General features: G+C 71.4%; 45 protein-coding genes and 4 pseudogenes (2 of these 49 only partly in view). 27 read left to right on the top strand and 22 right to left on the bottom strand.

Features of this window, described 5'->3' with window-relative positions:
* From ACIQV3_RS19120 to ACIQV3_RS19105, 4 genes are all read right to left on the bottom strand, one after another.
* On the bottom strand, positions 1-1165 hold the 5' portion of the coding sequence (locus tag ACIQV3_RS19120; protein WP_403713563.1) for an NCS2 family permease. 299 nt of this gene lie to the left of the window's left edge; the window shows 1165 of its 1464 coding nt (coding positions 1-1165); the start codon lies at positions 1163-1165; its stop codon lies beyond the left edge, outside the window.
* Between the two features lie 375 nt (positions 1166-1540).
* Positions 1541-3946 carry a xanthine dehydrogenase family protein molybdopterin-binding subunit gene (locus ACIQV3_RS19115; protein WP_403713562.1) on the bottom strand — a complete coding sequence of 802 codons (2406 nt, stop codon included), beginning with the start codon at positions 3944-3946 and terminating at the stop codon, positions 1541-1543.
* Between the two features lie 2 nt (positions 3947-3948).
* Positions 3949-4557, bottom strand: coding sequence for a (2Fe-2S)-binding protein (locus ACIQV3_RS19110; protein ID WP_385367681.1), 609 nt, complete (start codon positions 4555-4557; stop codon positions 3949-3951).
* 2 nt (positions 4558-4559) lie between these two features.
* Positions 4560-5456 (bottom strand): xanthine dehydrogenase family protein subunit M, encoded by an 897-nt coding sequence (locus ACIQV3_RS19105; RefSeq protein ID WP_112451346.1) that lies wholly within the window; start codon positions 5454-5456, stop codon positions 4560-4562.
* 253 nt (positions 5457-5709) lie between these two features.
* Between ACIQV3_RS19105 and ACIQV3_RS19100 the strand changes: the two genes are divergently transcribed.
* Together ACIQV3_RS19100 and ACIQV3_RS19095 are read left to right on the top strand one after the other, a co-directional pair.
* Positions 5710-7389 carry a PucR family transcriptional regulator gene (locus ACIQV3_RS19100; RefSeq protein WP_403713561.1) on the top strand — a complete coding sequence of 560 codons (1680 nt, stop codon included), beginning with the start codon at positions 5710-5712 and terminating at the stop codon, positions 7387-7389.
* A 214-nt stretch (positions 7390-7603) separates the two neighbouring features.
* Positions 7604-8374, top strand: coding sequence for a hypothetical protein (locus ACIQV3_RS19095; RefSeq protein WP_403713560.1), 771 nt, complete (start codon positions 7604-7606; stop codon positions 8372-8374).
* Between the two features lie 701 nt (positions 8375-9075).
* Here the strand turns inward: ACIQV3_RS19095 and ACIQV3_RS19090 are convergent.
* Entirely contained in the window at positions 9076-9750 is a 675-nt protein-coding gene (locus ACIQV3_RS19090) for a GntR family transcriptional regulator (RefSeq protein WP_403713559.1), read from the bottom strand.
* 123 nt (positions 9751-9873) lie between these two features.
* Between ACIQV3_RS19090 and ACIQV3_RS19085 the strand changes: the two genes are divergently transcribed.
* A complete protein-coding gene (locus tag ACIQV3_RS19085) occupies positions 9874-10764 on the top strand; it encodes a (2Fe-2S)-binding protein (protein WP_403713646.1) in 891 nt (296 codons plus the stop codon).
* A 386-nt stretch (positions 10765-11150) separates the two neighbouring features.
* On the top strand, positions 11151-12236 hold the full coding sequence (locus ACIQV3_RS19080) for a DUF2637 domain-containing protein (RefSeq protein WP_403713558.1): 1086 nt from the start codon (positions 11151-11153) through the stop codon (positions 12234-12236).
* A gap of 62 nt (positions 12237-12298) precedes the next feature.
* Here ACIQV3_RS19080 and ACIQV3_RS19075 read toward each other — a convergent pair whose 3' ends face one another.
* The 4 genes and pseudogenes from ACIQV3_RS19075 to ACIQV3_RS19060 form a co-directional block, all read right to left on the bottom strand.
* On the bottom strand, positions 12299-12763 hold the full coding sequence (locus ACIQV3_RS19075; protein ID WP_403713557.1) for an ATP-binding protein: 465 nt from the start codon (positions 12761-12763) through the stop codon (positions 12299-12301).
* Positions 12764-12909: 146 nt separating this feature from the next.
* A complete protein-coding gene (locus tag ACIQV3_RS19070; protein ID WP_403713556.1) occupies positions 12910-14652 on the bottom strand; it encodes a pyruvate dehydrogenase in 1743 nt (580 codons plus the stop codon).
* A gap of 103 nt (positions 14653-14755) precedes the next feature.
* A pseudogene (locus ACIQV3_RS19065) lies at positions 14756-15607 on the bottom strand (protein phosphatase 2C domain-containing protein); the annotation flags it as partial.
* A 2018-nt stretch (positions 15608-17625) separates the two neighbouring features.
* Positions 17626-21429 carry a S8 family peptidase gene (locus ACIQV3_RS19060; RefSeq protein WP_403713555.1) on the bottom strand — a complete coding sequence of 1268 codons (3804 nt, stop codon included), beginning with the start codon at positions 21427-21429 and terminating at the stop codon, positions 17626-17628.
* A 201-nt stretch (positions 21430-21630) separates the two neighbouring features.
* On the opposite strand from ACIQV3_RS19060, the gene ACIQV3_RS19055 reads away from it, so the two are divergent.
* A complete protein-coding gene (locus ACIQV3_RS19055) occupies positions 21631-22608 on the top strand; it encodes a helix-turn-helix domain-containing protein (RefSeq protein ID WP_403713645.1) in 978 nt (325 codons plus the stop codon).
* A 24-nt stretch (positions 22609-22632) separates the two neighbouring features.
* On the top strand, positions 22633-23124 hold the full coding sequence (locus ACIQV3_RS19050) for a DUF456 domain-containing protein (protein ID WP_403713554.1): 492 nt from the start codon (positions 22633-22635) through the stop codon (positions 23122-23124).
* A gap of 162 nt (positions 23125-23286) precedes the next feature.
* Here ACIQV3_RS19050 and rsgA read toward each other — a convergent pair whose 3' ends face one another.
* Positions 23287-24393 carry a ribosome small subunit-dependent GTPase A gene (rsgA, locus tag ACIQV3_RS19045; protein ID WP_403713553.1) on the bottom strand — a complete coding sequence of 369 codons (1107 nt, stop codon included), beginning with the start codon at positions 24391-24393 and terminating at the stop codon, positions 23287-23289.
* Positions 24394-24765: 372 nt separating this feature from the next.
* On the opposite strand from rsgA, the gene ACIQV3_RS19040 reads away from it, so the two are divergent.
* Entirely contained in the window at positions 24766-25647 is an 882-nt protein-coding gene (locus tag ACIQV3_RS19040; RefSeq protein ID WP_403713552.1) for a TetR family transcriptional regulator, read from the top strand.
* 411 nt (positions 25648-26058) lie between these two features.
* On the opposite strand, the pseudogene ACIQV3_RS19035 reads toward ACIQV3_RS19040, so the two are convergent.
* A pseudogene (locus tag ACIQV3_RS19035) lies at positions 26059-26749 on the bottom strand (sensor histidine kinase); the annotation flags it as partial.
* Positions 26750-27816: 1067 nt separating this feature from the next.
* Here ACIQV3_RS19035 and ACIQV3_RS19030 point away from each other — a divergent pair.
* The gene (locus tag ACIQV3_RS19030; protein WP_403713551.1) at positions 27817-27948 is read left to right on the top strand and encodes a hypothetical protein; all 132 of its coding nucleotides are present in this window, start codon (positions 27817-27819) and stop codon (positions 27946-27948) included.
* A 198-nt stretch (positions 27949-28146) separates the two neighbouring features.
* Here the strand turns inward: ACIQV3_RS19030 and ACIQV3_RS19025 are convergent, their stop codons facing one another.
* Both ACIQV3_RS19025 and ACIQV3_RS19020 read right to left on the bottom strand, forming a co-directional pair.
* Complete coding sequence (locus tag ACIQV3_RS19025; protein ID WP_403713550.1) at positions 28147-28404, bottom strand: hypothetical protein; 258 nt, start codon at positions 28402-28404, stop codon at positions 28147-28149.
* Positions 28405-29214: 810 nt separating this feature from the next.
* Positions 29215-29358 carry a hypothetical protein gene (locus ACIQV3_RS19020; protein WP_403713549.1) on the bottom strand — a complete coding sequence of 48 codons (144 nt, stop codon included), beginning with the start codon at positions 29356-29358 and terminating at the stop codon, positions 29215-29217.
* A 230-nt stretch (positions 29359-29588) separates the two neighbouring features.
* Here ACIQV3_RS19020 and ACIQV3_RS19015 point away from each other — a divergent pair.
* A pseudogene (locus ACIQV3_RS19015) lies at positions 29589-29780 on the top strand (DUF4265 domain-containing protein); the annotation flags it as partial.
* Here ACIQV3_RS19015 and ACIQV3_RS19010 read toward each other — a convergent pair.
* Both ACIQV3_RS19010 and ACIQV3_RS19005 read right to left on the bottom strand, forming a co-directional pair.
* Positions 29777-30287 (bottom strand): annotated as a pseudogene (locus ACIQV3_RS19010) (nucleotidyl transferase AbiEii/AbiGii toxin family protein); the annotation flags it as partial. The pseudogenes ACIQV3_RS19015 and ACIQV3_RS19010 sit on opposite strands and share 4 nt — an antisense overlap.
* The gene (locus ACIQV3_RS19005; protein ID WP_403713548.1) at positions 30284-30553 is read right to left on the bottom strand and encodes a transcriptional regulator; all 270 of its coding nucleotides are present in this window, start codon (positions 30551-30553) and stop codon (positions 30284-30286) included. The gene ACIQV3_RS19005 and the pseudogene ACIQV3_RS19010, both read right to left, overlap by 4 nt.
* Before the next feature lie 344 nt (positions 30554-30897).
* Here ACIQV3_RS19005 and ACIQV3_RS19000 point away from each other — a divergent pair, with 344 nt between their 5' ends.
* Both ACIQV3_RS19000 and ACIQV3_RS18995 read left to right on the top strand, forming a co-directional pair.
* Positions 30898-31749: a DUF6000 family protein gene (locus ACIQV3_RS19000; RefSeq protein ID WP_403713547.1), complete on the top strand. Its 852-nt coding sequence runs from the start codon at positions 30898-30900 to the stop codon at positions 31747-31749.
* 138 nt (positions 31750-31887) lie between these two features.
* Positions 31888-32124, top strand: coding sequence for a hypothetical protein (locus ACIQV3_RS18995; protein ID WP_403713546.1), 237 nt, complete (start codon positions 31888-31890; stop codon positions 32122-32124).
* On the opposite strand, the gene ACIQV3_RS18990 is transcribed toward ACIQV3_RS18995, so the two are convergent.
* The 4 genes from ACIQV3_RS18990 to ACIQV3_RS18975 form a co-directional block, all read right to left on the bottom strand.
* A complete protein-coding gene (locus tag ACIQV3_RS18990) occupies positions 32091-32399 on the bottom strand; it encodes a hypothetical protein (protein WP_403713544.1) in 309 nt (102 codons plus the stop codon). The two genes, ACIQV3_RS18995 and ACIQV3_RS18990, sit on opposite strands and share 34 nt — an antisense overlap.
* An 84-nt stretch (positions 32400-32483) precedes the next feature.
* Positions 32484-33386: a GNAT family N-acetyltransferase gene (locus ACIQV3_RS18985; RefSeq protein WP_403713543.1), complete on the bottom strand. Its 903-nt coding sequence runs from the start codon at positions 33384-33386 to the stop codon at positions 32484-32486.
* A 569-nt stretch (positions 33387-33955) separates the two neighbouring features.
* Positions 33956-34324, bottom strand: a complete 369-nt coding sequence (locus tag ACIQV3_RS18980; protein ID WP_257559891.1) for a hypothetical protein — start codon at positions 34322-34324, stop codon at positions 33956-33958.
* A gap of 85 nt (positions 34325-34409) precedes the next feature.
* Positions 34410-35561: a hypothetical protein gene (locus ACIQV3_RS18975; protein WP_403713541.1), complete on the bottom strand. Its 1152-nt coding sequence runs from the start codon at positions 35559-35561 to the stop codon at positions 34410-34412.
* Between the two features lie 29 nt (positions 35562-35590).
* Here ACIQV3_RS18975 and ACIQV3_RS18970 point away from each other — a divergent pair, with 29 nt between their 5' ends.
* Positions 35591-35788: a hypothetical protein gene (locus ACIQV3_RS18970; protein ID WP_403713539.1), complete on the top strand. Its 198-nt coding sequence runs from the start codon at positions 35591-35593 to the stop codon at positions 35786-35788.
* Between the two features lie 112 nt (positions 35789-35900).
* Here ACIQV3_RS18970 and ACIQV3_RS18965 read toward each other — a convergent pair whose 3' ends face one another.
* Complete coding sequence (locus ACIQV3_RS18965) at positions 35901-39005, bottom strand: hypothetical protein (protein ID WP_403713538.1); 3105 nt, start codon at positions 39003-39005, stop codon at positions 35901-35903.
* 1607 nt (positions 39006-40612) lie between these two features.
* Between ACIQV3_RS18965 and ACIQV3_RS18960 the strand changes: the two genes are divergently transcribed.
* Positions 40613-41098, top strand: a complete 486-nt coding sequence (locus ACIQV3_RS18960) for a VOC family protein (protein ID WP_403713536.1) — start codon at positions 40613-40615, stop codon at positions 41096-41098.
* Positions 41099-41426: 328 nt separating this feature from the next.
* Here the strand turns inward: ACIQV3_RS18960 and ACIQV3_RS18955 are convergent, their stop codons facing one another.
* Positions 41427-42551: a YihY/virulence factor BrkB family protein gene (locus ACIQV3_RS18955; protein WP_403713535.1), complete on the bottom strand. Its 1125-nt coding sequence runs from the start codon at positions 42549-42551 to the stop codon at positions 41427-41429.
* Between the two features lie 17 nt (positions 42552-42568).
* On the opposite strand from ACIQV3_RS18955, the gene ACIQV3_RS18950 reads away from it, so the two are divergent.
* From ACIQV3_RS18950 to ACIQV3_RS18885, 14 genes are all read left to right on the top strand, one after another.
* Positions 42569-44224, top strand: coding sequence for an acyl-CoA dehydrogenase family protein (locus tag ACIQV3_RS18950; RefSeq protein ID WP_403713534.1), 1656 nt, complete (start codon positions 42569-42571; stop codon positions 44222-44224).
* A gap of 420 nt (positions 44225-44644) precedes the next feature.
* Positions 44645-45910 (top strand): GAF domain-containing protein, encoded by a 1266-nt coding sequence (locus tag ACIQV3_RS18945; RefSeq protein ID WP_403713644.1) that lies wholly within the window; start codon positions 44645-44647, stop codon positions 45908-45910.
* A gap of 5 nt (positions 45911-45915) precedes the next feature.
* A complete protein-coding gene (locus ACIQV3_RS18940; protein WP_403713533.1) occupies positions 45916-46479 on the top strand; it encodes a GNAT family N-acetyltransferase in 564 nt (187 codons plus the stop codon).
* A 252-nt stretch (positions 46480-46731) separates the two neighbouring features.
* Complete coding sequence (locus tag ACIQV3_RS18935; RefSeq protein ID WP_312847410.1) at positions 46732-46815, top strand: putative leader peptide; 84 nt, start codon at positions 46732-46734, stop codon at positions 46813-46815.
* 206 nt (positions 46816-47021) lie between these two features.
* Positions 47022-48731, top strand: a complete 1710-nt coding sequence (locus tag ACIQV3_RS18930) for a nitrite/sulfite reductase (protein ID WP_403713532.1) — start codon at positions 47022-47024, stop codon at positions 48729-48731.
* Positions 48728-48907, top strand: a complete 180-nt coding sequence (locus tag ACIQV3_RS18925; RefSeq protein ID WP_214956597.1) for a DpnI domain-containing protein — start codon at positions 48728-48730, stop codon at positions 48905-48907. Before ACIQV3_RS18930 ends, ACIQV3_RS18925 begins: the two co-directional genes overlap by 4 nt.
* Positions 48904-49602: a phosphoadenylyl-sulfate reductase gene (locus tag ACIQV3_RS18920; protein WP_403713531.1), complete on the top strand. Its 699-nt coding sequence runs from the start codon at positions 48904-48906 to the stop codon at positions 49600-49602. Before ACIQV3_RS18925 ends, ACIQV3_RS18920 begins: the two co-directional genes overlap by 4 nt.
* Before the next feature lie 86 nt (positions 49603-49688).
* Positions 49689-50234 carry an adenylyl-sulfate kinase gene (gene cysC, locus ACIQV3_RS18915; protein WP_403713643.1) on the top strand — a complete coding sequence of 182 codons (546 nt, stop codon included), beginning with the start codon at positions 49689-49691 and terminating at the stop codon, positions 50232-50234.
* Positions 50231-51169, top strand: a complete 939-nt coding sequence (cysD, locus tag ACIQV3_RS18910) for a sulfate adenylyltransferase subunit CysD (protein ID WP_403713530.1) — start codon at positions 50231-50233, stop codon at positions 51167-51169. The genes cysC and cysD overlap by 4 nt, the downstream gene beginning before the upstream one ends.
* A 2-nt stretch (positions 51170-51171) precedes the next feature.
* Positions 51172-52512 carry a sulfate adenylyltransferase subunit 1 gene (locus tag ACIQV3_RS18905; RefSeq protein WP_403713529.1) on the top strand — a complete coding sequence of 447 codons (1341 nt, stop codon included), beginning with the start codon at positions 51172-51174 and terminating at the stop codon, positions 52510-52512.
* A 220-nt stretch (positions 52513-52732) separates the two neighbouring features.
* Positions 52733-53851, top strand: a complete 1119-nt coding sequence (locus ACIQV3_RS18900; protein ID WP_403713642.1) for an aliphatic sulfonate ABC transporter substrate-binding protein — start codon at positions 52733-52735, stop codon at positions 53849-53851.
* Positions 53852-53921: 70 nt separating this feature from the next.
* On the top strand, positions 53922-54716 hold the full coding sequence (locus ACIQV3_RS18895; protein WP_403713528.1) for an ABC transporter ATP-binding protein: 795 nt from the start codon (positions 53922-53924) through the stop codon (positions 54714-54716).
* Complete coding sequence (locus ACIQV3_RS18890) at positions 54703-55605, top strand: ABC transporter permease (protein WP_403713527.1); 903 nt, start codon at positions 54703-54705, stop codon at positions 55603-55605. The genes ACIQV3_RS18895 and ACIQV3_RS18890 overlap by 14 nt, the downstream gene beginning before the upstream one ends.
* A 5-nt stretch (positions 55606-55610) precedes the next feature.
* Positions 55611-56384, top strand: a complete 774-nt coding sequence (locus tag ACIQV3_RS18885) for a sirohydrochlorin chelatase (RefSeq protein ID WP_403713526.1) — start codon at positions 55611-55613, stop codon at positions 56382-56384.
* A 208-nt stretch (positions 56385-56592) separates the two neighbouring features.
* Here ACIQV3_RS18885 and ACIQV3_RS18880 read toward each other — a convergent pair whose 3' ends face one another.
* A protein-coding gene (locus ACIQV3_RS18880; RefSeq protein ID WP_403713525.1) for a ketopantoate reductase family protein crosses the window boundary here: on the bottom strand, positions 56593-57011 show its 3' portion. It continues 586 nt past the right edge of the window; only the last 419 of its 1005 coding nucleotides appear in the window; the start codon falls outside the window, past its right edge; the stop codon is at positions 56593-56595.

Raw genomic sequence — 57011 nt, 5'->3', positions numbered from 1 at the left:
CGATCTGCGTGATCGGGGTGAAGAAGAGGCAGGCGGCGAAGAACAGACCGGTGACGACGGAGGCGAGGCCTGTGCGGGCACCCTCACCGACGCCGGTGGCCGACTCGACGAACACGGTCTGGCCGGAGCCACCCGCGACGCCACCGATGGCGCCACCGGCACCGTCGATGAACAGCGCCTTGGACAGGCCCGGCATGCGGCCCTTGTCGTCGGCCAGCTTCGCCTCGGTGCCGACGCCGATGATGGTGGCCATCGCGTCGAAGAAGCCGGCGAGCACCAGGGTGAAGACGATCATGCCGACCGTCATGACACCGACGTCGCCCCAGCCGCCGAACTCGACGTCACCGAAGAGCGAGAAGTCCGGCATCGAGATGGCGGAGCCCGCGAGCTCCGGCGGGCCGCTCCTCCAGGCCTTCGCGTCGATGTCCGCGACGGCGTTGAGGATGGCGGCGAGTATGGTTCCGCCGGCGATGCCGATCAGGATCGCACCGGGAACCTTGCGGGCCTGCAGCGCGAAGATGACGAGCAGGGTCACGCAGAAGAGGAAGACGGGCCAGCCGGCCAACTCGCCGCCGTGACCGAGGGTGACGGGGGGACCGAATTCCGAGCCCTTGCCGACGAAGCCCGCGTTCACGAGGCCGATGAGGGCCACGAACAGGCCGATGCCCATGGTGATCGCGTGCTTGAGCGCGAGGGGGATCGCGTTCATGATCATCTCGCGGAGGCCGGTGACGACCAGGAGACAGATCACGACACCGTAGATCACACACATGCCCATGGCCTGCGGCCACGTCATGGCCGGTGCGACCTGCGAGGCGAGTACGCCCGACACGGAGAGACCGGCGGCGAGTGCCAGCGGCACCTTGCCGACGAAGCCCATGAGGAGCGTGGTGACGCACGCGGCGAAGGCCGTCGCGGTGATCAGCGCCGCCGGGGCCATCGAGTTGCCCGCGACATCCTTGCCCGAAAGGAGCAGGGGGTTCAGCAGGAGGATGTAGGCCATCGCCATGAAGGTCGTGATACCGCCACGAACCTCGTTGCCGACGTTGGATCCGCGCTTGCTGATGTGAAAGTACCGGTCGAGCCAAGACTGGCCGGCGGGGGTCGGAGAGCCGTCTCCGACCTCCTCCGCACTGGTCTTGGGCTCCACAGAGGACTGGGTCATGGTGCCTAACTCCCAAGGTTCAAAGGGGCACCCGCATAAAGATTGGAGACACGGGATTTGGGAAAACGCGTTTGGCTGCACGACCCGGGGTGACGGCCCGAGGCGACGCAAAAGGTGCACTGCGTGTACTGCGGGTACTGCGAGGGATCTGCGGTACTGCTGGTACTCCTGGTGTCACCTGGGGTAAGCGGTGCACCTGGGGGGGTACTACGGGGGGGGTACTTCCGGGGAAAATTGACCGCGAGCGGTGCGGTGCTGATGACTCCGGACTTCTGTGCTCCGGGCGGTGCGGCTGGAAGTGTGACGTTCCCGTGTCACACCGCCCGGAAATCTGGGGGGGGGTCCGGGGGCCTCACGGCCCCCGGACCAGCCGTCCTAGAGAGTGCCGGTGAGCAGTTCCGGACGGATCGGCGTCTTGTTGATCTCCAGACCGGTCGCCGCCCGGATCGCCGCGATGACGGCCGGGGTGGACGAGAGGGTCGGGGCCTCGCCCATACCGCGCAGGCCGTACGGGGCCTTCGGGTCGGCGAGCTCCAGGACGTCGACCGGGATGGTCGGGGTGTCGAGGATGGTCGGGATCAGGTAGTCCGTGAAGGAGGGGTTGCGCACCTTCGCGGTCTTCGGGTCCACGATGATCTCTTCCATGATCGCGACGCCCAGGCCCTGGGTGGTACCACCCTGGATCTGGCCGACCACGGAGAGCATGTTCAGGGCCTTGCCGACGTCCTGGGCGGTCGCCAGCTCGACGACCTTGACGAGGCCGAGCTCGGTGTCCACCTCGACGACCGCGCGGTGCGCGGCGAAGGTGTACTGGACGTGGCCGTTGCCCTGGCCTGTGACCAGGTCGAAGGGCTCGGTCGCGGCGTGACGGAACTCGAGCTCGATGTCGATCGCGTCCTCGCCCTCCAGGATGTCGGCGATGTCCGCGAGGACCTCTCCGCCATCGGTGACGACCTTGCCGCCTTCGAGGAGCAGCTCGGCGGTCGCCCACGCGGGGTGGTACGAGCCGTTCTTGCGCCGGCCGATCTCCAGGACCGCCTCGCGGACGGCCTCACAGGTGTTCTTCACGGCGCCACCGGTCATGTACGTCTGCCGCGAGGCGGACGTGGAACCGGCGGAGCCGACCTGCGTGTCGGCCGGGTGGATGGTCACCTGCGTGACACCCAGCTCGGTACGGGCGATCTGCGCGTGGACGGTGATGCCGCCCTGGCCGACCTCCGCCATGGCCGTGTGGACCATCGCGACGGCCTCGCCGTTGATGACCTCGAGGGTCACGCGGGCGGTGGAGTAGTCGTCGAAGCCCTCGGAGAAGCCGACGTTCTTGATGCCGACCGCGTAGCCGACGCCGCGGACGACGCCTTCACCGTGGGTGGTGTTCGACAGACCACCGGGCAGCGCGCGGACGTCCGCGTTCTCGCCGGCGGACTCCCACTGGCGCTCCGGCGGCAGCGGGCGGGCCTTGACCCGGCGCAGCAGCTCGGCGACGGGCGCCGGAGCGTCCACGACCTGGCCGGTGGGCATGATCGTGCCCTGCTCCATGGCGTTGAGCTGGCGGAACTCGACCGCGTCCATGCCCAGCTTCGCGGCGAGCTTGTCCATCTGGGCCTCGTAGGCGAAGCAGGCCTGGACGGCGCCGAAGCCGCGCATCGCGCCACAGGGCGGGTTGTTCGTGTAGAGCGCGATCGCCTCGATGTCCACGTCCTCCAGGACGTACGGACCGACCGAGAGGGAGGAGGCGTTGCCCACGACCGCCGGAGAAGCGGACGCGTAGGCGCCGCCGTCCAGGACGATCTTGCACTTCATGTGCGTGAGCTTGCCGTCCTTGGTGGCGCCGTGCTCGTAGTACAGCTTCGCCGGGTGACGGTGCACGTGGCCGAAGAAGGACTCGAAGCGGTTGTAGACGATCTTGACCGGCTTGTTCGTGGCCAGGGCCAGGAGGCAGGCGTGGATCTGCATCGAGATGTCTTCGCGGCCACCGAAAGCGCCGCCGACGCCCGAGAGCGTCATGCGGACCTTCTCCGGCGGCAGGCCCAGGACCGGGGCGATCTGCTGGAGGTCCGAGTGCAGCCACTGGGTGGCGACGTACAGCTCGACACCGCCGTCCTCGGACGGTACGGCCAGACCGGACTCCGGGCCGAGGAAGGCCTGGTCCTGCATGCCGAAGGTGTACTCGCCCTCGACGATGACGTCGGCGCGCTTGCGGGCCTCTTCCACGTTGCCGCGGATGATCGGCTGGCGGTGCACGATGTTCGGGTGCGGGACGTGACCGATGTGGTGGTCGTCGCGGCCCTCGTGGATCAGCGGCGCGCCCTCGGCGAGGGCGGAGGCCTCGTCCGTGACGAGCGGCAGCTCACGGTAGTCGATCTTGATCTTGGCGGCCGCGCGGCGGGCGGTCTCCGGGTGGTCGGCGGCCACGAGGGCGACCGGCTCACCGTGGTGACGTACCCGGCCGTTGGCGAGAACCGGGGTGTCCTGGATCTCGAGGCCGTAGTTCTTCATCTCGGCCGGCAGGTCGTCGTACGTCAGCACCGAGTACACACCCGGCATCGCCAGGGCCTCGGAGATGTCGATCGAGACGATCTCGGCGTGGGCGACGGTGCTGCGGAGCGTCTGGCCCCACAGCATGTCCTCGTGCCACATGTCCGAGGAGTACGCGAACTCACCGGTCACCTTGAGGGTGCCGTCCGGGCGCAGCGTGGACTCGCCGATGCCGCCCTTGTTGTGCTTCTGCGTGACGTTGGTCGGCGTACCGGCCGGAACCGTGCGCGTGTTCTGAGCCATGGTCAGACCGCCTCAGACTGACGGGCGGCCGCGAGGCGGACCGCGTCGAGGATCTTCTCGTAGCCCGTGCAGCGGCAGAGGTTGCCGGACAGGGACTCACGGATGTCCTGGTCGGACGGGGAGGGGTTCTCCTCCAGCAGCGCGTCCGCCTGGACCAGGAGGCCCGGGGTGCAGAAACCGCACTGGACGGCGCCGGCGTCGATGAACGCCTGCTGGATGGTGGAGAGCTCGACACCTTCACCGGTCTGGGAGTCGCCCGGCTTGGCCTGCCACTGCTTGGCCGCGTCCAGGGAGACGCCGCCCTTGCTGCCGCAGCCGCCGCCGGTGCCACAGGCACCGCCGTGGCCGTGCTCGTCGCGCTGCTTGGCGAACTCCGCCAGGCCCTCGACGGTCACGACGTCGCGGCCCTCGACCTGACCGGCCGCGACCAGACAGGAACAGACCGGCACACCGTCGAGACGGACGGTGCAGGAACCGCACTCACCCTGCTCACAGGCGTTCTTCGAACCGGGCAGGCCCAGGCGCTCGCGCAGGACGTAGAGGAGGGACTCGCCCTCCCAGACGTCGTCGGCTTCCTGCGGACGGCCGTTGACAGTGAAATTGACGCGCATGATTACGCAGCCCCTTCGAGCGAGCGGCCGTTGTTCGAACCGCGGTACTGCTCCCACGTCCAGACGAGCTGGCGGCGAGCCATGATGCCGACCGCGTGGCGGCGGTACTTCGCCGTGCCGCGGACGTCGTCGATCGGGTTGGCCGCGCCGGAGGCGAGGTCACCGAACTGCTTGGCGATCGACGGGGTGATGACCTTGCCGGACTCCCAGAAGCCGCCCTCTTCGAGCGCGGCGCCCAGGAATTCCTCGGCGGCCTTCGCCCGGATCGGGGTCGGCGCGGCCGAACCGATGCCGGTACGGACCGTGCGGGTCTCGGGGTGCAGCGCCAGGCCGAACGCGCAGACGGCGATGACCATCGCGTTGCGGGAGCCGACCTTGGAGTACTGCTGGGGGCCGTCCGCCTTCTTGACGTGGACGGTCTTGATGAGCTCGTCGGCGGCCAGCGCGTTGCGCTTGACGCCGGTGTAGAACTCGTCGATCGGGATCAGGCGGGATCCGCGTACGGACTCCACCTCGACCTCGGCGCCCGCCGCGAGCAGCGCGGGGTGGGAGTCGCCGGCCGGCGAGGCGCAACCGAGGTTGCCGCCGACACCTCCGCGGTTACGGATCTGCGGGGACGCGACCGTGTGCGAGGCGAGCGCGAGTCCCGGAAGCTCCGTGCGGAGGTTCTCCATGATCTGCGTGTACGGGACGGAGGCGCCCAGACGAACCACGTCCTCGCCGACCTCCCACTCCCGCAGGAGACCGATGCGGTTCAGGTCCAGGAGGTACTCCGGCCGACGGTGGTCGAAGTTGATCTCGACCATCACGTCGGTGCCACCCGCGATCGGCACAGCTGTGGGGAACTCGGCCTTAGCGGCGAGCGCCTCCTCCCAGCTGGCGGGGCGAAGGAAGTCCATGTCGGCTCTCTTCTTCTTAATCGGGTCGTTCACTTCAAGCCAGGAGGCCGTTAGGCCCTCGACTGGTCGTTCACGTGCTGTTAACGCGGTGTGGACTCAGTACACCGGCCGTCCGTCCCCCGGGTGCAGTCACCGAAACCATGAAGGAGTTGGCTGGGGACCTCCCTCGTCTTGTAGATTCGTATGAAAGGCAGGATGCGACGACCTGCCCGATTTCCAACGGCAACATTCGAGACAGATCGGCGGCGACATCATGCGGCTGCGCGCACTGCTGGAAACCGAGGCGCTGGGGCTGCGGCTGCTGGGCGGCGAGGAAGAACTCGACCGGACGGTCCGCGGGGTCATGACGACCGACCTGAGGGATCCCAGCCGATACCTATCCGGAGGGGAGCTGGTCCTCACTGGCCTGGCCTGGAGACGAAATTCAGCCGACTCCGAGCCGTTCGTACGAATCCTGGCGAGCGCCGGAGTCGCCGGGCTCGCGGCCGGCGAGGCGGAGTTGGGTGACATTCCCGACGACCTCGTCACGGCGTGTCTGCGCAACCGTCTCCCGTTGTTCGCTGTGAACGAAGACGTTGCATTCGCCACCATCACCGAGTATGTGGTCCGACAGGTGTCGGGAGAGCGCGCCGGGGACCTCGCGGCCGTCGTGGACCGCCATCGGCGGCTCATGACCTCCGGTCCGGCCGGTGGCGGACCCGATGTGGTCCTCGATCTGCTCACCACGGACCTCGATCTGCGGGCCTGGGTGCTCTCCCCCACCGGACGGCAGATCGCCGGGGCGGGCGAGCCGCTGGCGCCGGGCATCTGCGCGGCACTGGCGAGCGAGCACCTCGCGGCGGTCCGGACGGGCCGCAGGGGACCGCACCGGATGTCCCTCCAGGGTATTACGTACTCCCTCTTCCCGATCAGGGGACACGGGCGCGGCGCCGCCGGTCCGGCGGCCCGGGACGTCCGCGAGAGCGTGCTCTCCGACTGGCTGCTGGCCGTCGAGGCCGACGCCGGCGACTGGCCGGCCGAGCGGCTCGACCTGCTCCAGGGCGTCACCCAGCTGATCGCCGTCGAGCGGGACCGCCGCGACGCGGCCCGTACGGTGCGCCGCCGCCTCGCCCAGGAGGTCCTGGAGCTGGTCCAGACGGGCGCTCCGCCCGCCGAGATCGCCGCCCGCCTGCGGGTGGCCGCCCCGGTGCTCCTGCCCGGGCTGGGCACCGCCCCGCACTGGCAGGTCGTCGTGGCCCGGGTGGACTGGGACGGCGGCGACATCGCGGGCGGCCCCGTCGCCCAGTCGCTGCTCGAAGAGATCCTCGTGGACCCCTCCGTCTCCGGTCCCGAACCCTCGGACCGGATCGCCGTCGCGCACGCCGGGGACGAGGCGATCGCCCTCGTACCGCTGCCCGCGCCCGCCGGGGAGCCCGGCGAGGAGAAGGGCCCCGACACCGCCCTGCACGCGGAAACGCTGCTCGCGGCCGTACGGGACCCCCTGGCGGCCGGACTCGCCGACGACGGCCGGCTCACCCTGGGCGTCAGCGCGGCCGTGTCCTCCGCCGAGGGCCTGCGCGGGGCCCTGGAAGAGGCCCGGCACGCCCGCCGGGTCGCGGCGGCCCGCCCTGGCCGGGTCTGCGCGGCCGGCCACCACGAGCTGGCCTCGCACGTCCTGCTGCTCCCGTTCGTCCCGGACGACGTCCGCCGCGCCTTCACGGCCCGGCTGCTGGACCCGCTGCGCGACTACGACCGCCGCCACCGCGCGGAGCTGATCCCCACCCTCGAAGCCTTCCTGGACTGCGACGGCTCGTGGACCCGCTGCGCGACGCGGCTGCACCTCCACGTCAACACGCTGAGGTACCGGGTCGGGCGAATCGAGCAGTTGACGGGACGGGACCTTTCCCGGCTGGAGGACAAGCTCGATTTCTTCCTGGCACTGCGGATGAGCTGAGAAGATCCACCGCCTGACCGGCCGGGGGGCCGGTCGGGACCGAGTGGAGCCCGACTGGAGGCCGGGCGGGGGCGACTGATGATCCGTCCGGACTTTGTGAAAGAGTTCACCCGACCCCTTGGCCGAACCCGCCGATCCGTGCTCTCATTTCGCCCCAGGGCTCAACGACGTGCTGCTTGGTTGCTTTGGGGAGGGCAATGTGGCGGATACCGCCATGTCCAGTGCCGGAACTATCGGGGGAGACGACCCCCTCCAGCGGGCGATATGGCGGCTGCGCTCGCGCGGCTGTTGGACCGACGCGGCGGCCCTGCTGACGCCGCACCTGCACGATGCCGGAGCCGCCGTCCAGCGGACCGGGCTGCTGGTCGAACGCTGCCTGTTCACGGGCCAGGGCTGGGCCGAGGCCGAGGACGCCCTGCGGGTGGCCGAAGCGGTCTCCCAGGACGACGACGACCGGGGCGCGGCCGCCTGCGAGCGGGGTCACCTGGCGTACGCGGCGACCGTACTGGGCGTACGCGACCGGGCCGACGAGGCCCGCTCGGCCCTCGGGCGGGCGGCGGCACTGCTGTCCCCGGGTTCGCGCACCCGCCCCCTGCTGGACTTCCGCCGAGGCCTGGTCGCGGAGCACCTCGCGGACGCGCCTTCCTCCGCCCTGCCGGCCTACCGGCGGGCCCACGCGGGCGCCCTCGCCCACGGCGACACCCTCCTCCTCTCCTTCACCTGGCGGCACCTGGCGGCGCTGGCCCTGCGGGACGGCGAGGTCGCCGAAGCCCGCAAGGGCTTCGCGGAATCCCTCCGCATCCGGGAGGACCTCGGCTTCCTCATCGGCACGGCCCCCGCCCTGGCGGCCCTGGCCGAAGCCGAACCGGAACCGGAAGCCACCCGCCTCCGAGCGGAGGCCCGCCGCCTCTTCCACCTCCTGGGCGGCATCCCCACCTGGCTGGCAGACCAACTCCACCCGACGCCTACGCCTACGCCTTCTTAACGCGTCGCTCGCACCGCTGCGCGGGCTTCGCGCCGCTGCGCCGGACTCCGTCCGTCGGTGGCCGGGCGGGGTGCTCGCCACCGCCGCCCCGGCGCGGGCCCGGTGGGCGGGTGGGCCCTGCGGGGCTGAGTTCCCCTACCCGCCCTTCCACCGTTCCCCGGGCGCTGCCCGGACCCCGGTCCTCAAACGCCGGACCGGCTGAAGAGCAGGGGTACCGGGCTGCGCCCGGACCCCCCTGGGGCTCCGCCCCAGACCCCGGTCCTCAAACGCCGGACGGCTGGAATGGGGCGGGCGGCCGGGAAAGACCAGCCCCGGCCGACTGAAGGCCCCCCGGGCCGGGATCGCGTGTCCCCGGCCCGGATCGGGTCTCCCCGGCCGGGATCGAAGGTCTTCGGCCGAGGCTGGATGTTCCCCCGGCCGGGGTCGGTGGGGGCTGCGTGCTGGGGTCGGGGACGGGGGCGGGGTGGGGTGTTGGCCGGGACGTAAAGCGTGATTTGTGGCGCGAGAACAACCCGCGCCCTGTCGAAGCAGAGGACAGGGCGCCTAAATCATGCAGTCCAGGCCGACACCCCACCCCGCCCCCGGCACCGACCCCCACACGCAGCCCCCACGCACCCAGGCCACCCCCAGCCCCGCCGGCGTTTGAGGCGCAGGGGTCCGGGGACTGGTCCCCGGCGACACCGCCGCGCAGGCGGACTCGGTCAGGGGGACCTGAAGTGGGCCCGGATCAGGGACTCCGCCCCGGAAAGGTCACCCGCGGACAGCGCCACCAGCACCGCCAAGTGCTCCGCCGCATCCGCCACGAGCTCCGCCCGCCGGACCCGCCGCGGCCCCGGCAGGGGCCACTGGGAGCGGCGGTGGAGATCCTCCGCCACCAGGAGGAGCTGCGCGTTGCCGGCCAGCGCCAGCACCGCACGGTGGAACGCCCGGTCCGCGTCGGCGTACCGCGCAGCATCACCGGCCGCCGCCGCCGACTCCGCAGACTCCGCCGCGGGCACCACCGCGGCCCAGGCCCCCGCCGGCACCGTACGGGCCAGCCGCAGCATCACCGGGACTTCGAGCAGCGCCCTGACCTCGGCCAGTTCCGCCAGCTCCCCCGGGGTCCGGGTCAGCACCCGGAAGCCCCGGTTCGGGAGGCATTCCACGACCCCCTCCAGCGCCAGCTGCTGCATCGCCTCGCGCACGGGCGTCGCGGAGACCCCGAACCGCTCCCCCAGAGCCGGCCCCGAGTAGATCTCCCCCGGCGCCAGCTCGCCCGCGAGCAGCGCCGCGCGCAGGGCGTCGAGGACCTGCCCGCGCACGGAGTGCCGTACGACTTTGCGGTCTTGCTCGCGGTCCTGCTGTTCCGGTACCCGGGCTCGGGCCGTATCGCGCACTCGGTCCTCCACGGGTTTAGACCTGCCCCGAAGAGTATCCCGCCTCCCACACCCCACGAAGATCAGGTAAGGTAAGGCTTACCTGTTAACGATCGCGTGATTCGGTGGTTCGCCATGACCGTCATGACCGTCGCGCCCACCCAGGGCCACGGACACCCCGTACGCACCCCCGCCCCCGCCCCGGCCCCCGCCGGCTCTCCGGTGGCGGACGCGTACGCACGGCTGACCGAGGTCTACGGCGGACTGCGCGTCACCGAGCTCGCCCCGCACGAACCCTCCCCTCGCGGTGTGGGGTGGGTCGGTGCGGACGAGCTCGCGGCGGGCAGCGAGGCACTGGAGACCTTCCTCGCGTGGGACGAGGCGCAGATACTCCGCGACTACGGGCGCCCGGGTCGGCCCGACGTGGTGGCGGGGTTCGGGCTGCACCGGTACGCGTGGATGGCCTGTCTCCTGATCACGATCCCGTGGTTCCTGGACCGGCGCGTGCCCCTCCTCCCCCCGGAGGACGTGTCCTTCGACCGGGCGCACGGCCGGATGGCCGTCCGCGTCCGCTCCTTCGCCTGCCTGCCGGACGACCCGGCGGCCGCGCTCCCCGGGGCCCGGGTCGTGCCCGACGAGGACGCGCTGCGCGCGGAGGTGCGGGCTGCGGTGGCCCTGCACCTCGAACCGGTCATGGAGGGCTTCGGCCCGCGGACGCGGCGCGGCCGGCGCGCCCTGTGGGGCATGGTGACCGACGACGTGGTCGAGAGCCTCTGGTACGCGGCCAACCTGCTCGGCGAAGCCGAGGAGCAGCGGGCGATGCGCGAGCTCGACGCGCTCTTCCCGGGCTCGACCGCCCCCTACACCGGGGGCGCGGGCTTCCGCACCCTCGAGGCCCCGGACGGCCGGCAGCTGCCCACCCGTGACCGGGCGAGCTGCTGTTTCTTCTACACGATCCGCCCGGACGACACCTGCGTCACCTGCCCCCGCACCTGTGACGAGGACCGCGTGGCACGCCTGACGGCCGACGCCTGAGCGGGACGCCGCAGGGCTCTACGGCGCTACGGCTCTACGGCTCTCTCGTCACAGATCTCCTCCAGGGCGGTGCGGACCGGCCCCACGCGGGGCGCCGACGGTCGGCCAGTGTCACCCGCCCGGGCGTACGGCCGCCACCGAGTTTGCGCGCCGCCGCCTCCGCCGCCTCAACCCACCCGTCCGACTGACGGAAATCGAACTCAACCTGCCACGTACGAGCTGGAGTTCGATTCGCAACACCCTATCCGGCGGGCTGCGCCCCCCGTTGGCGTCCACTTGCCCCGAAACCCGCGTGTACGGCTCACCGGCTGCGCCACTATGGCGCCCGGAAAGCCGCAACCGGCCACAAGCCGAACAGCCGCATACGCGAGGCAAGGGACAACCGCATGAGACTGACCGACATATCGCTGGACTGGCTGCTGCCCGGCAGCCTGCTGATCCTGGGCGTACTTGCGGCAGTGGCGGTACTGGCCCGGGGCAAGCGCGAAGGCGAGAAGGCCGGGGTGGCCGAGGACAGCTGGGAGCGCAGCGAGGAACGGCGGCGGCGCAAGGAAGCCGTCTACGGGACCGCCTCCTACGTCCTGCTCTTCTGCTGCGCGGCGGTCGCCGCGGCGCTCTCCTTCCACGGGCTGGTCGGCTTCGGCCGGCAGAACCTCAACCTCACCGGAGGCTGGGAGTACCTGGTCCCCTTCGGTCTCGACGGCGCCGCCATGTTCTGTTCGGTGCTCGCCGTCCGGGAGGCCAGCCACGGCGACGCGGCCCTCGGTTCGCGCATGCTGGTCTGGCTGTTCGCGGGAGCGGCCGCCTGGTTCAACTGGGTGCACGCCCCGCGCGGTCTCGGCCACGACGGGGCTCCGCAGTTCTTCTCCGGCATGTCGCTCTCGGCGGCCGTGCTCTTCGACCGCGCCCTGAAGCAGACCCGCCGGGCCGCACTGCGCGAACAGGGCCTGATTCCGAGGCCGTTGCCGCAGATCCGGATGGTCCGCTGGCTGCGTGCCCCCCGGGAGACCTTCGGCGCGTGGTCGCTGATGCTGCTGGAGGGGGTCCGCACGCTGGACGAGGCCGTGGACGAGGTGCGCGAGGACAAGAAGGAGAAGGAGAACGACCGGCACCGCCGTCGGGAGCAACACCGCCTGGAACGCGCGCACATCAAGGCGCTCGGCCGGCAGAACCGGGCGTTCGGGCGCATGGCCCGGGCCCGTCAGGTCGAGGTGCCGGGGCTGGCACCCGGAGCCGGCTCCGCGCCGGTCGGCGCGGAGCCGGCCATAGCGGAAACCGGGCAGTTGCCCCTACGGCGCCGGCCCTCCCTGCAGGCCGTGAACGGAACCGAACCCCCTCACACGGCTGAAGCGGCCAACCCGGCCACCGGCCCCCGGACGGTGGACCTCACCGCCGAGGACGACACCCAGACGCTCCCCCGGCTCGACTCCCTGGAGCGCAAACTGAAGGACCTGGAGCAGCAGTTCGGCTGACGCCGCCGATGCGGCGGGCCCCGGCCCGTCCGGGAAGCGCGTCGCGGGGTCCGCCCGGTCACTCAGGCGGACCCCACCTCATTCGCTCCGTCGAGTTCGAACCACACGAGCTCGAACCACACCACCTTGCCGCCGCCCCGTGACATTCCGAGCGCGTCCACGCCCCAGGCGTCGGCGAGCGACTGCAGCAGCACCAGCCCCCTGCCGTGCGTACCGTCGTCGGCGGACGGTACGTGCGGCCGGGGCCGGCGGGCGGCGTAGTCGCGGACCTCCACCCTCAGCCGGTCGTCGGCGAGGGTCGCCGAGACCTCGGCGCCCTGATCGGTGTGGACGAGGGCGTTGGTGACGAGCTCGGTGATCAGCAGCTCGGCCACCTCGGCGGCCTCCGTCCGGCACCGGTGGCGCATCAACTCCCGTAAGTCCCTGCGGACTTCTGCCACTGCTTTCAAGTCGGCCCGCCGCACGCTGCGGGTGATACCCGAGGCGTCCACCGCCGTACCGTCCTCGGCCGACGGTTCGCGCGGCACCGGCCGCCCCCTCCGCCACAGCTTCCCGGTCTTCGCCCCCACCCGCACGGCGATGTACCTCCCGTTTGCCCGCTGCCCCGACGGCCCGTCGGTCGAACAGGCCTACGGGATGCATGCCCCCCGGGGAAATCCGCACGCATCCGGGCTCAAGGGCGGGGCACGTTGCGGAGGTTGGATCGAGCCATCTGGATCATCCGGCCCACCCCTCCGTCCAGCACGATCTTGCTGGCCGAAAGTGCGAATCCGGTCACCATCTCGGCACTGATCTTCGGCGGAATCGACAGGGCGTTGGGGTCCGTGACCACGTCCACCAGAGCTGGTCCCTTGTGCTTGAAAGCATCCTTCAAAGCCGCTGTGAGCTGCTTGGGCCTCTCCACCCGGACCCCGTACGCGCCCGCCGCGCGGGCGATCGCGGCGAAGTCGGGGTTTTTATTCGTCGTTCCGTACGAAGGAAGGCCGGAAACCAGCATCTCCAACTCGACCATGCCGAGGGATGAGTTGTTGAAGAGGACCACTTTGACGGGGAGGTCGTACTGCACCAGGGTGAGAAAATCTCCCATCAGCATGGAGAAACCGCCGTCGCCCGACATCGACACCACTTGACGTCCGCGATCGGTGAACTGTGCGCCGATGGCCTGCGGAAGGGCGTTGGCCATGGAGCCGTGGCTGAAGGATCCGATGATGCGGCGCCTTCCGTTCGGGGAAAGATAGCGCGCCGCCCATACGTTGCACATGCCTGTATCCACGGTGAACACGGCGTCATCGTCGGCGAGTTCGTCGAGCACCGCGGCCACGCACTCGGGGTGGATGGGCGTGCGCTTCTCGACCTTGCGCGTGTACGCCTTCACCACCCCCTCCAGCGCGTCCGCGTGCTTCTTCAGCATCCGGTCGAGGAACCGGCGGTCCGTCTTGGCCTTCACCCGGGTGTTCAGCGCGCGCAGCGTCTCCCGTACGTCGCCCCAGACCGCGAGGTCCAGCTTGGTGCGGCGGCCGAGGTGTTCGGGCCGGATGTCCACCTGGACGATCTTGACGTCGTCGGGGAGGAAGGCGTTGTACGGGAAGTCCGTGCCGAGCAGGATCAGCAGATCGCACTCGTGGGTGGCCTCGTAGGCCGCGCCGTAGCCGAGCAGCCCGCTCATGCCGACGTCGTAGGGGTTGTCGTACTGGATCCACTCCTTGCCGCGCAGGGCGTGGCCGATGGGCGCCTTGACCCGGCCGGCGAACTCCATCACCTCGGCGTGCGCGCCGGCGGTGCCGCTGCCGCAGAACAGGGTGACCCGGTCGGCCTCGTCGATGAGCCGGACCAGCTTGTCGATCTCGCCGTCGCCGGGCCGTACGGTCGGCCGCGCGGTCACGAGTGCCTGCTCGACGCTCTGCTCCGGGGCGGGCAGGGAGGCGATGTCCCCGGGCAGCGACACCACGCCGACGCCGCCGCGCCCGATGGCGTGCTGGATGGCGCTCTGCAGGACCCGGGGCATCTGCCGGGCGTTGGAGATCAGCTCGCTGTAGTGACTGCACTCGGTGAACAGCCGGTCGGGGTGGGTCTCCTGGAAGTAGCCGAGGCCGATCTCGGAGGAGGGGATGTGGGAGGCCAGCGCGAGAACCGGCGCCATGGAGCGGTGGGCGTCGTAGAGCCCGTTGATCAGGTGGAGGTTGCCGGGGCCGCAGGAGCCCGCGCAGGCGGCGAGGGACCCGGAGATCTGGGCCTCGGCGCCGGCCGCGAAAGCGGCGGTCTCCTCGTGGCGCACCTGGATCCAGTCGATGCCGCCGGTGCGGCGGATCGCGTCGACGACGGGGTTGAGGCTGTCCCCGACCACTCCGTACATCCGGCGCACGCCGGCGCGCACGAGGATGTCGATGAACTGCTCCGCCACGTTCTGCTTGGCCATGGAGGGGGCGCCCTTCCCTTTTCCGGTTCGGCTCTGCTTCCCGGCTCGGCTGCTCGGCTCTGCTCTGCCGCGTGCGCCTCCCATCCACGCATGATCCGCCGGGTTACGCCTCCCAGACCGCGGCGGCCGTCCGGTCGTCGGCGTAGCCCTTGAGGCGGAGCTGGGTGTCGGCGAGAAAGGCGGCCAGGCCCGGCGGGGGTGCGTCGGCCCAGCGGGCGGAGAGCTCCGCGGAGAGCGGCTGCTCCTCGCGCATCGGGTCGGCGAGGCCGCCGGAGCACAGCAGCAGGGTGTCGCCGGGGCGGGCCACGGAGGCCCGGAAGCGGAACGCGGCCGGGGCACCGGACGCCGATCCCGGCTCCTCCAGGTCCCGCCACTGTCCGTCCCGGAGCCGGAACAGCCCGCCCACGCCCGCGCCGAAGCAGATCCGGGTGCGGCAGCCGGGGTCGACCGGCAGCAGCAGTCCGCGCAGCCCGGCCGTGTAGCCGTCCTCCGGGAGCCCCAGCTCGGCGGCGCGGGCGCGCAGCTGCCCGTAGCCGCGGTCGGTGAGCCGCTGGAGCCCCGAGCGCAGGGCTTCGCGGCGGCCGTCGCGGATGTCCTGCGACAGCCGCTCCTGGCTCCGCCCGACCGCTCCGGCGACGGAACGGCACACCTCGGCGGCGGCCTCGGCGGCCCCGGGCGCGGCGCGGTCGCCTCCGGCGAGCACGACCAGGACCAGCGCGTCGGGTCCGGTGCCGAAGCGGGCGGTGAGCAGGAAGTCCCGCCGCGCTTCGCCCCGGAACCGGGCGGAGTCCCCGCGTACGGAGGCGGCACGCAGCGTGTAGCCGCCGTACTGGGCCCCCTCCAGCACGGTGTCGGGCGTCAGCGCGGCCAGCCCGGCCGGGTCGGCGGCGGGCAGCGCGATGGGCTCGGCGGCGTAGGTGGGCGCCCGGTCCCCCAAATGCGCCACAACGGGACGCGACCCCCCGAAGACCCCACTCCCGTGCCCGCTCCCCTGCCCGTGCCCGTCTCCCCGCCCGGCCTCCTGAGCCCCCTGCCCGCCCCCAGGCCGGTCCTCCTGCCCCGCTCCGGAGCGCCCCCTTTGACCGACCCCCGAGCCGCCCTCATGCCAGGACCCCGAGCCGCCCCCTTGGCCGAGTTCCGAGCCGCCCTCCCGTTCCGGTCCCGGACGGCCCTCCCAGCCCGGTCCCGGACGGCCCTCCAGGCCCGGTCCCGAGCGGTCCCCTGGACCGAGCCCCGAGCCGGCCCCTTGGCCGGGTTCCGAGCCGTCCTCCCGGCCGGGTCCGGACCAGGCCTCCTGGCCTGCCCCACGATGCGGACCGGGCCATCCCCCGGTCCCGGGGCCCGCCGCGCGGCCTGCATCGGCACCGTCGCCGGGCGCGGGAGCGGAACCCCAGCCCGCCCCGGAGCCGGGATGCGACCCGAGCGCGAACCCGGTTTCGGAACCGGAGACGGACCGTGGATCCGAACCGTTGCCAGCTCCGGACCTCGGACCTGAGCCAGAGCCGGTACCGGAGGCGATGCCAGAGCCGAAGCCGGCATCGAGCCCGGGGCCGGAGCCGGAGCCGAGGCCCGCGCCGGACCCAAAGCCGGGACCGGGATCGGAGTCAAGCCCGGGGTCGGACCCGGAGCCGGGGTCGGAGCCTGCCCCCAGTCCCGCGCCAGGGCGGTTCTCGGAGCCCGAGCCGAGGCCGAGCCCCGTACCGGACCCAGACCCGGGATCGGAGCCGAGGCCGGTGTCGGAGTCGGTGCCCGAGCCGGGGCCCTGACCGGAACCCCGATCCGGACCGGAGTCGGTATTGAGCCCGGCGCCGGCCCCCCAAGCCGGGGCAGAGCCCGGATCGGGAGTGGAGGCGGAGCCCGGGTCCGGGGGCGAGCCGGTACCCGGCCCTGCCCACGGGCCCCGGCCGGCATCCGCACTCGTGCCCGGAGCCGCACTCGGTGCGGGGGCGGCAGGCCCCGGGTGCCCGGCTCCTGCGTGCGGGGCGCCGGGGTCGTATCCGGCGCCCGCCGGGGGCGCGGCTGCTGGGGGGTCGTCGTCCCGCAGGCCCCAGCTCCAGTCGGACGGTTCCCCCGACTCGTCGGTGGGCAGCGCGGGCGGGACCGTGACGCTCCCGAGCGCGTACCAGGTCTGGCCGCCTTCCCGCGGATCCCGCGGCGGCGGCAGCACCAAGCCGCCGTACGCGTCCTCGGCCCGGGGAAACGGCCGTCCCGGCGGCCCCGCCTCCGGCTGGGATGCGGCCACGGGCGGCTCCGCTTGAACCTCAGGACCCGCCACGCCAACGGCCGCCGGCGGCTCGGCCACGGGGCCGGGAGCATGCAGGGGTACAGGCAGGGCCGCCTCCGCAATCGGCCCGGGGGCAGGCGAGGCCGCCTCCGCTTCGACCTCAGGCCCCGCCCCGCCAACGGCCGCGTACGGCCCCGCCTCCGGCCAGGGCGCAGCCGCGCGCGCCTCCGCTTCCACCTCAGGCCCCGCCCCGCCAACGGCCACAGACGGCCCCGCCTCCGGCCAGGGCGCGGCCGCGGGCGGCTCCGCTCCAGCCCCAGGCGGCGTCCCGCCGACGGCCACGGACGGCTCGGCCACGGGATCGGGACCGGGACCCGGATCGGGAGCACACAAGGGGGCAGGCGAGGCCGCCTCCGCAACCGGCCCGGGCACCGCCGCGGGCACCGCCGGGGCCGGCTCGGCGGGTTCCGTCAGGGGAACCGGGGCCGGCCGGGGGCCGGGTACCGGGGTCGGGGCCACCAGGACCGCCGCCGAGCGGAAGCGGTGTTCCAGGGTGTCCCGGGGGTCGGGTTCGGGTCCCCCGTCGGGGTCCTCGTAGAGCTTCTGCCACCAGTCATCCGCGCCCGCGTCCCGCTGACTCATGGCCCTCATTGTCGGGCTCCGGCGCGACCGAAATCCGGCGAACGCAGGAAAAAGGGGGGCCCATCGGACCGCCGTCCGATGGACCCCCCAGCTCTATGTCGTACGACCTACCGAATGTCGTACGCCCGCGCGACCATCTGGGTGACGGTGGCGCCGTTCGTGTCGGTCAGCTCGACCTTGAGCATGACCTGCTTGCCCGCGGCCCCGGCGTGGTCCACGGTCGCGGTCCACTGCCCGCCGCGCTCGGCGACCTTCGCCTCGGTCCAGCTGCCGCCCTCGTCGTACGAGTACGACAGCTCGGCCGACTTGAGCGTGCCGGGCGCGTAGCCCGCGTGCCCGCTGACCGAGAGGCCGATCTTCTGGCCGTTGGCCGCGGCCAGCGTCTTCAGGCCGTCCAGCGGGGCGGAGATCCGCGGGAAGATGACCGGCAGCGCCTGCGAGTACTGCGCCGCGTCCAGCTTCGAGCGGAAGGTCCAGGTGGTCTGGATCCCGGAGGAGCGCTGCCAAGTACGGGCCGGCTGGCCGAACTTCTCCAGGTACTGGGTCAGTTCGTACGTGGCCTCGCGGTCCGGGACCTCGAAGGCCCCGAACGGGTAGCCGGTGTCGCCGAGCGATTCGCCGTCGACCTTGAGCGAGACGTTGCCGAGGTCGCCGAAGCCGCCCTGCTGGGCGTAGTGCCCGGTGTCGCCCCACATCGCGGAGGCGAAGCCGATCAGGTTGCCCTGGCGCTCGGCGGCCAGCTGCTCCTTGCCCGCGGTGTCGCGCGGCGCCACCGGGCCGATGACCCCGTCGTACCAGTTCTCGGCGCGCTTGGAGCCCGCCTTGTACGTGCGGTGCTGGTCGGTCATGAACTCGCCCCACGGGAAGCTGCTGGAGACCAGGTGGTCCCAGGCGGTGTCCCCGGCGGAGTAGTACTCGGTGCGCTTGCCCGGTACCGCGACGGTGTCGATGGAACCGAAGTACACGGCGCCGCCGAGCGGGCGGTAGGCCCCGGCCACGTCGATGAAGTCGGACGCGACGCCCATCGACTGGTAGGCCGATTCGACGGTGCCGAGCTCGCGGTCGCGCACCCGGTAGGTGCGGTCGCCGTGGACCTGGCCCTTCTCGATCTGGGCGAGGTTGTAGACGTACGGGCTCTTCGCGGTGCCCTTCCAGGTCAGCGTGACCCCGCCCTTGACGATCTTGTCCAGCAGGGCCTGGCCCTCGCCGGACTCGACGGCCAGCAGCGGGAGTGCGCCGCCCGCGTAGCCGGCGAAGGCCTGCCACCGGCCGGGTGCCTCGCGGTAGGCCACGACGGCCTTGGCGCCGGCGGCCTTCGCGTCCTGCGCGATCTGATAGGCCGTGCTCTCGTCAGTCACCTTGACCAGGGCGATCGCGCCCTTGGCGGCGACGGCCGCGAACTCCTCGGGCGTGCCCGAGCCCGCGTTGACGAGCGGGGCGCTGCCGGTGCCGTCGAGGTTCTCGCTGCCGGTCGAAGCGGTGATCGGGTGCAGCACCTGGCCGCCCTTCACCTTCAGCTCGGAGAGCAGCGGAGCGGCTGCCCGCCAGTAGCTGCCGAACTCGAAGTCGCCCTCCTTGGCCGTTCCGTCGACCGAGGCGTAGTAGCCGCGGACCGTGCGGCCGCCCATGGCGGTGCCGGCGTGCACCCAGCCCTCCTCGCCCCAGGAGCGGGAGAAGGCGAGGGTGGTGGCGCGCGCCTCGGTGGGCTTGTCGGTGGCGATGCTCAGCTTGGCCGCCTTGCGGGCGTCCAGCACGATCACCGTGTCCTTCTTGATCTCCGTCTGCGGACGGCCGAGGTAGGTGATCGAGTCGTACATCTCCGCGTTCACGCCGGCGTCGGGGGTGCCGACGAAAGCCGAGAGGAAGTACGAGCCCGGGCGGACCCGGAACACCTGGTCGACGGCGCCCTCGTTGAAGCGGCGCTCACCGGTGGCGTCGTCGGTGCCGATCAGGTCCAGGGAGGACGGGCCGGCGGCCGGCTTGCCCGCGCGGTCGATGAGCTTGACGCGCACCGTGACCGTCTCGGGCTCCACGTAGAGGGAGAAGGGGGTGGAGACGTGCACGCCGTTCGCCGTGGCGATGACGCGGCCGGTGACGTCCCCGTACTGGGAGCGCTCCAGCTTCGCGGCGGGGTCCAGGGCGAGCGGCACCTTGACGGTGGCGCCGGCCGGGACGGTCACGGTGCGCTTGTCCAGGCGGGCGACCTGGCTGCGGACGGCGGAGCCGTCGTTGCCGGTGACCTTCTCCACGGAGAGGTTCAGCGTGACGGGCTTCTTCCCCGTGTTGGTGTACGGGATCTCCACGCCGGTGCGGTCGCTGCGGTCCTGCGGCCAGTTGTACGTGCCGCCCTGCACCGCGGGGGCGCTGGTGACGGTGGTGCCGATGGCGGCCTTGACGTCGAGCCGGCCGGCGCCGGTCTCCCGTACGTCGCCCGGGACCGCGGTGTTGGCGGAGCCGACGAGCGCGGCCTTGATCTGCTGGGCCGTCCAGTCGGGGTGGCGCTGCTTGACGATGGCGGCGGCGCCCGCGACGTGCGGGGTGGCCATCGAGGTGCCGGACATGGCCTGGTAGGCGTACACCCCGCGGCCGCCCGCGGCCGCGGCGGAGATCTGGACGCCGGGGGCGGCGATCTCGGGCTTGAGGGTGTGGTTCAGGCCGGCCGGGCCGCGGCTGGAGAAGGAGGCCGTCTTGTCGTCGCGGTCCACGGCGCCGACGGTCAGCACGCTGGGCGCGCAACCGGGCGAGGAGACGGTGTTGTTGCCGGGGCCGGCGTTGCCCGCGGCGATGACGAAGAGGCTGTCGCTGCTCTGCGCCAGCGCCTCGGTGGCCGCGGCCAGCGGGTCGTCGCAGGAGAGCTGGGAGGGGTCGCCCAGGCTCATGGAGATCACGTCGGCCTTGCTGTCGACGGCCCACTCCATGCCCGCGATGATCCAGGAGTCCAGGCCGTAGCCGGAGTCGTTGAGGACCTTGCCGCTGAGCAGCTGGGCGCCGGGGGCGACGCCCTTCTTCGCTCCCTCGCTCGCGGCGCCGGAGCCGCCCACGGTGGAGATGGTGTGGGTGCCGTGGCCCTGGCGGTCCTCGGCGGTGTCCGAGTCGGTGAAGTTCTCGGCTTCGGCGACGCGGCCCTTGAGGTCGGGGTGTTCGAGGTCGGTACCGGTGTCGAGGACGGCGACCTTGGTGCCCTTGCCGTCGAATCCGGCGGCCCACGCGGCGGTGGCGCCCACCTGCTGGGTGGAACGCTCCAGGTTCGCCTGGACCTTGCCGTCCAGCCACAGCTTCTTCAGCGGGGCGGTGGCGGCCGACCGGGCGCGCGGGTTGACGTTCGCGCCGGTGACGTCGGCCCAGAAGTCGGCGGCCTTCTCCTTGTCGGCGGCGAGTGCGACGCCGCCGATGGAGCCGAGGACCAGCGACTGCTCGGCGCCGCGCGGAACGGGCGGCGCGCTGCGCACGAGGCTCGCGGAGCGCTCGTACACGGCGATCAGCGGGAGCTTCTTGGCGTGCGTGTCGTCGTAGCCCTGCCGGATCAGGCCGGTGACGTTGAAGAGTTCCTCGTCGACCTTGCCCGCGGCGAGGGCCTTGACCGCGCTCTCGGGGTAGACGTAGAGGTCCTTGCCCGCCCGGCGGGTCTGCACGATCGGCTGCGAGCCGTCCGCGCGGGGCATGGCGGTGGCGGCCGTACGGCCCTGCGCGTCGGTGGACACCAGGATCCGGTCACCGGTGACCAGGGTCACCGTGACGGGGCCGGTGGGCTGCTTCGCCGCTTCCTGGCTCCCCGTGAGGGCCTTCTTCGCCGTGCCGGACCCTGCTCCGGACGCTCCGTCGCTCGGCTGCGCCGTGGACGGGCCCACGGCCGTGACGGCCAGGACGGCCGCGATGGCCGCTCCCAGTGCCGTACGCGATATCGGGCGCATCGCTCTCCCCAGATGAATTCCGGCCAACTACTGCATTGCACGGCGAAATCGCCGCGTAAATGGCTTCTGGCCAGCGGATGTTGGTGCTGCGGTGGCGCCACCTTGGCAGAGGGGCGGGTGGTGCGGCGATGATGTCGACGGCGGGTTTGCGCCGTGGCCGCTTCCCGCCAGGAACGGTTCCGAGAGGGTTGGGTGGACGAGTTGCTGGGTGCGATAGGTCTCGACGAAGGACAGGAGTCCGCTTACCGCGCGCTCGTCGCGCTGGGGGCGGCGGAGATACCGGACCTCGCGCACCGGCTGACCCTGCCGGTGCAGCAGACCGAACGGACCCTGCGCCACCTGGAGCGCCACGGGCTCGCCGCCCAGTCCTCCGCCCGGCCCGGCCGGTGGGTGGCGGCCCCGCCCGGGGTGGCCCTGGGCGCGCTGCTCACCCAGCAGCGGCACGAGCTGGAGCAGGCGGAGCTGGCGGCGGCCCTGCTGGCGGAGGAGTACCGGGCGGAGGCCGCCGAGCCGGCCGTGCACGACCTGGTGGAGGTGGTGACGGGCGCGAGCGCGGTGGCCCACCGCTTCCACCAGCTCCAGCTCGGCGCGGTGGAGGAGGTGTGCGCGCTGGTCAGCGGCCGGCCGCAGGTGGTGACCGGAACGGACAACGAGGCGGAGGAGCGGGCGGCCGTGCGGGGCGTTGCCTACCGGGTGGTCATCGAACGGGAGGTGCTGACGCTGCCGACCGGGATCCGCGAGGCCTCCACGGCGCTGGCGCGCGGCGAGCACATCCGGGTGTCGGCCGCGGTGCCGACCAAACTCGTCATCGCGGACCGGACGCTCGCGATGGTCCCGCTGACGGCGCGCGGCGCGGAGCCGGCGGCGCTGGTCGTGCACGCGTCGGGGCTGCTGGAGTCCCTGATGGGCCTCTTCGAGGCGGTCTGGCGGGAGTCGCTCCCGCTGCGGCTGGGCTCCACGGGGGCGCCGGAGGAATCCGATGGCGGACCGGACGCCACGGACCTGGAGATCCTCACCCTGCTGCTGGCGGGGATGACGGACGCGAGCGTGGCGAAGCACCTGGAGCTGGGCCTGCGGACGGTGCAGCGGCGGGTCAAGGGCCTGATGGAACTGGCGGGGGTCACGACCCGGCTCCAGCTCGGCTGGCACGCGTACGAACGGGGCTGGGTGGCCCGATAGCCCCAGGTCAGGCAGGCTGAGCAGATGGATCTGCCTCAGCTGCCCCAGTTGCTGCTGGTGGGGCTGGTGCTGGTGCTCGGAGTGCTCGGGGTACTGGTCCCCGGCGTCCCCGGCACCCTCCTCGTCTGGGCCGGGGTCCTGTGGTGGGCGCTGCACGAACGGTCGTCGGTGGCCTGGGGCCTGCTGGCGGGCGCGACGGCACTGCTGCTGATCGTCCAGGTGGTGAAGTGGCTGCTGCCCCCGCGACGGCTCCGGGGCGTCGGCGTCACCCGCCGGATGGTGGTGTACGCGGGCGCCGGGGCGGTACTGGGCTTCGCGCTGCTCCCGGTCGTCGGCACGGTCCCGGGCTTCGTGGGCGGCATCTACCTCTGCGAGCGGCGCCGCCTGGGCACGCGCGGGGAGGCGTGGGCGTCGGTACGGGCGGTGATGCGGGCGGTGGGCACGAGCGTGCTGGTGGAACTGTTCGCGTGCCTGCTGGTGGTCGGGGCGTGGGTGGGCACGCTCGTGTGGGCGTAGTCCGGGCACCGGAGCTCGGGGCGCAGGCCCGGCTGTCCCTGGTGGTGGACGGCCTGGCCGGCACGCGGTGGCGGCCGGTCGGACCGGACCGCCGGGACACGACCCCGCCCGGGGCCCCATGAGCCCCCGGGCGGGGTGACTACGGGAACGGGGCGGTGGCCGTCAGGCGCGGCCCGTGCGCTTCGCGGAGTAGTTCGCGCGGCCCTCCGCCGAGCGGAGCCTCCAGTCGCGCCTGATCTCCGCCCGGAGCCGCGCGTCCGTCTTCGCGACGATCCGCTGGTTCTCCCGCAGCAGCTTGCGGTAGCTCTCCAGCCGCCGCTCGGACAGTTCCCCGGAGTCCAGGGCCGCCCGCACCCCGCACCCCGGCTCCGCCTCGTGCGCGCAGTCGTGGAAGCGGCACCGTTGCGCGTACTCCTCGATCTCCGAGAAGACCTGCCCGACGCCCGCCTCCGCGTCGAAGAGCCCGACGCCCCGCAGTCCGGGGGTGTCGATGAGCACGCCGCCGCCGGGCAGTGCGAGCAGGTTGCGCGTCGTGGTGGTGTGGCGGCCCTTGCCGTCGACGTCGCGGGCGGCCTGGACCTCCATCACCTCTTCGCCGAGCAGGGTGTTGGCCAGCGTGGACTTGCCCGCGCCGGAGATTCCGAGGAGCACGCTCGTACCGCTCCCGACCACCGCGGCGAGCACGTCGGTGCCCTCCCCGGTCATCGAGGAGACCGTGAGGACCGTGACCCCGGGGGCCGCGGCCTCCACGTCCTCGACGAGGTGCGAGAGGGTGACCGGGTCCGGGACCAGGTCCGCCTTGGTCAGGACCACGAGCGGCTGGGCCCCCGATTCCCAGGCGAGCGCCAGGAACCGCTCGATGCGGCCGAGGTCCAGTTCGACCGCCAGGGACACCGCGATGATCGCGTGGTCGACGTTCGCGGCGAGGATCTGCCCCTCGGACCGCTGGGAGGAGGTGGACCGCACGAAGGCGGTGCGGCGCGGCAAGTACGTCTTCACGTACCGCGGAGTGCCGTGCGCCTCCACGACCGCCCAGTCGCCGGTGCAGATGACCCGGAGCGGGTCGTGCGGGGTGACGAAGGCGGTGTCGGCGCGGACGACGCCGTCCGCCGTCATGACGTCGCACTGACCGCGGTCGACCCGTACGACCCGGCCGGGCACGAGTCCCTGGTCGGCGTGGGGGGCGAACTCGGCGGCCCACGCGTCGTCCCAGCCGTAGGGGGTCAGGGCGTGCGAGAGAGAAGCCTGCGGGAAAGAAGAGAAAGACAAGGGAAACCCTTCACAGGGTGGCCCCGGCGGTGCGCGCCGCTAGCGGGCGCGAAGGAGGTGAGAGGTCAGCCGGAGGCCACGGAAGTGACATTGATGGTCTTCTGAGTGCGGGCAACGCCCTGCGCCATGACGGTCATCAATGAACTCACCTCCGGGTCTGCGTACGTACTGACGAGCGGTCCCGCGGCGATCGGCGGGAACGGCCCCACCGTAACAAGCACGCTCAGACCCGCGCCACTTCTTTTACGGGACACGGCCGACCCTCGGCCGCGACGCCGAGCGGGGGGACGGGGGGGACGGGAGGACTTACCGTCGGTCAGCGCCGACCATAGAACCTGCCGTCAAGTGGGGTAAGGGACTAAGCTGTTCTTCATGGAGAACCGCGGAACCGCAGATTCTGAGACGCTTTACGAGACACGAACTCCCGCTGTCGCGTCGCAGAATGCGCCGAATATCGAGACGGCTCCCGACACCCGGCGGCGGATCCTGCAGGTGTCCATGGAGCTGTTCGGAGTCCACGGCTTCCACGAGACCTCGCTGCGGGAGATCGCCGAACGGGTGGGCGTCTCCAAGCCGGCGGTGCTCTACCACTTCCCCGGCAAGGCCGACATCCTCGGCGCCCTGGTGGAGCCGATGCTCCGCGATCTGGCGACCGCCCTGGCCCGCGCCGCCGCGTCGGCGCATCCCGGTGGATCCGGTGGATCCGGTGCGGCGGGCGGCTCCGGTCCCGGGCCCGGGCGGGTGCGGTGGGCCGCCATCGAGGGGATCCTCGACGTCTGGCTGGAGCACCGCCACCTGCTCCGGCTGAACCTGCAGGACATGGCCCTGGCCACCCCCGGGCCGGCCTTCGCCCGCCTGCACGACGCCATGCTCCGGGCGAACTCCCTGGTCGCGGGGGCGGACCCCGGCTTCGCGGAGCGGGTGCGGGCCGCCCAGGCCGTCGCCATGCTCTCCGACCCGGTGGTGCTCTTCGCCGACGCCCCGGTCCCCGCGCTGCGCGAGGCCGTGCTGGACGGCGTACGGCGCCTGCTGGACGGGCCCGCCGAACCGGCTCCGAGCGCACGGCCCGTACCGGGAGGCCGGCGAGGGCGGCCCGCAGCCATGAGCCCGGCCATGATCGAGGCGGCCCGCCGGATGCACGCCGCGGGCAGCGGGGCCACCGCGATCGCCGCCACCCTCGGCGTCTCCCGCGCCACGGTCTACCGGCACCTGCCCCAGGACGACGACGCCGGCACCACCACTGGCACCGCCTGACCGGATCCGGTGTCCGATGCGTTCAAGACGACCGGGTCCGGGCGCCCCTGCACGAGTCATTCCGATGTGATCAGTGGTCGTAGGCGATGAGCGGGCGTGTGAGCGGCTGGCCGGCATTGTGGTTGTGCCAGATCGCGGCGGCCATTGCGAGGATGCGCTGGGCGACGCGGACGGCGACGCCCTCGAAGGTCCGGCCGCCGTGTTGTGACCGCCATTGGCACAGAGCCCGACGCGCTGAAAGCGTGTCGGGCTCGAACGGTTGGTGGGTGGAGTCGCCGCTGCCACGCGGGAACTGACTGCACGTCTCGGCCCGTCGTGGGCCGGGCGCGAACGGAGTTGGCCGGGGTCACTGGCCACAGCCGGAGGCGCCTCCTCAGGAGCCTCCGTCCGATTCCGGGAAGTCCTCTATGAGGTCCAGCGGGAGCATGACGAGGGCCGTCGTTCCGCCCGAGTCGGAGGGGCGCAGCTGGATGCGGATGCCGTGGCGCAGGGACAGACGGCTGACCACGAACAAGCCCATCCGGCGGGAGACGGAGGTGTCCACGGTCGGCGGCGACGCGAGCCGCTCGTTGATCGCGGCGAGGTCCTCGGGAGAGAGGCCGATGCCGGTGTCGTGGATCTCGACGAGCACGCGGCCGTCGGGCAGCGCGTGACCGATGGCTTTGACATTGGTCAGCGGAGGGGAGAAATAGGTGGCGTTCTCCAGCAGCTCGGCGAGCAGGTGCACGAGGTCGTTCACCGCACGGCCCATGACGGCGACGCCCGGCACCGAGGACAGTTCGCACCGTTCGAACTGCTCCACCTCGGACACGGCGGCACGGAGCACGTCGGCGAGCGGGACGGGGCGGGTCCACCGGCGGCCCGGCTCCTCGCCCGCGAGGACGAGGAGGTTTTCGCCGTTGCGGCGCATGCGGGTCGCGAGGTGGTCGAGTTTGTAGATCGAGGAGAGCTGGTTCGGGTCGGCCTCGCGCGACTCCATCTCGGAGATGAGCGAGAGCTGGCGCTGGATGAGACCCTGCGAGCGGCGCGAGAGATTGGTGAACATCGCATTGACGTTGTCCCTCAGGAGGGCCTGCTCGGCGGCAAGGCGAAGGGCCTGGCGCTGAATCTCATCGAGCGCCCTGACCACCTCTGACGCGCGTCCGCCGGAGGAGAATGCCAGGGATTCAAGGACCATGGGCCCCCGGGACCCGCCGGCTGCGGCCTCTTCCAGGAGGTCGGGCAGTTCGGCGAGCATCTGCCTGGCGACCTTGTGGAGCTCTTTCATCTCACGACGCCGGCGGCCCCAGCGCCACCAGGCAGCCGACGGCTCGTCCGGCACGGAAACCAGCTGCACCTCAGGTGTGCTGTCCTCGTCCAGGGCGTGCACGGCTCGGTGCAGAGCCTGAGTGAGCTCTCCCTGCTCCTGGGCGATGACGTACCGGGCGCTGACAGCCTGAGTCAGAGACTCGGACAATTCCGCGACGAGGTGGTCGTGGCGGGCTCGCTCGGCCATCGTTCGTTCGAGCTGTCGCCTGACGTCGGCGGCGTCCCGGACTTCGACCCTGGCTTCGAGCTGGCGCAGCGCCGCTTCGGCCTTGTCCCGAAGGTCACGCTCCAGCTCAAGTTCGCGGCTCAGGCCCCAGATCGTTTCCTGGGCCTGCTCCGCTCGCGCCGTCGCCGCTTCGAGCGCGTCTTGCAGGACGTACACCTCGTGCAGTCGAGGCTCACGGACCCGGCAAGCCTCGTAGTAGAGACCGCGGACCGTTTGCTTCACCTCATCCTGGACATCGACCTTCGTCTTCTTCTCCACGGCGTCGAAGAGCCTGTCCAAGAAGCCGATCTCCGGCAGCCGCTCACCGCTGAAGTACCGCGAGAGTGTCGATGCCTTTCCCCCGAGCCTGGGAACGAGCTCGGCATACGTCATGCCCAGAGCCGAGTAGAACTCGCGCAGGCACCTGACCCAGGCGGCCATCTCGGGAGCCAGCCTGTCACTCAGTTCCTTCTGCCGCCGGCCTGGCCGTGGTTCTTCCATCCCCCGCATCAACTCCCCTCTGCGGGGATCCTTCCAGGCATTGTTCCCACCCGTCGGGAAGATCAGGGATCTGCCCTTGTTGCCTCTGCCGCACCAAATCCCCTCCTGCGAGCTTTCTTGCAACGCAGTCGCGTACGACACGGAAGGACCGATAGGTGGAACTGATCAACGGGCTCATCGGACTGGGAACCGCAGCCTTGAACCTCGCAGGGGCGGTCGTCGGAACCGGTCTGGCGTGGCGGGCCCTCAAGCGCAGGCGAGCCGCTCGTGAGGAGGAGCAGGACTGACCTCACGAGCCCGGGACAGTGCGGGCCGGAACTGGCAGGGCGAGGTGAGCCCCGGCAGGTCTTACCGGGCAGGAACGCCGGAGGAGGGGAGTAAGCCCAGTTCGGGTGACTCCCCTCCGCGGCCCCCGAACAGCAGGCAGGCAGCAGCCAGCGGGACGGTTCAGCCGCCGGCCGGGTGGCCAGATGGGTCGCCGTCCATCACGCGACGACCGCGAAGGCGTGCGGACACACCGGCGTCTCGGCCTGGTCGTAGGTGCAGGTCACCGTGCCGAGCCCCGGGGGCATGTCGGCACGGAGCCGCCCGGTCGACACGTCCAGCAACTGGTCGGTCTTCGTGCCGCCGGGCGTCCTGCCCGCGATGCGGAGCGTGGAGGGCCCGGCTCCGTCCATGAAGGCGGCGTACACCTTCGCCCCGCGCCACTTCTCGCTGCCGGTGGCGAGGTCGAGCCCGACCACTGGGGGTGCGGGGCTCGCCGTGGAGCAGGCCGGTCACCGTCCCGGTGCTGACCTGGACAGCCTCCAGCCCATCCTTTCTCCACCGCAGGGCGTGCGTGGGACGCGGTGTCGATGCCGTACGACACGGCCTCGTCACCACCGACAACCATGACCACGGCCGTACCGTCCTGCGCTCCCACGGCCGCGACCGAGACCGAGTCGGCCGTGATCGCCCACTCGGGCAGCTCGACGGTGGTCCGCCAGGTGGCCTTGTGCGGGGCCGGCGCACTGACGGCGACGAGCTCGACCATCGCGCGCCCGCGGTGTGCGTGCCGGAGGCGGGCACCGTCAGCAGGAAAGGGGCCAACACCTCGGCGGCGGTTCCGCGGACGGCGCCGGTGCACTCGCGGAGGGCGGGGTCTTGGTGCCCGGCTTCGCGTCATCGGCTGCCGAACCGCACCCGGCGACCACCCCAGCGGTCAAGGACAGGGCGAGCGCTAACGGCCGTACAGGAGAACGCGCATGGACCTCTTTCGCAGTCGTACGGACGGTGATGGTCACCGTACGCCTCACCTGGCCCGGGCCCGGCACGGGGAAACCCGTGGGGGCCGGGCATGATCCGCCCGTGCCCCTTGATCCCGGCCTTGAACTCGTCGGCGGTAGACCCCGCACCGCCAGCATGACGAAGAGGGCATCGACCAGCGGCTGATCTGCTCAAGGCAGGTGTTTACGGACGGACAGCCATGCCAAGGCCAGGTCATGGAGTGGACCGGGCTGCAGGTGGGCGCAGGTATCCGATCTGCTCGATCGGCTGATCCTGCCACCGAACGCTCAGGTCACGGCCTGCTCGGGCGTCAGAACTGCCGTGCTCAGGATGTCCGAGGCGACGGCAGCGGCGTCCCGGTCGGAGTCATCGGGATCCGGACCGAGTTCCTCGGTCATCCGCGTCCGGAGCGAGAAGTTGTGCATGGCCATCCTCCGGTGCTCGTTTTGCTGTCCATGCCGGAAGGATCTCTCACGCCTCGAATCGCGCGGCGGGACGCCTCTGGTCTCAGTACCTCGCCTGGTCTGCACCGGCACCAGAGACCACCACGGTCAAGCTTCAAGAGCACCTCACTGAGTCGTTGATCCCATCAGCGGATCTCTGACGGCGAAGCTGCCCGTCTGGTCAGACCCTGGCGCGATGCGCTGCCGGAAGGCCGCGCATGATGGTCTTCATGGAGTGCGCGGTAGAGAAGATCAAGGTCTGGTTCCGTTTCACTCCGCGCGAGGGCTGGCTCCCGCAGGACACGGAGGGGCTGTGGGCGACGAGGCTCGGAGCCGACACGGCCAGGGTGCGGAACGCCCCCTTCCTTCAGGACGGGGTGGCCGAGGGCGACATCGTGCGGTTCCGGTCCTGAAGGCGGAACTCGTCGCGGCCGTGGCGCTCGCCGAGGCGTTCGAGCTCGGTGGTCGTGCGGTGGCGGGAGGCGGCGTGGACGTCGATGAAGTCGCGGACCGCTCCGCGGTCGGCCAGGGCGCGGACCTTCGTACCGATGACGGGAGTCGAAGGCGAGTACCGGGCCGTACTCGGTCTGGGCCGGCGGGTTCCAGAAGTGCTCCTTGAGGACGTCGACCTCGCACTCCTGCCCGGAGTCCGGGTCGACGACCATCAACCGGGCCGACAGGGGGTCCACGGAGATCACGCGCACCTGCCAGCCCCGGGCCGTCAGGCCCTGCTCCAGGCCGGTGACGATCTCGGCCATCGGGGCGGGGTTCTCGGTGGCCACGTCGAGGTCCTGGCTGAGGCGCTCGACGAGGCCGTGGGCCTGAACGGCGTACCCGCCGGTGATCACGAGGGGGTACGCGGCACCGATGTCGATCACGGCCGCGAGGAGCCGGCGGTGCAGGTCGGTCAGCTTCACGCGGCGGCGGATCCCGCCGCCGCGATCAGCTCGGGGAAGGCGTCCTCCCAGACCTCGCGCAGGTGCCGGCTGACGAGGGTGCGCAGGACGGGCCACTGCGCGAGGAGGAGGTCGCGGTTCAGGAGGGTGACGAGGTCCTCGTGCTGCCCCTCGGCCAGGACCGTGCGGTACAGGCCCATGCGCAGGCGCGGCCGGTCCAGGTCGTAGGACCGCAGTCCGGACCAGGCGACGGCGGCAGGTGTCCTTGCTTCATTCGCGCGATTCATCGCAGATGTCGATTCCGCTGAAAGTACTTCAGAACGTGCTGCTGCCGACCTGGAGTGGCAGGTCAGCAAGCTTGCTCGCCGCGCACGCGGGGAGGTCCCCGCCTTCGACCCTGTCTGAGCCGCTCCCGGGCGATGTGGCTGTAGTCAGCTCCCAAGCACGCTGTCCCGCTCGGCGTACCAGCGCAGCGAGTCGCGGACGCCCTCCTCGGTGGAGTGCTCCGCCTTCCAGCCAAAGAGCTCCTGGGTGAGGTCCGCGCGGACGTAGGCGCACCAGGCGGCGAGAACGTCTTCGTCGCCCCACCTTGATCGTCTCCCGCGGTGACCTACATCCGGAAGGTGATCCCGTGCCGTTCCAGCGCCCCGAGGAGATCGGATACGGCCACGTGATCGAGCGTTACGTGACGAAGAAGGACTCGGAGCGCCCGCGCTACCTCGAACTGGGCAGCGGCCGCGTCCTGCGGCCGGGGTGGCCGCACGCCGAACGCTTTGCCCGCCACCTGATCGAGGACGCTGCCACGATCACCGACGCCGAGCTGGAAGCCCTCCTCGCCTACGAATGGCGCTCACGCCTCACCGCCGCCTGGCTGATCGGCGTGGGCCGGCGCACCTTGTTCCTCGAGCGCATCGGCGACCTGCTCCTGGCCAGCGAGGTCTGCTACTCCGGCGGCGGCTACTGCTTCGCCCTGGCCCGCCTGGGCACCCCCGCGGACGCCGAGATCCTCACCGCCTACCTCGACCGCTACCTCCCCCGCACCGATCTCCGCTACGACCAGCCCGCTGCCCTCGGCGCCCTCGTCCGACTCGACGCCCACCTCGACACCGGCCACGCGGACCGCTTCACTCAGCCCGACGGCCTCGGGGAACAGTGGGTCAATGCCCTGGTACACCTCCAGGACCATCCCGGCTACACACCCGAAGAGCAGCGCCGCTGGCTCGAGATGGAGGAGAACCTATGGCGGGGAATAGGGGTTCCGGCCTGCCGGTATAACTGCCTGGCGTGGGGACTCATTTCGGCCGTACTACCCGTTGTCGGTGCTGGTACTCGCAGCCCGGACTTGGTGCCAGGGGTTTTGGGCGCGGGATGGGGCGCGGTCGAGGTACTCGCGTTTTACCGTGGCCGAGCCTGGTTTCCAGCGGCCCTGCTGTGTCGGGTCGGCGCCGGCGTCCGCGATGTGCTGACCACCGCCGCGGCGTAGGCCGTGGGAAGTGACCAGGTGCCAGGTGGGGAGGCCGGCCAGGTGGGCGCGGTGGCGGATCCAGTCGTTGAGGGCGTCGCCCGTGACGTAGTCGCCGCGGGCGGTGGCCATGGATGCGCTGTGCGGACCCGGTTCCGCTTGCCCCACTCCTTGCGGTACTCCGCCGGCATCCCCCGCGCTTCGGTCGTTCCGGGGCGGTGGTCCTCGGGCATCCACGTGCGGACGCCCGACATGTACGTGCGGATGGTGTTCGGCGCCATCTCGCGGGCGATCAGGCCGGCGACCCACTCCACGTACGTGGCCGTCGTGCAGGGCCGCGCGGCCCGGCCCATCGCCTCGCATCACCCGGCGAACTTCCTGCGCTCACTGCTGTAGTTGCGGCTGGTGTTGGCGGGCCTGGACTTGTCGCGCAGGCGTTGCGCCGTGCCCGCGGAGACCTCGAAGTCGGTGCGGGTGTACGCCGGCGCGTCCGCCTCTGTGGGAACGGCCTCCCCCGGATAGAGGATCGTGTGCTGGTCGACCAGGGGCCGAGGAGGGTGCGACCGGTGGACGGTGGGTGCCGATAGCAGCTCGTCGTCCGCGACGAGTTCGGCCTCGACGATCTCGTCGCTGTCCCCGTCGTTCACCGCGGACTGCTGATGCCCGCTCATGTGCCCCTCCCCTGAAGATCCTTCCTGGGCAATCACCCCTGTATGAGGGAATTCATACGAGGGTCCTGAGATCGCGCCCCGGGGCTAGATCAGGTCGATGCGTTCCTGGGCGATGGGGTAACCGACCCTCGCGAAGTGGGCGGCCATCGGAGTGTTGGTCTGGTCAGTCCCGGCCACGATGCGGTCCACGCCCTCGTCAGCGAGCTTGTGCGTGGCCTCGACGAGTAGGTCATACGCGTATCCGTGGCCGCGGTGCTCGGGCACGACGCCGATGTAGCCGATGAGAGGGTCTCCGTAGTGGCGGGCGGGGACGCTCAAGCCGACGAGTTCCCCGGCAGGGTTGTAGGCAAGGCGCCACCACTCGCGCGGGCTCGGCAACCAGCGCAGATAGTCCAGTTGTTCCAGTGCGGCCGCCTCCAGCCCGGATGCGGCAACAGTGCGGCGAACATGGGCGTCGAGACTGCCCTGGTGGATACGGCGGAAGACGTCGAGGACCGCCGCGTCGTCGGGCTCGGGACGGAATTCGAGGCGGCCCGGGCGCACGGGCACGCCGCAGTCGGGTGTCCAGCGGTAGCGGAAGCGCTCGACCAGAGGAGACATGCCTGCGGCGATGGCCGCGTCGATCCGGGCCCGGGCCTGCTCCCGGACCGCAGGGACGTCGCGCCAGCCGGGCGGCAGCTTGAGCGAGTACTCGGCGTGCAGCGGCGAAGCGCGGAGCAGTTGTACGGCCGCACTGGCGTCCGTGAAGTCGAACCAGTCCAGAGCAAGCGGCTTGTCGTCCTTAGGCCCGGCCCACCAAGCCGCTCGCGCGACGACGACGCCGTCACGCAGGGCCACCCAGGTCCACTCGGGGCGGTACTCACCGGCGGCGGCCATCCCGCTGTAGGTGTCGCCGAAGGCGGCGAAGCCGACCAGACCGGGATCGGGTAGGGATTCGAAGAGTGCTTCCTCGCCTGTGGCGAGGGGGCGGATGACCAGATCGGTCACGCGAGGGGTCCTTCCGGGTAGCGACGCGCTCCCCTTCAGATCCTCGGCGTCCTCGGAACGGGGTGGGAGCACATGAGAGTCAGCTGTCTCACGGTTCCCACCTCCTTTTTGCAGTCGAGGACGCGAGCGGAGCGTAACAGCGTGATCGAATGACCGACAACGGCATTTGGCCTGCCGCACGCACCACATCTCGACCCGCCCGAACAGGGACCTGCTACTGGTGGGCTCTCGTATTCAACTGTCGCCAGTTCTCCGTGGAACCCAGCCTGCCGGTGACCGTGTGTGATCTCCAGGGGCGTATCGGCTCCAGGTTCCGCCGGTCTCGTTGAGCAGGCGGGTGGTGGTCTTGTTGTGGTAGCCGAGAGCGTCCGCGACGACGGGAGCGGGCATCTCAAGGAGTTGTTGTCGGATGGCGGCGCCGCGGGCGGCGGCCACAGGGACGCCGATCTCGTTGAGGAGTGCGGAGACAGGTGGTCGGGACGGAAGGGCTGCCCCGCCCGGCGTCCGGGGAACAGCCGGCCGACCGCCTGCTCCGCGAACTCCACGACCGCGGCGTCGGGGCGGACGGGTCAGGAGACGCGCTTGAGCGTCCAGGCGTTGTTGTTGAAGCTGGGGACCGAGGAGGAGACACAGCTGCCGCTGTAGTACGAGGCGGTCTGAACCCAGCCGAAGGGCTGGTAGGTGGAATTGCAGGCCTGGACCACGGTGCCGACGGGCAGCCCGGTGAGCTGCTTTATCTGCTTGATGTTCGGGCTGAAGCTCTGCGTGCCGCAGCTGCTGCTGTACCCCCAGCTGACGTCGACGAAGCCGCTCGGGGTGAGGACGCTCGAACAGGAGGTGGTCACGTCGCCGGGGGCGGCGTGCGCGGGCGCGGCGGTCAGGGCGAACAGCGCCGCGGTGCCGGTGAGGGCCATGCACAGGGTGCGAAAGCGAGTCATGGGTGATGGCTCCTTGAGATCGTGGACGGCCGGTGGGCCGCGAAGCCAGTACTACGGGTCGCCGACCGGTTTCAGATAGACGTTTTCAGGCCCAATGATCAACATGTAATCCGCCGGGGACGGGTGGCGGCGGATCACCCGTGTGCCCGGCATGGGTTGTGGGCGTTCGGCCCGGTTCGTGATCTCCTGGTGCGTATCGGCTCCATGTCCCGCCGGTCTCGTTGCGGAGCCGGCTGGTGGTCCTGTCGTGGTAGCCGAGAGCGTCCGCGACGACGGGTGCAGGAAGTTCGAGGAGTTGCTGCCGGATCGCGGCGCCGCGGGCTGCCGCGGTCGGGACCCCGACTTCGTTCAAGAGCGCGGACAGGTGGTCGGGGCGGGTCGGCTGCCCCGCCCGGCGGCCCGGGAAAAGCCAGCGGGACGCGGGGTTGGTAGCGGTGTTCATGTTGTCGCGGTTCGCGATGTGCTCCAGTAGCAGGGCGGCGACCGGATCAGGGACGGGCGAGGCCGGCTCACCGAGCCGCAGCAGCACGGTGTCGCCGTCGCGGATGACGTCGTCAACGCCGAGCCGGACGATGCGGCTCGCGGGCTGCGCGTAGAGGAGCACGATGACTCCGGCGACACGGAGTCGCATCGGTATCTCGGTATCGGTCAGCAGCCGGCCAAGGGTATCGAGGCGCTCGTCTTCGCTCAGTGCGGCCCGGCGGGAGACCTTCATCTTGGGGATGGACAGGGAGCGTCGGCAGCGTCGGCTCTGCATGGGCCAGTTGAGGAAGGCTCTCAGGCAGGTGCGGGCGTGTTCGGTGTTCTCGGCGAACCAGGCGTCGACGTCGATCTGGCCGCATGACGCGAGGGTGCTGTTTCGCTCGCCGAGCCATTGCAGGAACGCGGTCGCGTGCTTGACCTGTTCGGCGGCGAACCGGCGGATGCTGGGTGTGATGTGGCTCCTCTCGGCGCGGGTCCGCAGCCGGGGAAGGATGTGCCAGGTCGCGAAGAGCCGGATCGTCTTGGCGTGCTCGGGGTCGGCGATGCCGGTCAGGTGGCCGGGAAGCCAGCGCTGGAAGGAGCAGAGGTACTTGTCGATCGAGGGCAGGGCTCCGCACGTCATCAGGAGTTCTTCCAGGTGAGCGGCGGCCCGCCAGGGCTGGAGCTCGTGGAAGGCGTCGTGGGTCAGTGGGATCTCGCCGAGGCCGAGCCGCCGCAGTAGCTGCGAGGCGCTGCCCGGCTGGTCGCGGCGCATCTCCAGCTTCGGCTCAGACGGTGCCCGGCATGACGGGGATCCCCGAGTTCAAGTTGCTGAGCAACGGCCCCTGGCTGGTGGGAGCCAGCGAAGTCGAGGAGGCGCTGAACCGTTACGCGGTCTCCTCCCCAACTATCCGCTCTGAGCTGGAGGCCGATCAACTTTGGTGTGACTGGCTCGGGTGGCTGCGCGAAACGGACGGCCGTGGCGGATTCACCGTGGAGTGAAGCCCCTACTGAGTCACGGGCAGCCGGGCGTTGGCCCGCCTCTCGGGCGGGGCGGGAAAGCCCTTGGGGCGGCCGGATGGCCGCCCCAAGGGCTTTGCTTGGATCGGATGGGTCAGCCGGTGACCGTGGCCGTTGCGCGGGTGGTCGCGGTGCCGGTCAGGTGGCCGGTCCGGTAGGCCGTCACCTTCACGGTGATGTGCTTGCCGCGCTGTGCGCTGGTCAGGGTGAAGGTGGACTTGGTCGCACCGGTGATCAGCTTGCCGTCCGCGTACCACTTGTACGTGTACGAGGTCGGCGTCGGCGTCCACGTCCCGCGGCTCAGGGTCAGGACGCGCCCGACCTTGGCCGTTCCCGTCAGGGTCGGGGCCGTCGTCGCCTTGGGTGCTACGCCCTTGACGAGCACGGCGGCGCTGGCCGTCTTCACCGTCGGGTGTCCGGCCTTGCGGGCCGTCACCACCACGGTGAGCTGCTTGCCCTGGAGCGCGGAGGGCAGGGTGTACGACGCGGCCGTGGCCCCGGCGATGGTCTTTCCGTCGGCCTGCCACTGGTAGGTGTGGGAGTCGGCGGCCGGGGACCAGGAGCCGGTCGTCGCCGTGACCTTGCCACCGACGACCGCGGTGCCCTTGATGGTGGGGGCGGCTGTCGAACGGATCGGTGCGACGACGGTGACGGTGCCGTTGACCCACTCGTCGCCGCGCGCAGTCACTCTCACGGACAGCGGGCCGAGCGGGGCCTTCGTGAGGTCCAGGGCGACCCTCATGCTGCGCCGGTCGGAAGCGATGGAGACGGTTGTCGACCGGACCCCGAAGCTGTCGTTGGTCACCTCGACCGAAACCTCTTCGTTCAGACCGGTGCCCGTGACGGTCATGGTGACCTTGCCCCGGCCTACCGTGGACGGCCCCACCGTGCTGGGGGCCGGGTCCTCCTGACCGCAGGGAGAGTGGGAGCACGTGGCATCGAGCCGTACCGCGGTGGAGGTCTTCGCGGGCTTCTCCGGCAGACCGATCACGAGCGTGCTCGGCCTGGAAACCTTCGGAGGGGCGGCAGTTGGCAGATAGCAGGAGTAGTAATCGCCTCCCCAGCACCTGCTCTGCAGATCCGAGCGGTCGTACAGCCAGAGTGTGGGCGACTGCTCCAAGGGCTCGGCGGGGGTGAACCGCAGGTCAAAGTAGTCGCCCGTCACGGTCGGGAGCACGGCGCAGATCGCCGTCTTCTGCTCGCTCAGGGTGCCGGTCAGCGGCCCGAACCCGTTGCTGACGTCCGTGACCTTGACGCACTCGGGGGCGGGACCGGCCGCCGTGCCGATGCGCATTGCGTCCAGCCGGTAGGCGGGTGCCGCGGTCTTGCCGTCCGGGACTTGGGCGAGGACCTGGTAGCGGGTGGAGCCGGTGACGGCGCAGCCCGCGTCGAAGTAGTCGCAGACGCCTTCGCCGTTCGCCTTGAAGCCGAGCAGGTGGACGGTGCCCAGTGCGTCCCGGGCGTTCAGGTGGAGGGTGTCCGCGGCGGCGGCCGTGGTCACTTGGTGGCACAGGAAGGTGCCGGGCTTGGCCGGTACGCCTCCGGTGGACGGACCGCCCACCGCTACGGCCGGCGTCGGGACGCAGCCGCGCGCGGTGGAAGTGACGTCGAGGCGGGTCAGGGCGAACTCGGCGGGCACGTTCCGGCCCCGGACGAGGACGGTGTGCGCGGCCTTGGCCGTCAGGGCGCAGGTGGCGAAGGAGCCGTAGGCCGTGCTGACGGAGCAGACCGGCTTGCCCTTCTCGTCGAGGACGTCGACCGTTGCGTGCGAGTCCCCGGAGATCCGCTGGATCTGGAAGATTTCGTGCGCGGAGTGGTTGCCGGCCGCGATGGACAGGCAGTCGGCGAAGACCTCCGCGGTGTTCTTCACAGTCATCCGGGCCGGCTTCCCCGTGAAGTCGCCGGGCAGGAAGGTGCGGCAGGCGCTCGGCGCGTCCGTGCGGTGGACGACGAGACGGTAGACGTCGCTCTCCCCGGCCGGGTCGAGCTTGGAGACGAGGGCGCGGTAGGGAGCCGTGCCACCCAAGGCGCAGGTGCCGTCCTTCAGGGCGCCCTCGCCCTCGCAGAAGGCGGCGCCCTTGGCGTCGACGATGGTGATGGATGCGGCGCCGTCGGACAGGACGGCGATGTGGGCACCCTGGGGTACCGGCAGGTTCAGGCAGTCGACCTCGCCGGGGACGGCGAACGTGCCCTTGTGGTCGCGCGCGAGCGTGACCACGTCCTCGCAGCCCGCCGCGGCCGTGCGGGACAGGATGCGCACAGCGCGGTCCGTGAGCAGGGTGTAGCGGGTGCCTGCGGTGAGCGAGCAGTCTCGCGCGTCCTCGCAGACGACGGAGCCGTTCGCCGCGTGAACCGCGATGCCGGAGGCCTTGCCCTGCGCATCGACGTCTCGGACGTCGTAACGGCCCGTCACGGCCGGGGTGAAGGTCCTGCACCCGGTCTGCGGGGCGGCCTGCGCGGGCGCGGAGCCGTACGCGGTCATGGCGACCGGCACGCAGCCCTCGGGGTTCGACAGGCGCCGGACCTTCAGGCTGTACGGGGTGGGGAAGCCTGCGCTGGGGTTCCTGACCTCGGCGAGGACGCGGTAGCCGCCCACCCCTGCGGGCAGGACGCAGGGCTCACTTGCACAGAGGCGCTTGCCCGTGCCGTCCGTGATCCAGTGCGCGTAGTCCCCGTACTCGGGCAGCCTGAAGTCGGCGGCGATCCGCTCGCGGGGAGCGGCGGTGAACTCATGACAGACGATGCTCAAAGGGTCTGTCACGTTCCCCGTGGTGGGGGCGGAGTCGTAGCGGGTGCCGGCGACGGCCGGACATCCCGGCGTGGCCATCAGCGGGACCAGGGAGACCGGGTTCTTGATGGGCCTTGAGGCGCTGTTGTAGACCGAGAGCGTGTACGTTCCGGCCGCGAGCTCACACCAGGAGTCGGACGGGGCCCCGCATGTGACCGGGCTCCCACCGGAGCTCAGGGAAGGCTGGAGGTACGGGTCGGAGACGAGGAGCCGGTGCAGGCCCGGCTTCGTCACCACGACCTCGAAGCAGGCTGTGCCCTGAGCCTGGATCGTGCCGCTGGCGACGGCCCCGCGCGGATCGCCGAGCGGGGTGAGCGCGAGGGGCGTGCAGGGTTCGGCGGCCGAATCCGCCGGGGCCTGCCCCCGCTCCGCAGCCTTGTTCGCGTGGACCGGGCTCGCCGGGCGTCGCACCGGTTCAGCCTGCGGCGCGGGTACGGGTGCGGGCGCGGGTGCGGGTGCGGGCGCCGCACTCGTGGACGCAGTGACCGACGGCGTCGCGGCGAACGCGTTCCCCGCCGGGACGACGGGCGTCAGCAGCGCCGCCAGTAGGGCAGGGACCAGCAGCCTTCTCACGGATCTGGACCCGGCGCGCGAACGCGCTGAGTTGAGCATTTCGTTCCCCCCGAAGCGATGTCTCCGATGTGGACGTCCACATGGGCGTCACACTGTACGGTCCGCCTCGGACGGGCTCGGCACGACCATCCCCCTGTTGACCAGGCAAAACACCGCATGCCGGGCGCCAGCCTCGACTTCCCGGGGCCGGCCATGCCCCGGCTGGGGCTGGGCTTCACTCGAGAATGTGCTGCCCGGCAACGGCGCGGCCGCTCACAGCAGTCGCGGGTCCAGTGTCAGTGTCGCCAGGCCGGCCGGACCGTGGAGGTGGAGGACCGGGCTCGTCGGGCCGGAACGAGCTGCGGCTTTCGACCGCAACGTACGCCGTGCCGGCCGGCGAAGGGATCGGCTCGACCGCCAGGGCGGGGCCTACGTCCAGATGTTTGACCAGGCGCCCCGTCATGGCATCACGGACCTCCAGGCGGCTGCGGAATGTGACGTGGTGAGCGGTTCGGACCTCTCCTCGGGTTCCCAGCACGACGACCTCCCCGGCTCGTCCGGGACGCGGATAGCCTGACCGGCACAGCGGCCACATCTGGTTCCGTCCGGACACTCCCCGTGGGGGCCCCTTCGTACGGCGTCTCCGTCAGACCGTCCTAGTACGGGGTCGTCTCCTGGCCGACGTTCCACAGCCTGACCCCCTGGGGACCGGCCGAAACGAACCGCGGCTGCGCCTCCCCGCCCAGTACCGCGAGCGCGTGACGGACCGTCTGCTGTGGCTGGTGCGCGAGGCACACGGCTACCTGCGCGACAAGGAGACCGGGGCCGCCGTACGCGCCGAGGTGGGGCGGCGCTGGCCGCCACGGGCGCCCGGATGGTCATCGCCCACTCGCTGGGCAGCGTCGTGTTCTACGACATGCTGAGCCGCGGCGAGGTTCCGGCCGCCACGGACGGCGGCCCGGGAGCGGCCTCCTTGATCACCTGCGGGTCCCCGCTGAGCTGGCTGGCGGTCAGGAAGGGCGTCCACACGCCCGGTGCCCCGCTGGCCGTTCCGGCGGGGGTGGAGTGGACGAACCTCTACGCCCCGTTCGACCCGGTGCCCAGGTTCCGGGGCCTCTCCCTCCCTCGCGGTCGGGATCACCGACGTCAAGGTCGACAACGGCAAGCTGAAAGCCCACGACGTCCGCCGTTACCTCGACAAGCAGGCCATCGCCGAACGCATCGCGAAGTCCCGGGTGCTCTGAGCGGCGTGCGCTGCCCGCCCACCCGTTGGGCTCGTGGGGTGAGGACCGCCCCGGCCCAGCTGCCTGCCCCCGATCGGGGTCGGTCATCAGGGACCGGTGAACCCGCGCGACCTCGATCTCGTCATCGCCGCCGTGCACTCCGTCGGACCGTGCCCACCGGGTGGGGAAGCCGATTGGACTGATCGGGTCCGCGAACGCGCCGTCGGGTTCTAGCCTGGGATCATGACTTCCCGAACGGCTCGCCCAACGACTCCCCGGCTCGACATGATCGGCATCGTCGTCTCCGACATGGCCGCATCGCTCGCCTTCTACCGGCGTCTCGGCATCGACGTGCCCGGCGGAGCCGACTCCCAGCCGCACGTCGAGGCCGCCCTGCCGGGCGGGCTGCGGATCGGCTGGGACACGGAGGAGGTCATCCGCTCCTTCGACCCGTCCTGGACCCGCCCCGCGAGCGACGGCCGGGTGGGGCTGGCGTTCCTCTGCGGCTCCCCCGCCGAAGTGGACTCGCTGTACGCCGAGCTGACGGAGGCCGGGCACACGGGCCACCTGGAGCCCTGGGACGCCTTCTGGGGGCAGCGCTACGCCGTCGTCCTGGACCCGGACGGCTCCGGGGTCTCCCTCTTCGCGGCAGCCGCGGCAGCCGAAGCGGGCGTAGCGGGCGTAGCGGGGGCAGCAGCCGCGGCGGGCGGAACGCCCGACCCCGCCTGACCCGACCCCGTCGCGTAGGACCCCGGCGTGGTCGACGGCCCCCGCCACGCCCCGCCCGGCGCGCAGCCGGGCCGCGACCTCCGTGACCAGGGGGTCCGGGAGCCCGTAGTCGGCCGCGCGGAGCAGGGCCAGCTCCTCCAGTCCCGCGCGCGGATCCCCGTACGAGGCCACGCGCGCGGTGAGGCGCCGCACCTCGGCGGCAGGCCACGGGTCGGCCAGCTCGACCCGCCGGTCCCGCAGCACGGCGCGGGACGGCCGTTCCCCGTACACGCCCACCAGGCTACGACGGCGGCCGCCCCTGGGGTCGGCGCTCGCGGCAGTGCTCGCGTCAGTGCTTGCGCAGACGGGAGTGGTAGTCCTCCGGGGGCAGGAACTTCGACCAGCGCTCGGGGAACTCCGAGGGCATGCCCCCGTCCTCGTCGCCCTCGTCGTCCTCCGACTCCCCCTCGGCCAGAGCCCGCCAGGCGGCCGCCCGGGCCACGAGCTGCGCGGCCTCCGCCTCGCGGACCCGCTCGTTCGCCTCGCGCGCCGCGGCGGTGGCCACCGAGGGCCAGACCCGGTCGATGGCGGCGTTGACGGCGGCCCCGACGAGGACGGCGAAGGCCGAGATGCCGATCCACAGCAGGATGGCCACGGGGGCGGCCAGCGATCCGTAGATGGTCGGTCCCTCCACCGTGTTGGTGAGGTAGATCCGCAGCAGGAACGAGCCGAGCACCCACATGGCGAGGGCGACCAGCGCGCCGGGCACGTCCTCGATCCAGGGCGAGCGGACCGGGACGGAGACGTGGTAGAGCGTGGTCAGGAAGGCGATGGAGAGCAGCGTGACGACCGGCCAGTACATGACCGCGATCACCTCGGTGCTCCAGGGCACCAGCCGCACCACCGCGTCCGGCCCGACCACCATCAGCGGCAGCACGATGGCGCCGATCAGCAGGGCGGCGATGTAGAGGACGAAGGCGAGCAGCCGGGTCTTGACGATGCCGCGGTGTCCGTCGAGCCCGTACATGACGGTGATGGTGTCGATGAAGACGTTGACGGCGCGCGAGCCCGACCAGAGGGCGAAGGCGAACCCGAGGGAGATGAGGTCGGGGCGGCCCCGGCCGGTGACGTCGTCGAGCATCGGTTTGGCGATGTCGTTGACGCCCCGGTCGGAGAGCACGGTGCCGACCGCGCGCAGGATGTTCTCCTCGATGCTGGCGACGGTCGTACCGCCCGACCAGCCGTCGACGTACCCGAGGAGGCCCAGCAAACCCAGGAAGAGCGGGGGCAGGGAGAGCAGGGTGAAGAAGGCCGCCTCGGCGGCGAGTCCGAGGATCCGGTACTCGATGCACGAGTTCACGGTGTCTTTGAGCAGCAGCCACGCCATCTTGCGCTTGGAGACGTTGCGGTAGAGGGCGCGGGCCCGGTGGAGGCGTCCCGGAATCCGCTCGGGTGTTTCTTTCGCGTGCTGCACGTCCTTACGGTATCGGCATGGCAGCCACCACCCACACAGTCAGCAATCAGGCCCCGCCGCTCGTGGGGCACGACGTATACGGCAGCGACCGGGTCCTGAGCGAGGGGGTGGAGCGGCACCTCGCGGACGCCGCGCCCCAACTCGCTTCGGAAGTAAGGGAAGAGCTCTCGGATCTGGGGCGCGCGGCCGGGTCCCGGCAGGCGCAGGACTGGGGGACGCAGGCGAACGAGAACCCGCCGAAGCTGCGGACGCACGACCGGTACGGAAACCGGATCGACGAGGTGGAGTTCCATCCCTCGTGGCACCGGCTGCTCGGGCACGCCGTGGGCGCCGGGCTCACCGACGCGTGGGGGCGGCCGGCGGGGCATCTGCGGCGGGCGGCCGGGTTCTTCGTGTGGTCGCAGGCGGAGGCGGGGCACGGGTGTCCCGTCTCGATGACGCACGCGGCGGTACCGGCGCTGCGGACCGATCCGGAGCTGGCGGCCGAATGGGAGCCGCGGCTGACCTCGCGCGTGTACGAGGAGGGGCTGCGGCCGGCCGGGCGGAAGGCCGGGGTGCTCTTCGGGATGGGCATGACGGAGAAGCAGGGCGGCAGCGACGTCCGGGCGAACACGACGTCGGCGGTGCCCCTGGACGCCTCGGGCGAGTACCTGCTGACGGGGCACAAGTGGTTCTGCTCGGCGCCGATGTGCGACGGGTTCCTGGTGCTGGCGCAGGCTCCGGGCGGGCTGACCTGTTTCCTGGTGCCGCGGGTGCTGCCGGACGGGACGCGCAACGTCTTCGCGATCCAGCGGCTGAAGGACAAGCTGGGCAACCGGTCGAACGCGTCGAGCGAGGTGGAGTTCGACGGGACGTGGGCGCGGCGGGTGGGTGAGGAGGGCCGGGGGGTGCGGACCATCATCGAGATGGTCGCGGCGACCCGGCTGGACTGCGTGATCGGCTCGGCCTCGCTGATGCGGCAGGCGCTGACGCAGGCCGCTCACCATGCGGAGCACCGCTCCGCTTTCGGAGCACCGCTCATCGACCAGCCGCTGATGCGCAACGTGCTCGCCGACCTCGCCCTGGAATCGGAGGCGGCCACCACCCTCACGCTGCGCCTCGCGGCCGCGTACGACGCCGTCCAGAGCACGGGCGACGAGCAGGAGCGGGCCTTCCTGCGCATCGCGGTCCCCGCCGCGAAGTACTGGGTGACCAAGCGCTGTACGCCGATGGTGGCGGAGGCCCTGGAGTGTCTGGGCGGAAACGGCTACGTCGAGGAGTCCGGGATGCCCCGGCTGCTGCGCGAGTCCCCGCTGAACTCCATCTGGGAGGGATCGGGCAACGTCCAGGCCCTCGACGTGCTGCGCGCCCTCCAGCGCGAGCCGCAGGCGCTGAACGCCTTCCTCCAGGAGGTGGGCCTGGCGCGCGGCGCCGACCACCGGCTGGATTCGGCCATCAAGCACCTGCTGACCGAGCTCGCGGACCTGGAGGGCATCGAGGCCCGGGCCCGGCGGGTCGTGGAGCGGATGGCCCTGGTGCTGCAGGGGTCCCTGCTGGTGCGCTGGGCGCCGCCTGAGGTGGCCGACGCCTTCTGCGCCTCGCGGCTGGGCGGGGACTGGGGCGCGGCCTTCGGCACGCTGCCGCACAGTCTGGATCTGGGATCCGTGGTGGAACGGGCCCGGATCGCATCCTGATCGCGTCCTGATCGCGGGCCGACGGAGGGCCCCAACCCTCCGGAAGCCAGGCTGATGCGGAGGGCCCCAACCCTCCGAAAAGCACTGCGGTGCGGGATCCGGGCCCGTTGACCTGGAACAGGGATGGCGCCGCGCCGACTCGGCACCACCCCTGATCCGAGAAGCCCCGAGGAAGGAGCTGTCACGTCGCTCGGCGACGTCCGCACAGTTTCGATCGGGCGACCGGGACTTGGCGAGAGTTGCAAGACGTTGCAACCTTTGACTCGGAACCGTCCTTCGGGCGTACCGGTCGGCCCCTCGGAAGCGGCGCGCACCGGACGGCCCCTCGGGGGCGGGAACCGTCGTACGCATGTTCGGCACGGGGAGGTTCCGGTGGTCCACACCACAGGCGGCGCGGTCGGTGCGGCACGCATCTCGGCCATGGACGCACGGGAGGCCGCGCGTCTGCTCAAGGGGGTACGGGCGGCCGCGCTCGCCGGGGACCGGCCGCCGGCCGCGCCGCGTCCGGAGATCGCCGAGTCATGGCGCCGGATGATGGCGGGCGGTGTCCACCCCGACCGCGACAGCCGCTCGCGGATGCTGTCGGCCGCCGAGACCGAGGAGCGCCGTCAGACCTCTCCGCTACGGGAACTGCTGCCCGTCCTGCGCGAAGGACTGCTGCCCTCCCTGGACGAGGCCCTGCACATCATGGTCGTGGCCGACTCCGACGGGCGGCTGCTGTGGCGGGAGGGCCACTCCTCCATCCTGCGCAACGCGGACCGCCTCGGCTTCGGGGTGGGCGCCCACTGGGACGAGGCGGTGGTCGGCACCAACGGGGTCGGCACCGCCCTGGTGACCCGCAGACCGGTGCAGGTGTTCTCGGCGGAGCACTTCGTCTCCAGCCACCACGACTGGACCTGCGCCGGAGCCCCCGTACGGGACCCCCGCGACGGCTCGCTGCTGGGCGTACTGGACGTCAGCGGGCCGCTGGCCACCATGCACCCGGCGACCCTGGCCTGGGTGAGCTCGGTGGCCCGGCTCGCCGAGCGGGAACTGCGGGTGCGCCACCTGGAGTCGCTGGAACGGCTGCGGACGGTGGCGGCCCCGCTGCTGGCCCGGATGCCGGGGCGGGCGCTGGCCGTGGACGGCAACGGCTGGACGGCGGCCGTCACCGGGCTCGCGCCGACGGAGCGGATCCCGCTGCCGAAGAGCTTCGGCCCGGGCCGGGTGTGGGTGCCGCAGCTCGGGGACTGCCTGGTGGAGCCGCTGCCCGGCGGCTGGCTGGTGAACGTCACGGAGGCCCGTACCGGCGCCGGGGCGGCCGCCCGCGTCGTCCTCGACCTCAGCCGGCCCGGCGAATGGCGGGCCACCGTCTACGGGGCCGCGGGGAGCTGGTCGCAGGAGCTGAGCCCGCGCCACGCGGAGCTCCTGTTCCTGCTGGCGGAGGCCCCCAAGGGGCGCTCGGCGGCGGAACTCTCGCAGGAGCTGTTCGGGGACCCGACGCGCACGGTGACGGTCCGCGCGGAAATCTCCCGGGTGCGCCGCAACCTCGGCGGCGTGCTGGCCCACCGCCCGTACCGCTTCGCGCACGACGTGGAGATCGAGCTGATCCGCCCGGCGGACCCGGCCGCGCTGCTGCCGCACTCCACGGCGCCGGCGGTGATCAGCGCCCGGCTGGGCCCTGCGGCGACCGGCATGATTCCCTGACGTCCATGAGCACGAGCACACTGACCACCTGGTCCCTGGAAATGACCGCACCGTCCGACCTCGTCGCGGCGGCCGTCCCGGGCCCGGAGATCCGGATCGTCCGGTCGGAGGTCCCCTCCCCCGAGTTCAGCCGCTTCCTCTACGCCTCGGTGGGCGGCGACATCCACTGGACGGACCGGCTGTCGCTGACCCGCGCGCAGTGGGTGGAGCAGCTGGGCCGTCCCGGCGTGGAGACCTGGGTGGCGTACGACCGGGGCACCCCCGCGGGGTACGTGGAACTGGACCCGCAGCCGGACGGTGTGGTGGAGATCATGTACTTCGGCCTCCTCCCCGAATTCCGGGGCCGGCGCATCGGCGGCCACCTGCTGACCGTGGGCATCGAGCGGGCCTGGTCCCTGGCCGAGCGCTGGCCGGAGCTGGCCCCGACGCGGCGCGTCTGGCTGCACACGTGCAGCGACGACGGCCCGACGGCCATGGCGAACTACCTCCGGCGCGGATTCAAGGTCTTCAAGGAGGAGACGGAGGAGAGGGCCGTCGCGCCGACCCCGGGCCCCTGGCCCGGCGCGTAGCCGCTCCGACAGGGGGGCGGCCCTGCGAGGCTGCCCCCCTGCCCCCTGCCCCTACCCCCCTTCCACCGTTCCGCGGGCTCCCCCAGACCCGCGTCTCGAACGCCGGCGGGGCCGGGTGGGCCGTGGGACAAGCGGGCACAAAGGGGCTGGCGAGGTGACGCCCATCACGGACATCTTGCCATCCGAGACGAGTTCGTCCGGATCGTGGACAGTAGTGGACTCCTCCAATCGCCACATGCCACGCTTCCCCCCATGAACGGAGCTGGAATTGCCTTGGTGAGTCGGCGGCACGTCGACCTCGGCCGCATGTCCAGCGCCATCTGTCCGGCGCGCTGACGCAACTCACCGCCGCGACAGCGCCCCGCACCGACGTCGCCGCGGAAGCGAACACCGCCCGCCGTCAGCCACCACCGCAGTCCCCTGTAGGCCGAACACCGCCCCAAAAGGGCGGCGGATCTGCCACATCCGCTCCACGCGCGCCAGGGGTCACGCCGCCGCTCCCCCTGCCCCTGCCTCGAGCCGCCCAAGAAGGACGTACCGCCATGGCCGCCACCCCCGATACGACCGCAGCAGCCGCACCCGCCGCCGCCGCGCGCCGCAAGACCGGCCGTCACCGCGGTGAGGGCCAGTGGGCCGTCGGACACCACACGCCCCTCAACGGCAACGAGCAGTTCAAGAAGGACGACGACGGTCTCAATGTGCGGGCGCGCATCGAGAACATCTACTCCAAGGCGGGCTTCGACTCGATCGACCCCAACGACCTGCGCGGCCGCATGCGCTGGTGGGGCCTCTACACCCAGCGCAAGCCCGGGATCGACGGCGGCAAGACCGCGATCCTGGAGCCGGAGGAGCTGGACGACAAGTACTTCATGCTGCGCGTGCGCATCGACGGCGGCCGGCTGACCACCGAGCAGCTGCGCGTCATCGGCGAGATCTCCGAGGAGTTCGCCCGCGGCACCGCCGACCTCACGGACCGGCAGAACGTGCAGTACCACTGGATCCGCATCGAGGACGTCCCGGAGATCTGGCGCCGTCTGGAGGCCGTCGGCCTCTCGACCACCGAGGCCTGCGGTGACACCCCCCGCGTGATCCTCGGCTCGCCCGTCGCCGGCATCGCGCTGGACGAGATCATCGACGGCACCCCCGCCATCGACGAGATCTACGCCCGCATCGTGGGCAACCCCGACTTCTCGAACCTGCCCCGCAAGTTCAAGTCCGCGATCTCCGGATCGCCGCTGCTCGACGTGGCGCACGAGATCAACGACATCGCCTTCGTGGGCGTGAACCACCCCGAGCACGGCCCCGGCTTCGACGTCTGGGTCGGCGGCGGTCTCTCCACCAACCCCAAGCTGGGTGTGCGCCTGGGCACCTGGGTCTCGCTCGACGAGGTCCCGGACATCTACGAGGGCGTCATCTCGATCTTCCGCGACTACGGATACCGCCGGCTGCGCACCCGCGCCCGCCTGAAGTTCCTGGTCGCCGACTGGGGCCCGGCCAAGTTCCGCCAGGTCCTGGAGGACGAGTACCTGAAGCGCAAGCTGACCGACGGCCCCGCGCCCGAGCAGCCCAGCGGCCAGTGGCGCGACCACGTCGGCGTGCACCAGCAGCAGGACGGCAAGTTCTACGTCGGCTTCGCGCCCCGCGTGGGCCGTGTCGACGGTGCCACCCTGACGAAGATCGCCGCCGTCGCCGAGCAGCACGGTTCCGGTCGGCTGCGCACCACCGCCGAGCAGAAGATGATCGTGCTCGACATCGAGGCGGGCCAGGTCGACTCGGTCGTCGCGGCCCTCGAGGCGCTGGACCTGCGGGTCAACCCGTCCCCGTTCCGCCGCGGCACGATGGCCTGCACCGGCATCGAGTTCTGCAAGCTGGCCATCGTCGAGACGAAGGCGCGCGGCGCCTCGCTGATCGACGAACTGGAGCGCCGCCTGCCGGAGTTCGCCGAGCCGCTCACCATCAACATCAACGGCTGCCCGAACGCCTGCGCCCGTATCCAAGTGGCGGACATCGGTCTCAAGGGCCAGCTGGTCCTGGACGACGAAGGCAACCAGGTCGAGGGCTACCAGGTCCACCTGGGCGGCGCACTCGGACTGGAGGCCGGATTCGGCCGCAAGGTCCGCGGGCTCAAGGTCACCTCGGCCGGTCTGCCCGACTACGTCGAGCGGGTCGTCACGCGCTTCGAGAAGCAGCGCGAGGACGGCGAGCGCTTCGCGTCCTGGGTCACCCGTGCCAAGGACGAGGATCTGTCGTGAGCGAGCGCGCCGCACCGTTCTACTGCCCGTACTGCGGCGACGAGGACCTGTTCCCGAACGAAACGGGTCACGGCGCCTGGGAATGCAGGGCCTGCAATCGAGCCTTCCAGCTGAAGTACCTCGGGCTGCTGGCCCGGGGTGTTCAGTCCAATGACGCTGGAGGGGACGAGATATGACCACGATTCAGGACGCGAGTCTCAAAACCCTGGCCGAGCGGGCGGGCCGGGACCTGGAAGAGGCCTCCCCGCTGGAGATCCTCACCTGGGCGGCCGAGACCTTCGGCAAGAAGTTCGCCGTGACCTCCTCCATGGAGGACGCGGTCGTCGCCCACCTGGCCTCCCGCGCCTTCCCCGGCGTGGACGTGGTCTTCCTCGACACCGGCTACCACTTCGAGGAGACCATCGGCACCCGTGACGCGGTCGAGGCCGTGATGGACGTCAACGTCATCACGCTCACCCCGCGTCAGACGGTGGCCGAGCAGGACGCCGAGTACGGCCCCCGACTGCACGACCGCGACCCCGACCTGTGCTGCTCGCTGCGCAAGGTCAAGCCGCTCGAAGAGGGCCTGACCGCGTACGACGCCTGGGCCACGGGCCTGCGCCGCGACGAGTCCCCGACCCGGGCGAACACCCCGGTGGTCGGCTGGGACGAGAAGCGGCGGAAGGTCAAGGTCTCGCCGATCGCCCGCTGGACCCAGGACGACGTGGACGCGTACGTCCTGGAGCGCGGCGTGCTCACCAACCCGCTGCTGATGGACGGTTACGCCTCCGTGGGCTGCGCCCCCTGCACCCGCCGGGTGGCGGAGGGCGAGGACGCCCGCGCCGGCCGCTGGGCCGGGCGCGGCAAGACCGAGTGCGGACTGCACGGCTGATGACCACCAGCACGACCAGCGGCACGGCCACCAGCACGGCCACCGGCAAGACCAACGCACGTACAGAACCGACGGAGACGAACCAGATGAGCGTGAGCGACCAGGGCGCCACCGTGTGGCTGACCGGGCTGCCGAGCGCGGGCAAGACCACCATCGCCCACGCGCTGGCCGAGCGGCTGCGCGCCGAGGGCCACCGCGTGGAGGTCCTCGACGGCGACGAGATCCGCGAGTTCCTCTCCGCCGGTCTCGGCTTCAGCCGCGAGGACCGGCACACCAACGTGCAGCGGATCGGCTTCGTCGCCGAACTCCTCGCGTCCAACGGCGTCAAGGCGCTCGTCCCGGTGATCGCGCCGTTCGCCGACAGCCGCGAGGCCGTCCGCAAGCGGCACGCCGCCGAGGGCACGGGCTACCTCGAAGTGCACGTGGCCACTCCGGTGGAGGTGTGCTCCGAGCGTGACGTGAAGGGCCTGTACGCCAAGCAGGCGGCGGGCGAGATCTCCGGTCTGACCGGGGTCGACGACCCGTACGAGGCACCGGAGTCCCCGGACCTCCGTATCGAGTCGCACACGCAGTCCGTACAGGAGTCGGCCTCGGCCCTGCACGCGCTGCTCACCGAGAGGGGTCTGGCATGACCGCCACCGTCGCACACGTCCACGAAGGGACGGACGCGCCCTACGCGCTGTCGCACCTCGACGCCCTCGAGTCGGAGGCCGTGCACATCTTCCGCGAGGTGGCGGGCGAGTTCGAGAAGCCGGTGATCCTCTTCTCCGGCGGCAAGGACTCCATCGTCATGCTGCACCTGGCGCTGAAGGCGTTCGCGCCGGCGCCGGTGCCGTTCACCCTGCTCCACGTGGACACCGGCCACAACTTCCCCGAGGTCCTGGACTACCGCGACCGCGCGGTCGCCAAGCACGGACTGCGCCTGCACGTGGCCTCCGTCCAGGAGTACATCGACGCCGGCAAGCTCCGCGAGCGTCCCGACGGCGTCCGCAACCCGCTGCAGACCGTCCCCCTCACGGAGGCGATCCAGAGCCTCAAGTTCGACGCCGTCTTCGGCGGCGGCCGCCGCGACGAGGAGAAGGCCCGCGCCAAGGAACGCGTCTTCTCCCTGCGCGACGAGTTCTCCCAGTGGGACCCGCGCCGCCAGCGCCCCGAGCTGTGGCAGCTCTACAACGGCCGCCACGCGCCGGGCGAGCACGTGCGCGTCTTCCCGCTGTCCAACTGGACCGAGCTGGACGTGTGGCAGTACATCGCCCGCGAGAAGATCGAACTGCCGGAGATCTACTTCGCCCACGAGCGCGAGGTCTTCCAGCGCAACGGCATGTGGCTGACGGCCGGCGAGTGGGGCGGCGCCAAGGACGGCGAGACCACCGAGACCCGCCTGATCCGCTACCGCACCGTCGGTGACATGTCCTGCACCGGTGCCGTCGACTCCGACGCCACCACGCTGGACGCCGTGATCACCGAAATCGCCGCCTCCCGGCTCACCGAGCGGGGTGCGACCCGCGCCGACGACAAGCTGTCCGAGGCCGCGATGGAAGACCGCAAGCGCGAAGGGTACTTCTAGAAATGACCTCCACCACCGAGCAGTTCGCCGATCTCTCGGCGACCACGCTGCTGCGCTTCGCGACCGCGGGCTCCGTCGACGACGGCAAGTCCACCCTGGTCGGCCGCCTCCTGCACGATTCCAAGTCGGTTCTCACCGACCAGCTGGAAGCCGTGGAGCGGGTCTCGGCCAGCCGCGGTCAGGACACCCCCGACCTGGCACTGCTGACCGACGGCCTGCGGGCCGAGCGGGAGCAGGGCATCACCATCGACGTGGCCTACCGCTACTTCGCGACCGCCCGGCGCCGGTTCATCCTGGCCGACACCCCCGGGCACGTGCAGTACACCCGGAACATGGTCACCGGCGCCTCCACCGCCGACCTGGCCGTGGTACTGGTCGACGCCCGCAACGGCGTGATCGAGCAGACCCGCAGGCACGCCGCCGTCGCGGCCCTCCTCCGGGTCCCGCACGTGGTCCTCGCCGTCAACAAGATGGACCTGGTGGGCTACCAGGAGGCGGTCTTCGCTTCGATCGCCGAGGAGTTCACCGCGTACGCCACGGGCCTGGGCGTCCCGGAGATCACCGCGATCCCGATCTCCGCGCTGGCCGGCGACAACGTGGTGGAGCCCTCCGCCAACATGGACTGGTACGGCGGCCCCACGGTGCTCGAGCACCTGGAGACCGTCCCGGTCAGCCACGACCTCACCGCCTGCCCGGCGCGTTTCCCGGTGCAGTACGTGATCCGTCCGCAGACCGCCGAGAACCCGGACTACCGGGGCTACGCGGGCCAGATCGCCTCCGGCGTGCTGCGCGTCGGCGAGGCCGTCACCGTCCTGCCGTCGGGCCGCACCTCGGTCATCGAGGGCATCGACGCGCTCGGCGAGAGCGTGGACATCGCGTGGGCCCCGCAGTCGGTGACCCTGCGCCTGAAGGACGACATCGACATCTCGCGCGGCGATCTGATCGCGCCGTCGTCGAGCTCCCCCGCCACCACGCAGGACGTCGTGGCGACGGTCTGCCACGTGGCGGACCAGCCCCTCGCCGTGGGCGCCCGGGTGCTGATCAAGCACACGACGCGCACGGTGAAGGCGATCGTCAAGGAGATCCCCTCGCGGCTGACCCTGGACGACCTGTCCCAGCACCCGAACCCCGGGCAGCTGGTGGCCAACGACATCGGCCGAGTCGTCGTCCGTACCGCCGAGCCGCTCGCGCTCGACACGTACGCCGACTCGCGCCGCACCGGGTCCTTCCTGCTGATCGACCCGGCGGACGGCACGACCCTGGCGGCCGGCATGGTCGGCGAATCCTTCGCCTCCACCGCCGCGACCACCGTCCAGGCTGATGAAGAAGGGTGGGACTTCTGATCATGCTTGCCGATATCTACTCCACCTTCGCGAAGGAGGGCGGCCGCGTAGGCAGCGGCTCCCTCGGCAGCGGCCAGGGAGGCGTGGGGCGATGTGCGTGATGACGTACGCGCACCGCATGCGCGCCCACACCCCCCACGAGCTCTACCTGCCCTTGCTCAGCAAACGAAGACGTGCGTCGTGACACGACGCTACGAGAGGAAGCCCTCCCGTGCCTGCCATCGGTACCACCCGTAACACTCTGCGCCGCAGCATCGTCGCCGCTGCCGCCCTCCCGCTCCTGATCGGCGCGCTCGCCTCGTGCGGCTACGGCTCCGAGGCCAAGAAGGACGACGCTCCGAAGACGAACGTCGCGGACGCCTCCGACAAGAAGCTGTCGGCCTCCGAGGTCCGCATCGGCTACTTCCCGAACCTGACCCACGCCACGGCGCTGGTCGGTCTCCAGGAAGGCCTGATCGCCAAGGAGCTCGGCGCGACCACCATCAAGCCGCAAGCCTTCAACGCCGGCCCGTCCGAGATCGAAGCCCTCAACGGCGGCTCTCTCGACATCGGCTTCATCGGCCCCTCGCCGTCGATCAACGCCTACGTGAAGTCCAAGGGCTCCAACCTGCGGATCATCTCCGGCTCCGCCTCGGGCGGCGTCAAGCTGGTCGTGAACCCGGCGAAGATCAAGACCCTGGACGACCTCAAGGGCAAGAAGATCGCCACCCCGCAGAAGGGGAACACGCAGGACGTCGCGTTCCTCAACTGGATCGCCGAGAAGGGCTGGACGGTCGACCCGGAGTCCGGCAAGGGTGACGTCTCCGTCGTCCGCACGGACAACAAGGTCACCCCGGACGCCTTCAAGTCGGGCTCGATCGACGGCGCCTGGGTGCCGGAGCCCACGGCCTCCAAGCTCGTCGCCGACGGCGGCTCGGTCCTCCTCGACGAGACCGCCCTGTGGCCCGACAAGAAGTTCGTGATCACGAACATCATCGTGTCCCAGAAGTTCCTCTCGGAGCACCCGGACGTCGTCGAGGCCGTGCTCACGGGCACGGTGAAGACCAACGCGTGGATCAACGCCAACCCGGACAAGGCCAAGGCCTCCGCGAACGCGAAGCTCGCGGCCGAGGGCGGCAAGCCGCTCGACGCCAAGGTCATCGACCCGGCGTGGCCGAGCATCCTGGTCACGAACGACCCGCTGGCGTCGACGCTGAAGACGCAGTCGGAGTGGGCGGTCAAGGCCAAGCTCATCGAGCAGCCCGACCTGAACGGCATCTACGACCTGAAGCTCCTGAACAAGGTGCTCAAGGCCGCGGGCCAGCCCGAGGTCGCCGACGCCGGTCTCGGCGTCAAGTAACCCCTCCGAAGTAGCCCTTCCCGTCCAGCAACCCTTCAGTACCCGTCCCGAATCCCAGGAGGTGACGACCATGGCCACCATGCTTGCCAAGGCTGCCGAGGGCACCGTAGCGGAGCAGACGCACGCCGCTCGGATCGAGCACGTCTCGAAGTCCTTCTCCGGCCCGGCCGGATCGCAGCTCGTCCTGGACGACATCAGCCTCGATGTCGCTCCCGGAGAGTTCGTCACCATCCTGGGTGCCTCGGGCTGTGGAAAGTCCACCCTGCTCAACCTGGTCGCCGGACTGGACAAGCCGTCCGCGGGGTCGATCGAGACCCCCGGCGGCCGTCCGGCCCTGATGTTCCAGGAGCACGCCCTCTTCCCGTGGCTCACCGCGGGCAAGAACATCGAACTCGCCCTGCGCCTGCGCGGGGTGGCCAAGGCCGACCGCAAGACGGAGGCCGAGCGACTGCTGGAGCTGGTCCGGCTCGGCGGCTCGTACGGCAAGCGGGTCCACGAGCTGTCCGGCGGCATGCGCCAGCGCGTGGCCCTGGCCCGGGCGCTCGCCCAGGACAGCCAGCTGCTGCTGATGGACGAGCCGTTCGCGGCGCTCGACGCCATCACCCGCGACGTGCTGCACGGCGAGCTCACCCGCATCTGGGAGGAGACGAACCTCTCCGTCCTCTTCGTCACGCACAACGTCCGTGAAGCCGTGCGTCTCGCCCAGCGCGTGGTCCTCCTCTCCTCCCGCCCCGGCCGGGTCGCGAAGGAATGGACCGTGGGCATCCCGCAGCCGCGCCGCATCGAGGACGCGGACGTCGCGGAGCTGTCCCTTGAGATCACTGAACACCTGCGTGGGGAGATCCGCCGCCATGGCCAGCACTGACACCACCGCCGAGGTCCAGCCCAAGGCCAAGACGGACGACCTCGCCGGGCTGGAGGCGGGCCTCGACGCGCTCGACGCCGTCCAGACCCACCGCACCCCGGTCCGCGAGGTCCTCGTCAAGAAGGTCCTGCCGCCGGTCATCGCCGTCGGCCTGGTCCTCCTCGTCTGGCAGATCCTCGTCGCGGCGAAGGTCACCGACGAGACCAAGCTCCCCGCCCTGTCCTCCGTCTGGGACAGCCTGGCCGACATGTGGGCCAAGGGCACCCTGCTCGAAGTCATCTGGACCTCCGTCTCGCGCGGTCTGCTCGGCTTCCTGCTGGCCCTGGCCATCGGCACCCCGCTCGGACTGCTCGTCGCCCGGGTGAAGTTCGTCCGCGCCGCGATCGGCCCGATCCTGCAGGGCCTGCAGTCGCTGCCCTCGGTCGCCTGGGTGCCCCCGGCGGTGCTCTGGTTCGGGCTCAACGACGCGATGATGTACACCGTCATCCTGCTCGGCGCCGTCCCCTCGATCGCCAACGGCCTCGTCTCCGGCATCGACCAGATCCCGCCGCTGTTCCTGCGGGCCGGGCGCACCATGGGCGCCACCGGCCTGCGCGGTGCCTGGCACGTGGTCATGCCGGCCGCGCTGCCCGGCTACCTGGCCGGCCTCAAGCAGGGCTGGGCCTTCTCCTGGCGCTCCCTGATGGCCGCCGAGATCATCGCCAGCTCCCCCGACCTGGGTCTGGGCCTGGGCCAGCTCCTCGAAAACGGCCGCAACAACATCGACCTGCCCGGCGTGTTCCTCGCGATCATCCTGATCCTGGTCGTCGGCATCGCGATCGACCTGCTGATCTTCAGCCCGGTCGAGCGGTGGGTGCTGCGCACCCGCGGCCTGCTGGTCAAGAGCTGATCGCCGTGTCGGCGCGCTCCACGCACTCCCCGGCCCTGCTCGTCATCGCCCACGGCAGCCGCGACCCGCGGCACGCGGCGACCGTGCACGCCCTCACCCGGCGGGTACGGGCTCTGCGGCCGGGGCTGCGTGTGGAGACCGCCTTCCTGGACTTCGACACCCCGACCGTCGACCAGGCGGTGGCCTCGCTCTACCTGTCAGGCGTACGCGAGATGGTGGCGCTCCCGCTGCTCCTGACGCGGGCGTTCCACGCGAAGTCCGACATCCCGGCCGTGCTCGCGGGCGCCGCGTCCCACCTGCCGGACCTCTCGGTCCGGATCGCGGATGTGCTCGGCCCGTCGCCACTGCTGCTGGCGACCCTGGAGCGCCGGCTGTGGGAAGCCGGCCTCACCCCGGCGGACCGCGCCACCACCGGTGTGGTGCTCGCGTCCGCCGGTTCCTCGGACCCGGAGGCGATCGCAGTGATCGCTGAAACCGCGCGGGAGTGGCGGCACACCGGTTGGTGCGCCGTGCGGCCTGCGTTCGCCTCCGCCGCTCTCCCCCGGACGGAGGACGCCGTACGGGCGCTGCGCGCCGAGGGCGTCCGCCGGATCGCGGTGGCCCCCTACGTCATCGCCCCCGGCCGGCTCCCCGACCGCATCGCGGCGGGCGCCGAAGCCGCCGGCGCCGACGTGATCTCCGCGGTCCTGGGCCCCTCCCCGGAGTTGGCCCGCCTGCTGCTCCGCAGGTTCGACAGCGCCCTCCTACCCCCGTCCCGCATCCCGGCCCTGGCGGCCTGACCCGCCGCCGCGCGGGGCGAAGTCCCCGACCCGCCCTCCGCCCGTTCCCCGGGCTCCGCCCGGACCCGGTCCGCTGCGCGGCAAGATTCAGCCTCGCCTGCGTTTCAGGCGCGGGGTCCGGGGCGCAGCCCCGGGGAACGGTGGAAGGGCGGGTAGGGGACCCAGCCCCGCAGGGCCCACCCACCCGCACCCGGCGGCGACGCGGCGGCTACGCCCGCGCCGCGGCCTCGTCCGCCAGGGCGGTCAGATCCTCCACGGACATCGCGCCCGGCGGCAGGCCCTCCCGGGCGAAGATGTTCGCCGCCACGCGCAGCGTGTCGTTGACCGGCGTGGCCACCCCGTGCAGCCTCCCCAGCAGCACGATCTCCCCGTTGAGATAGTCCGCCTCCACCGACCCCGTCCCCCGCGCCAGGCTCTGCCAGGAGGACCCGCCCCGCACCTCCCCGGCCGGAACGTCCACCTTTCCGTCGCGGGCCGCCGCCTGCTCGGCCTCCGAGGCCCAGTCGATCCCGGCCGCGGTGAAGGCGGCCTTCGCCTCGCGCACGGCCCGCAGCAGCAGTGCCGCCTTCGCGGGCTCCGGCTCCGGGCCGGTGGTCGCCTGGATCGCGTTGCCCAGGTTGCCCAGCA

The sequence above is a fragment of the Streptomyces sp. NPDC099050 genome (assembly GCF_044759865.1).
Classification (GTDB): Bacteria; Actinomycetota; Actinomycetes; order Streptomycetales; family Streptomycetaceae; genus Streptomyces.
The sequence above is the reverse complement of the archived record's forward strand: the minus strand, read 5'-3'. Positions and strand labels throughout refer to the sequence as shown.

Bases quoted from the DNA above. Each gene is read 5' to 3' on its own strand.
- ACIQV3_RS19115 (WP_403713562.1), bottom strand. From the start codon at position 3,946: ATGGCTCAGAACACGCGCACGGTTCCGGCCGGTACGCCGACCAACGTC.
- ACIQV3_RS19110 (WP_385367681.1), bottom strand. From the start codon at position 4,557: ATGCGCGTCAATTTCACTGTCAACGGCCGTCCGCAGGAAGCCGACGAC.
- ACIQV3_RS19105 (WP_112451346.1), bottom strand. From the start codon at position 5,456: ATGGACTTCCTTCGCCCCGCCAGCTGGGAGGAGGCGCTCGCCGCTAAG.
- ACIQV3_RS19100 (WP_403713561.1), top strand. From the start codon at position 5,710: ATGCGGCTGCGCGCACTGCTGGAAACCGAGGCGCTGGGGCTGCGGCTG.
- ACIQV3_RS19095 (WP_403713560.1), top strand. From the start codon at position 7,604: ATGTCCAGTGCCGGAACTATCGGGGGAGACGACCCCCTCCAGCGGGCG.
- ACIQV3_RS19085 (WP_403713646.1), top strand. From the start codon at position 9,874: ATGACCGTCGCGCCCACCCAGGGCCACGGACACCCCGTACGCACCCCC.
- ACIQV3_RS19080 (WP_403713558.1), top strand. From the start codon at position 11,151: ATGAGACTGACCGACATATCGCTGGACTGGCTGCTGCCCGGCAGCCTG.
- ACIQV3_RS19070 (WP_403713556.1), bottom strand. From the start codon at position 14,652: ATGGCCAAGCAGAACGTGGCGGAGCAGTTCATCGACATCCTCGTGCGC.
- ACIQV3_RS19060 (WP_403713555.1), bottom strand. From the start codon at position 21,429: ATGCGCCCGATATCGCGTACGGCACTGGGAGCGGCCATCGCGGCCGTC.
- ACIQV3_RS19050 (WP_403713554.1), top strand. From the start codon at position 22,633: ATGGATCTGCCTCAGCTGCCCCAGTTGCTGCTGGTGGGGCTGGTGCTG.
- ACIQV3_RS19040 (WP_403713552.1), top strand. From the start codon at position 24,766: ATGGAGAACCGCGGAACCGCAGATTCTGAGACGCTTTACGAGACACGA.
- ACIQV3_RS19020 (WP_403713549.1), bottom strand. From the start codon at position 29,358: ATGGCCATGCACAACTTCTCGCTCCGGACGCGGATGACCGAGGAACTC.
- ACIQV3_RS19005 (WP_403713548.1), bottom strand. From the start codon at position 30,553: ATGAATCGCGCGAATGAAGCAAGGACACCTGCCGCCGTCGCCTGGTCC.
- ACIQV3_RS18990 (WP_403713544.1), bottom strand. From the start codon at position 32,399: ATGAGCGGGCATCAGCAGTCCGCGGTGAACGACGGGGACAGCGACGAG.
- ACIQV3_RS18980 (WP_257559891.1), bottom strand. From the start codon at position 34,324: ATGACTCGCTTTCGCACCCTGTGCATGGCCCTCACCGGCACCGCGGCG.
- ACIQV3_RS18975 (WP_403713541.1), bottom strand. From the start codon at position 35,561: ATGCGCCGCGACCAGCCGGGCAGCGCCTCGCAGCTACTGCGGCGGCTC.
- ACIQV3_RS18970 (WP_403713539.1), top strand. From the start codon at position 35,591: ATGACGGGGATCCCCGAGTTCAAGTTGCTGAGCAACGGCCCCTGGCTG.
- ACIQV3_RS18960 (WP_403713536.1), top strand. From the start codon at position 40,613: ATGACTTCCCGAACGGCTCGCCCAACGACTCCCCGGCTCGACATGATC.
- ACIQV3_RS18950 (WP_403713534.1), top strand. From the start codon at position 42,569: ATGGCAGCCACCACCCACACAGTCAGCAATCAGGCCCCGCCGCTCGTG.
- ACIQV3_RS18945 (WP_403713644.1), top strand. From the start codon at position 44,645: ATGGACGCACGGGAGGCCGCGCGTCTGCTCAAGGGGGTACGGGCGGCC.
- ACIQV3_RS18940 (WP_403713533.1), top strand. From the start codon at position 45,916: ATGAGCACGAGCACACTGACCACCTGGTCCCTGGAAATGACCGCACCG.
- ACIQV3_RS18935 (WP_312847410.1), top strand. From the start codon at position 46,732: ATGAACGGAGCTGGAATTGCCTTGGTGAGTCGGCGGCACGTCGACCTC.
- ACIQV3_RS18930 (WP_403713532.1), top strand. From the start codon at position 47,022: ATGGCCGCCACCCCCGATACGACCGCAGCAGCCGCACCCGCCGCCGCC.
- ACIQV3_RS18920 (WP_403713531.1), top strand. From the start codon at position 48,904: ATGACCACGATTCAGGACGCGAGTCTCAAAACCCTGGCCGAGCGGGCG.
- cysC (WP_403713643.1), top strand. From the start codon at position 49,689: ATGAGCGTGAGCGACCAGGGCGCCACCGTGTGGCTGACCGGGCTGCCG.
- cysD (WP_403713530.1), top strand. From the start codon at position 50,231: ATGACCGCCACCGTCGCACACGTCCACGAAGGGACGGACGCGCCCTAC.
- ACIQV3_RS18905 (WP_403713529.1), top strand. From the start codon at position 51,172: ATGACCTCCACCACCGAGCAGTTCGCCGATCTCTCGGCGACCACGCTG.
- ACIQV3_RS18895 (WP_403713528.1), top strand. From the start codon at position 53,922: ATGGCCACCATGCTTGCCAAGGCTGCCGAGGGCACCGTAGCGGAGCAG.
- ACIQV3_RS18890 (WP_403713527.1), top strand. From the start codon at position 54,703: ATGGCCAGCACTGACACCACCGCCGAGGTCCAGCCCAAGGCCAAGACG.